The 57,671-nt window shown below is 63.3% G+C and carries 52 protein-coding genes and 1 tRNA gene (1 of these 53 running past the window's edge); 24 read left to right on the forward strand and 29 right to left on the reverse strand.

The genetic code is table 11. The features are described 5' to 3' along the window. Positions 1-152: 152 nt before the first annotated feature. Positions 153-620, reverse strand: coding sequence for an Hsp20 family protein (locus NKI69_RS17985; protein ID WP_013529716.1), 468 nt, complete (start codon positions 618-620; stop codon positions 153-155). A gap of 480 nt (positions 621-1,100) precedes the next feature. On the opposite strand from NKI69_RS17985, the gene NKI69_RS17990 reads away from it, so the two are divergent. Continuing rightward, positions 1,101-2,078, forward strand: coding sequence for an alpha/beta fold hydrolase (locus NKI69_RS17990; protein ID WP_023810076.1), 978 nt, complete (start codon positions 1,101-1,103; stop codon positions 2,076-2,078). A gap of 97 nt (positions 2,079-2,175) precedes the next feature. Here the strand turns inward: NKI69_RS17990 and hisN are convergent, their stop codons facing one another. Then, complete coding sequence (gene hisN, locus NKI69_RS17995) at positions 2,176-2,949, reverse strand: histidinol-phosphatase (protein WP_023810077.1); 774 nt, start codon at positions 2,947-2,949, stop codon at positions 2,176-2,178. Between the two features lie 327 nt (positions 2,950-3,276). Further along, the gene (locus NKI69_RS18000; RefSeq protein ID WP_023810078.1) at positions 3,277-4,218 is read right to left on the reverse strand and encodes an N-formylglutamate amidohydrolase; all 942 of its coding nucleotides are present in this window, start codon (positions 4,216-4,218) and stop codon (positions 3,277-3,279) included. A 164-nt stretch (positions 4,219-4,382) separates the two neighbouring features. Here NKI69_RS18000 and cpdR point away from each other — a divergent pair, with 164 nt between their 5' ends. Together cpdR and NKI69_RS18010 are read left to right on the forward strand one after the other, a co-directional pair. Then, positions 4,383-4,745 (forward strand): cell cycle two-component system response regulator CpdR, encoded by a 363-nt coding sequence (gene cpdR, locus NKI69_RS18005; RefSeq protein ID WP_006199474.1) that lies wholly within the window; start codon positions 4,383-4,385, stop codon positions 4,743-4,745. Between the two features lie 116 nt (positions 4,746-4,861). Continuing rightward, a tRNA-Val gene (locus NKI69_RS18010) sits at positions 4,862-4,936 on the forward strand. 154 nt (positions 4,937-5,090) lie between these two features. On the opposite strand, the gene NKI69_RS18015 is transcribed toward NKI69_RS18010, so the two are convergent. Beyond that, on the reverse strand, positions 5,091-5,297 hold the full coding sequence (locus tag NKI69_RS18015; RefSeq protein WP_023810079.1) for a hypothetical protein: 207 nt from the start codon (positions 5,295-5,297) through the stop codon (positions 5,091-5,093). 183 nt (positions 5,298-5,480) lie between these two features. Next, the gene (locus NKI69_RS18020; RefSeq protein ID WP_352722249.1) at positions 5,481-6,635 is read right to left on the reverse strand and encodes a dihydrodipicolinate synthase family protein; all 1,155 of its coding nucleotides are present in this window, start codon (positions 6,633-6,635) and stop codon (positions 5,481-5,483) included. 234 nt (positions 6,636-6,869) lie between these two features. Here NKI69_RS18020 and NKI69_RS18025 point away from each other — a divergent pair, with 234 nt between their 5' ends. From NKI69_RS18025 to NKI69_RS18085, 13 genes are all read left to right on the forward strand, one after another. Next, positions 6,870-7,928 (forward strand): LacI family DNA-binding transcriptional regulator, encoded by a 1,059-nt coding sequence (locus tag NKI69_RS18025; protein WP_023810081.1) that lies wholly within the window; start codon positions 6,870-6,872, stop codon positions 7,926-7,928. Further along, complete coding sequence (locus tag NKI69_RS18030; protein WP_352722251.1) at positions 7,925-9,526, forward strand: acyl CoA:acetate/3-ketoacid CoA transferase; 1,602 nt, start codon at positions 7,925-7,927, stop codon at positions 9,524-9,526. The genes NKI69_RS18025 and NKI69_RS18030 overlap by 4 nt, the downstream gene beginning before the upstream one ends. Further along, complete coding sequence (locus tag NKI69_RS18035; protein WP_352722253.1) at positions 9,519-10,295, forward strand: enoyl-CoA hydratase/isomerase family protein; 777 nt, start codon at positions 9,519-9,521, stop codon at positions 10,293-10,295. Before NKI69_RS18030 ends, NKI69_RS18035 begins: the two co-directional genes overlap by 8 nt. A gap of 10 nt (positions 10,296-10,305) precedes the next feature. Continuing rightward, on the forward strand, positions 10,306-11,817 hold the full coding sequence (locus NKI69_RS18040) for an aldehyde dehydrogenase family protein (RefSeq protein ID WP_352722256.1): 1,512 nt from the start codon (positions 10,306-10,308) through the stop codon (positions 11,815-11,817). 57 nt (positions 11,818-11,874) lie between these two features. Continuing rightward, the gene (locus NKI69_RS18045) at positions 11,875-13,128 is read left to right on the forward strand and encodes an ABC transporter substrate-binding protein (RefSeq protein WP_352674830.1); all 1,254 of its coding nucleotides are present in this window, start codon (positions 11,875-11,877) and stop codon (positions 13,126-13,128) included. A 104-nt stretch (positions 13,129-13,232) separates the two neighbouring features. Next, positions 13,233-14,189 carry a carbohydrate ABC transporter permease gene (locus tag NKI69_RS18050; RefSeq protein ID WP_127290550.1) on the forward strand — a complete coding sequence of 319 codons (957 nt, stop codon included), beginning with the start codon at positions 13,233-13,235 and terminating at the stop codon, positions 14,187-14,189. Continuing rightward, the gene (locus tag NKI69_RS18055) at positions 14,186-15,130 is read left to right on the forward strand and encodes a carbohydrate ABC transporter permease (RefSeq protein WP_352722258.1); all 945 of its coding nucleotides are present in this window, start codon (positions 14,186-14,188) and stop codon (positions 15,128-15,130) included. The genes NKI69_RS18050 and NKI69_RS18055 overlap by 4 nt, the downstream gene beginning before the upstream one ends. Before the next feature lie 4 nt (positions 15,131-15,134). Then, positions 15,135-16,250, forward strand: a complete 1,116-nt coding sequence (locus tag NKI69_RS18060) for an ABC transporter ATP-binding protein (RefSeq protein ID WP_352722261.1) — start codon at positions 15,135-15,137, stop codon at positions 16,248-16,250. Positions 16,251-16,338: 88 nt separating this feature from the next. Then, positions 16,339-17,841: a GMC oxidoreductase gene (locus NKI69_RS18065; protein ID WP_128303138.1), complete on the forward strand. Its 1,503-nt coding sequence runs from the start codon at positions 16,339-16,341 to the stop codon at positions 17,839-17,841. Beyond that, positions 17,838-18,599 (forward strand): 3-ketoacyl-ACP reductase, encoded by a 762-nt coding sequence (locus tag NKI69_RS18070; protein ID WP_128303139.1) that lies wholly within the window; start codon positions 17,838-17,840, stop codon positions 18,597-18,599. The genes NKI69_RS18065 and NKI69_RS18070 overlap by 4 nt, the downstream gene beginning before the upstream one ends. A gap of 12 nt (positions 18,600-18,611) precedes the next feature. After that, positions 18,612-20,240 (forward strand): GMC family oxidoreductase, encoded by a 1,629-nt coding sequence (locus tag NKI69_RS18075; protein WP_023810092.1) that lies wholly within the window; start codon positions 18,612-18,614, stop codon positions 20,238-20,240. A gap of 17 nt (positions 20,241-20,257) precedes the next feature. Further along, entirely contained in the window at positions 20,258-20,566 is a 309-nt protein-coding gene (locus NKI69_RS18080; protein ID WP_023810093.1) for a Dabb family protein, read from the forward strand. Between the two features lie 152 nt (positions 20,567-20,718). Beyond that, positions 20,719-21,954, forward strand: coding sequence for an MFS transporter (locus NKI69_RS18085; RefSeq protein WP_128303140.1), 1,236 nt, complete (start codon positions 20,719-20,721; stop codon positions 21,952-21,954). 7 nt (positions 21,955-21,961) lie between these two features. Here NKI69_RS18085 and NKI69_RS18090 read toward each other — a convergent pair whose 3' ends face one another. The 12 genes from NKI69_RS18090 to NKI69_RS18145 all read right to left on the reverse strand — a co-directional run bounded on the left by NKI69_RS18090 (position 21,962) and on the right by NKI69_RS18145 (position 36,532). Beyond that, positions 21,962-22,807, reverse strand: a complete 846-nt coding sequence (locus tag NKI69_RS18090) for an EamA family transporter (protein WP_013529691.1) — start codon at positions 22,805-22,807, stop codon at positions 21,962-21,964. Beyond that, positions 22,804-23,706, reverse strand: a complete 903-nt coding sequence (locus NKI69_RS18095; protein WP_352722265.1) for an endonuclease/exonuclease/phosphatase family protein — start codon at positions 23,704-23,706, stop codon at positions 22,804-22,806. The genes NKI69_RS18090 and NKI69_RS18095 overlap by 4 nt, the downstream gene beginning before the upstream one ends. Before the next feature lie 164 nt (positions 23,707-23,870). Continuing rightward, a complete protein-coding gene (locus NKI69_RS18100) occupies positions 23,871-25,421 on the reverse strand; it encodes a cation:proton antiporter (protein WP_352722267.1) in 1,551 nt (516 codons plus the stop codon). Between the two features lie 273 nt (positions 25,422-25,694). Beyond that, a complete protein-coding gene (locus NKI69_RS18105; protein WP_023810097.1) occupies positions 25,695-26,759 on the reverse strand; it encodes an ABC transporter ATP-binding protein in 1,065 nt (354 codons plus the stop codon). A 30-nt stretch (positions 26,760-26,789) separates the two neighbouring features. After that, positions 26,790-27,581, reverse strand: a complete 792-nt coding sequence (locus NKI69_RS18110) for an ABC transporter permease (RefSeq protein ID WP_023759707.1) — start codon at positions 27,579-27,581, stop codon at positions 26,790-26,792. Then, a complete protein-coding gene (locus tag NKI69_RS18115) occupies positions 27,578-28,492 on the reverse strand; it encodes an ABC transporter permease (protein ID WP_023810098.1) in 915 nt (304 codons plus the stop codon). Before NKI69_RS18115 ends, NKI69_RS18110 begins: the two co-directional genes overlap by 4 nt. Before the next feature lie 63 nt (positions 28,493-28,555). Next, positions 28,556-29,662 (reverse strand): ABC transporter substrate-binding protein, encoded by a 1,107-nt coding sequence (locus NKI69_RS18120; protein ID WP_127290572.1) that lies wholly within the window; start codon positions 29,660-29,662, stop codon positions 28,556-28,558. 242 nt (positions 29,663-29,904) lie between these two features. Next, complete coding sequence (locus NKI69_RS18125) at positions 29,905-31,077, reverse strand: iron-containing alcohol dehydrogenase (RefSeq protein WP_352440920.1); 1,173 nt, start codon at positions 31,075-31,077, stop codon at positions 29,905-29,907. Positions 31,078-31,094: 17 nt separating this feature from the next. After that, positions 31,095-32,483, reverse strand: a complete 1,389-nt coding sequence (locus tag NKI69_RS18130) for an aldehyde dehydrogenase family protein (protein WP_023810101.1) — start codon at positions 32,481-32,483, stop codon at positions 31,095-31,097. Between the two features lie 191 nt (positions 32,484-32,674). Further along, on the reverse strand, positions 32,675-34,045 hold the full coding sequence (locus tag NKI69_RS18135) for a glutamine synthetase family protein (protein WP_023810102.1): 1,371 nt from the start codon (positions 34,043-34,045) through the stop codon (positions 32,675-32,677). Positions 34,046-34,132: 87 nt separating this feature from the next. Continuing rightward, the gene (locus NKI69_RS18140; protein ID WP_023810103.1) at positions 34,133-35,695 is read right to left on the reverse strand and encodes an amino acid permease; all 1,563 of its coding nucleotides are present in this window, start codon (positions 35,693-35,695) and stop codon (positions 34,133-34,135) included. 18 nt (positions 35,696-35,713) lie between these two features. Continuing rightward, entirely contained in the window at positions 35,714-36,532 is an 819-nt protein-coding gene (locus NKI69_RS18145) for an N-formylglutamate amidohydrolase (RefSeq protein WP_023810104.1), read from the reverse strand. 144 nt (positions 36,533-36,676) lie between these two features. On the opposite strand from NKI69_RS18145, the gene NKI69_RS18150 reads away from it, so the two are divergent. The 3 genes from NKI69_RS18150 (at position 36,677) to NKI69_RS18160 (ending at position 41,988) form a co-directional block, all read left to right on the forward strand. Then, entirely contained in the window at positions 36,677-37,504 is an 828-nt protein-coding gene (locus NKI69_RS18150) for a MurR/RpiR family transcriptional regulator (RefSeq protein ID WP_023810105.1), read from the forward strand. Positions 37,505-37,696: 192 nt separating this feature from the next. Beyond that, positions 37,697-38,860 (forward strand): efflux RND transporter periplasmic adaptor subunit, encoded by a 1,164-nt coding sequence (locus NKI69_RS18155; RefSeq protein ID WP_023810106.1) that lies wholly within the window; start codon positions 37,697-37,699, stop codon positions 38,858-38,860. Beyond that, the gene (locus tag NKI69_RS18160; protein WP_023810107.1) at positions 38,857-41,988 is read left to right on the forward strand and encodes an efflux RND transporter permease subunit; all 3,132 of its coding nucleotides are present in this window, start codon (positions 38,857-38,859) and stop codon (positions 41,986-41,988) included. Before NKI69_RS18155 ends, NKI69_RS18160 begins: the two co-directional genes overlap by 4 nt. Positions 41,989-42,049: 61 nt before the next feature. Here the strand turns inward: NKI69_RS18160 and NKI69_RS18165 are convergent, their stop codons facing one another. The 6 genes from NKI69_RS18165 to NKI69_RS18190 form a co-directional block, all read right to left on the reverse strand. Continuing rightward, the gene (locus NKI69_RS18165; RefSeq protein ID WP_023810108.1) at positions 42,050-42,460 is read right to left on the reverse strand and encodes a GtrA family protein; all 411 of its coding nucleotides are present in this window, start codon (positions 42,458-42,460) and stop codon (positions 42,050-42,052) included. Next, on the reverse strand, positions 42,457-43,266 hold the full coding sequence (locus NKI69_RS18170) for a ChbG/HpnK family deacetylase (protein WP_023810109.1): 810 nt from the start codon (positions 43,264-43,266) through the stop codon (positions 42,457-42,459). Before NKI69_RS18170 ends, NKI69_RS18165 begins: the two co-directional genes overlap by 4 nt. Then, positions 43,263-44,252, reverse strand: coding sequence for a glycosyltransferase (locus NKI69_RS18175; protein WP_023810110.1), 990 nt, complete (start codon positions 44,250-44,252; stop codon positions 43,263-43,265). Before NKI69_RS18175 ends, NKI69_RS18170 begins: the two co-directional genes overlap by 4 nt. After that, entirely contained in the window at positions 44,245-45,408 is a 1,164-nt protein-coding gene (locus NKI69_RS18180; protein WP_023810111.1) for a glycosyltransferase 87 family protein, read from the reverse strand. Before NKI69_RS18180 ends, NKI69_RS18175 begins: the two co-directional genes overlap by 8 nt. Before the next feature lie 215 nt (positions 45,409-45,623). After that, positions 45,624-46,661: a zinc-binding dehydrogenase gene (locus NKI69_RS18185; protein ID WP_023810112.1), complete on the reverse strand. Its 1,038-nt coding sequence runs from the start codon at positions 46,659-46,661 to the stop codon at positions 45,624-45,626. A 52-nt stretch (positions 46,662-46,713) separates the two neighbouring features. Next, a complete protein-coding gene (locus NKI69_RS18190) occupies positions 46,714-47,955 on the reverse strand; it encodes an acyl-CoA dehydrogenase family protein (protein ID WP_352722274.1) in 1,242 nt (413 codons plus the stop codon). A gap of 115 nt (positions 47,956-48,070) precedes the next feature. Between NKI69_RS18190 and NKI69_RS18195 the strand changes: the two genes are divergently transcribed. From NKI69_RS18195 to NKI69_RS18215, 5 genes are all read left to right on the forward strand, one after another. After that, positions 48,071-48,886, forward strand: a complete 816-nt coding sequence (locus NKI69_RS18195) for an SDR family oxidoreductase (protein ID WP_023810114.1) — start codon at positions 48,071-48,073, stop codon at positions 48,884-48,886. A gap of 38 nt (positions 48,887-48,924) precedes the next feature. After that, entirely contained in the window at positions 48,925-49,410 is a 486-nt protein-coding gene (locus NKI69_RS18200) for a MaoC family dehydratase (RefSeq protein ID WP_023810115.1), read from the forward strand. Continuing rightward, entirely contained in the window at positions 49,407-50,438 is a 1,032-nt protein-coding gene (locus tag NKI69_RS18205) for a phosphotransferase family protein (protein WP_352722276.1), read from the forward strand. The genes NKI69_RS18200 and NKI69_RS18205 overlap by 4 nt, the downstream gene beginning before the upstream one ends. 164 nt (positions 50,439-50,602) lie before the next feature. Next, positions 50,603-51,241 (forward strand): TetR/AcrR family transcriptional regulator, encoded by a 639-nt coding sequence (locus tag NKI69_RS18210; RefSeq protein ID WP_023810117.1) that lies wholly within the window; start codon positions 50,603-50,605, stop codon positions 51,239-51,241. 172 nt (positions 51,242-51,413) lie between these two features. Then, on the forward strand, positions 51,414-51,662 hold the full coding sequence (locus tag NKI69_RS18215) for a DUF680 domain-containing protein (RefSeq protein WP_352722279.1): 249 nt from the start codon (positions 51,414-51,416) through the stop codon (positions 51,660-51,662). A gap of 50 nt (positions 51,663-51,712) precedes the next feature. Here NKI69_RS18215 and NKI69_RS18220 read toward each other — a convergent pair whose 3' ends face one another. The 6 genes from NKI69_RS18220 to NKI69_RS18245 form a co-directional block, all read right to left on the reverse strand. Then, positions 51,713-52,762: a Gfo/Idh/MocA family protein gene (locus tag NKI69_RS18220; protein ID WP_023810119.1), complete on the reverse strand. Its 1,050-nt coding sequence runs from the start codon at positions 52,760-52,762 to the stop codon at positions 51,713-51,715. A 64-nt stretch (positions 52,763-52,826) separates the two neighbouring features. Then, entirely contained in the window at positions 52,827-53,612 is a 786-nt protein-coding gene (locus NKI69_RS18225) for a ThuA domain-containing protein (RefSeq protein WP_023810120.1), read from the reverse strand. 76 nt (positions 53,613-53,688) lie between these two features. Next, positions 53,689-53,919, reverse strand: a complete 231-nt coding sequence (locus NKI69_RS18230; protein ID WP_023810121.1) for a hypothetical protein — start codon at positions 53,917-53,919, stop codon at positions 53,689-53,691. A gap of 59 nt (positions 53,920-53,978) precedes the next feature. Further along, complete coding sequence (locus NKI69_RS18235) at positions 53,979-54,563, reverse strand: sarcosine oxidase subunit gamma (RefSeq protein ID WP_023810122.1); 585 nt, start codon at positions 54,561-54,563, stop codon at positions 53,979-53,981. Beyond that, a complete protein-coding gene (locus NKI69_RS18240; RefSeq protein ID WP_023810123.1) occupies positions 54,556-57,549 on the reverse strand; it encodes a sarcosine oxidase subunit alpha in 2,994 nt (997 codons plus the stop codon). The genes NKI69_RS18235 and NKI69_RS18240 overlap by 8 nt, the downstream gene beginning before the upstream one ends. Beyond that, positions 57,546-57,671, reverse strand: the 3' end of a protein-coding gene (locus NKI69_RS18245) for a sarcosine oxidase subunit delta (RefSeq protein WP_023810124.1). The gene runs 186 nt beyond the window's last position; the window shows 126 of its 312 coding nt (coding positions 187-312); its start codon lies beyond the right edge, outside the window; it ends in the stop codon at positions 57,546-57,548. The genes NKI69_RS18240 and NKI69_RS18245 overlap by 4 nt, the downstream gene beginning before the upstream one ends.

Raw genomic sequence — 57,671 nt, forward strand, 5'->3', positions numbered from 1 at the left:
CCTTCGTCCTCCCGCCCCCCCCACCTACTTCCCCCCCCTCTTCTCGTAGCGCCCCCGTTCTGCCCCCGTCCTCCCTTTAAAACCCAACCCCCAACAACACACTCCCGCCCCCGTCCCGCCCCCCGCTTCCGTCTCGGGAGGAGACTTGTACTTTAGGCAGCGGTCTTGGCCTCGATCTGCTTGGCCTTGGCCGAAGACGCCGTAATGGCGATCTTGCGCGGCTTCAGCTCCTCGGGGATGTTGCGCTTGAGGTCGACGAAGAGCAGGCCGTTCTTCAGCGAGGCGCCAACGACCTCGACGTGGTCGGCAAGCTGGAAGCGGCGTTCGAAAGCCCTCGAGGCAATGCCGCGATAGAGCAGCTCAGAGCCTTCGCCGGTACCCTCGTCCTTGCGCTCACCCTTCACGGTCAGCACGTTGCGATGGGCTTCGATCGAGATTTCCTCGTCCGAGAAGCCGGCAACCGCCATCGAGATGCGGTAGGAATCCTCACCGGTGCGCTCGATGTTGTAGGGGGGATAGGTCTGCGCGCCATCCGGCTGCGCAAGCGAATCGAGCATCGTGAACAGACGGTCGAAGCCGACGGTGGAGCGATAAAGCGGGGAAAAATCAACGTGACGCATGAGGTGTTCTCCTGTTGAGCAACATGGTTTGCGTATGGCCGGTGCGAAACCCTTGAGCGGCGTTTCGGGTGGGCCAGCGGCCCCGACATTGGCGACCGCACCAGACATTTGGGGAGCGCTGGAAAGCATTTCAAGATTTCACCTGGCGGCAAAAACCACGGCGGCAGGCCCCTTGATGAACGGCAGATGAACCGGCACTTCGGCGCGCGTTCAGGCAGCCGGCGCTAAAGTCCATTACAGGATCAAGGACTGGCGGCGCCCATTGCACAACAGGCGCCGCAACGAGGCCGACCGGGTGTAACGTCCCTTCCTCCCGGATCGACAGAGGCCGGAAGCACGCTTTCGAGCGGCTTCCGGCCTTCCCTGGCGCAGCCTCCCCTTCACCGGGAATTCCTTGGCTTTTGGCGCATGGGCGTCTATCACCTTAGCGGAGCCGGCCAGCGCAGGCGGGCATGCGAGACGCCGAGCACGAAGCGCCGAATGACGGATCTTTTCACCGAAAACTCCCTTTTTCACGAAATCGAGGGCAATCCGCGGCCGGAAAACGCCACCGGCGGCTTCTTCACCACGCGTGACCGCAAGAATATCCGCTACGGCCTGTTCGGCGCAGTCGCTCGCCCGATGAAGGGCACCGTGGTCCTGCTCACCGGCCGCAACGAGTGCATCGAGAAATATTTCGAAACCATCCGCAACCTTGCCGATCGCGGCTTTGGCGTCGCCACCCTCGATTGGCGCGGCCAGGGCGATTCCGACCGGCTGATCCGCGATCACCAGCGCGGCTACGTCAGCAGCTTCCGCGACTACACCGCCGACCTCGAACAGTTCTTCGAGGAGATCGTGCTGCCCGATTGCCGCGGACCGTACTACATCCTCGCCCATTCGGCAGGTGCCTTGATCACCCTGCTTGCCGCCCCGTCGATGGTGAACCGCATCCGGCGCATGGTGCTGATCGCGCCCTTCCTGACGCTGCCCGACCTGCCGGTCTCGATCTCGACGGTTCGCCGCGTCTGCTCGTTGTTCTGCGTTCTCGGCCTCGGCCGGCTCTATGCCGCCTGGGGTCCGCGGCCGAAGGTGACGGCCCCTTTCGAGACCAACAAGCTGACGTCTGACCCGGTACGCTATCGACGCAACACGCGGCTCTATGAAGAACATCCGCAACTGGCGCTTGGGGGTCCGACGATCCGCTGGCTGCGGGCAGCCGCGAAAGCCTCCGAAGCTGTCAGCGACCCCGACTTCATGGCAGGAATTCAGGTCCCCCTGCTGATAATCGCCGCCGGCGCCGACCAGGTCGTCTCGACCAGGGCCGTGGAAACCTACGCCAGGCGTCTGCGGCTCGGTTCGCTGCTGATGATCGATGGCTCCCGCCACGAAATCCTGCAGGAAGCCGACATTTATCGCGAGCAATTGCTCGCCGCTTTCGACGCCTTCATTCCCGGGAGCGACGACCCCACAGCCTGACAGGCGCCGGTCGCTGGCCCGCTCCCCAAGGGGTGCGCCGGCAGTAAAACGACTGCTTCAAGCGGTCGGCATCACCTGAATGGCAGCGGACGCTCGTTTAGCCGCGCAAGGCGGCCATGGCGGCGGCATGAAGCTCCGGCGTCGCCGCGGCGAGCACATCGCCGCCCTGTTCCGCCGGCCCGCCATCGAATGTGGTGACGACGCCGCCTGCCTTTTCGATAATCGGGATCAGCGCCACGATGTCGTAGGGCTTCAATCCGGGATCGGCGACGATGTCGACGCTTCCTGAGGCGATCATGGCGAAGGCATAGCAATCGGCGCCATAGCGGGCGAGCTGGATCTGTCTTTCGAATGCATCGTAACGGTTGCGCGCCTCGCCCTTGAACAGGGCCGGCGTGGTGGTGAACAGCGTCGCTTGGTCCAACTTCGTCGTCTTGCGGGTCGTCAGTTTTCGCGGCCCGCCTGGCCCCTCATAATGGGAGCCCGAGCCGTTGGCGTAGAAAAGCTCGCCGGTGAAGGGTTGCGCCATCATGCCGGCAACGGCGTCGCCGTCGATCGTCAGCCCGACCAGTGTGCCCCACACCGGCAGGCCGGAAATGAACGCGCGCGTGCCGTCGATCGGGTCGATCACCCAGACATGCCGGCTCGAAATGTTCTCGCTGCCATGCTCTTCACCAAGAATGCCATGGTCGGGATACTCAGCAGAGATCAGCGCCCGGATGGCGCGCTCGGCCTCGCGATCGGCCTCGGTGACCGGATCGAAACTGCCCTGTTCCTTGTTGGCGACCGCACCTTGGCTGCGAAAGCGCGGCAAGGTCTCCGCCGCTGCCACCTGCGCGATGCGGCGCATGAAACCGACACTGATGTCCAACTGATTCTCCCGCACTGCAGCATGTCCGAGCCGTGCTCTGCCGCCAATTTCGTACCAAAACAAGAGTGTTCGACGACTTTTCCGCGACGGCATCTGTTGCCCGGATGTCACACAAGCGTCGTCGAAACGCAATTTCCACATCAGAGTGAATTAAAAAAGCCTCAAGGTCGCTTGACATTTGTGCAGCGCACAATACCCTTGATCTCGGACAGGGTTTCCTGTCCATGCCCTCCTTGGGCGTTTCCTCCCTAGACTTCGACCGTATCGTGCAAACGATGCGGTCTTTTTTTACGCCGCGATTTCACTCTGCGGCCAACGGCCGGTCGCTCACTCGGCGGCTAGCGGCAGGTCGATGAAATGATGGTCGGGCATCGACATCAGGTCGGCTGAGAACCGCGTCAGGTCGTCGGCCAGCGCATCGAAGCCGCCGGCCTTCTCGAATGTCCGCTCGTTCATGTAGAGCCCGCGATTGACTTCGATCTGCAGCGCATGCAGATGGCGCGCCGGGCGGCCGTAATGCTCGGTGATGAAGCCGCCGGCATAGGGCTTGTTGTGGGCAACCGAATAGCCCATGGCGCTGAGCAGGCCGATCGCGGTCTCGGTCAGGGCGGCGGTTGCCGAGATGCCGAAGCGGTCGCCTATGATGAAGTCGGGCCGCAGGCCGCTGTCGCCGACACGGATGCTCGCCGGCATCGAATGACAGTCGATCAGCACGGCAAAACCGAACCGCGCATGGGTCCTGGTCAAAAGCCGCTTCAGTGTCTCGTGATAGGGCTTGTAGACGGCCTCGATGCGGGCAACGGCTTCGGCCAGAGGCAGGCGACCGGAATAGATGTCGAGCCCCTCGCCCACCAGCTTCGGCACCGTGCCAAGCCCGCCGGCCACCCGCGCCGAGCGGATGTTGCAGAAAGACGGCACTGGCTCGGCGAACATGCGCGGATCGAGTTCCCACGGCTCGCGATTGACGTCGAGATAGGCGCGCGGAAAATTCGCTGCCAGCAACGGCGCGCCTAGCGCCACGGCGCCGCCGAACAGCTCATCGACGTAACAGTCTTCCGACCGGCGGATGGCATTGCGGTCCAGCCTTGCCATGGCCAGGAAGCGTTCGGGATAGTAGCGGCCGCTATGCGGCGAGTTGAAGAGGAAGGGGACGCGCTGCTCGGCGCCCGACCGGATTTCGAAGGGTGGAAAGACCGAAAAATCCTCGGCTGCCGTCTTCAATTTGAGCGAACCCGAAAACACCAGTGCATCATGATGTGAAAGTGTCACCTTGCAGGCCGCGTGTCCAGCATTTCAGCGGCAGCACGCGCCCTGGCAAATATGGATCATCGCCGTCCGCGTTCACTTGATGTTTACCCTCACCTCCTCATATACAGGATGGTTAACGGGCTTGCCCAACGGCAATCTCGGGCGGGTGATTCGGACGGGATATCATGGCACGCATTCTTCTGGCGGAAGACGACGACGATATGCGTCGGTTCCTCGTCAAGGCGCTGGAGCGCGCCGGTTACCAGGTCAGCGATTTCGACAATGGCGCCAGCGCCTATGAGCGGCTGCGCGAGGAACCGTTCTCGCTGCTGTTGACCGACATCGTCATGCCGGAGATGGACGGCATCGAACTGGCGCGGCGCGCCACCGAGATCGATCCTGATTTGAAAGTCATGTTCATCACCGGTTTCGCCGCCGTTGCGCTGAACCCGGATTCCAAGGCGCCGAAAGACGCCAAGGTGCTGTCGAAGCCCTTCCACCTGCGTGACCTCGTCAACGAGGTCGAGAAGATGCTGCAGGCGGCCTGAGCCGTTTTCTAGGCAAGGCGCCGCGCCTCTTCGCCACTGCGGCGAGACGACGCCTTCTTTCCTTTTTCCTGCTATTGACGCGCTGGATCAAAAATGGTGTATGCGCGGCTTCGGATGGGCGTGTAGCTCAGCGGGAGAGCACTGCATTGACATTGCAGGGGTCACAGGTTCAATCCCTGTCACGCCCACCATCCAACCAGACGATCAGACTTGAATCGGCATCCTGGCCCGCTCGCCCGAGCTGGACAATTTTCGTTCGCCCAAGGGAAGCTGGACACTGGCGAGTTTTTCGAGCGCAACGCGCCCGTCCCGGCGTTTGACCGGAACGGGCCGCACTCGATCAGATCATTGCGGCGCTGGATCAGGCGTATTTCCCGGCCTGTCGCCGCCGCCCTTGCCTTCGCGACAAGGCTCTCCGAGACCGCAGCATTTGCCGTTGTAGGTGACGCCAGGCTTCAGCTTGTCGCATTCCCTGGGAGCGGTTGTCTTGCAGCCGGCCAGCACCGAAACGGCGATGGCGGCCAAAAGGACGTTTCTTGAAACAGTAAACATCAGACGTTCTCCTTGATGGACCATGTTTGGACACATCGCTTGGTCGCGCCTCGAGAGAAATTGGTTCACAAGAAAATTGGTGACGCGAAAACCACCTGCGGTCGTTCGACAGCGGAAACACCTGGGCAGGCGCAGCAATCGCGTGGCGACGCGTCCTCTTCGACCGGTCAGCCTTTCCGCGCTTCAGATGCCCGCGACGGTGCAAAGGCTCTTCATTCTGGCTACCGCCAGATCGGGATCAGCGAGCAATCCCGCCTGGTCGGCAAGGCGGAACACGTGGGCATAGTGACGGATGCCGCGCGCCGACTGCATACCGCCAATCATCGCAAAATGGTCCTGATGGCCATTCAGCCAGGCCATGAAGACGATGCCAGCCTTGTAGTACTCGGTCGGCGCCTCGAAGATTTTTCGCGATAGCGGCACGGTCGGCGCCATCAATGTGTCATAGCCGGCGCGGTCACCCTCCGCCAGTTTCGCCAGCGCTGCATTGGCGACCGGCGCAATCGCATCGAAAATACCGAGCAGTGCGTGCGAGTGTCTTTTCTCGTCGCCGGCGATCAGTTCGGGATAATTGAAATCGTCGCCAGTGAACATGACGACGCCGTCCGGCAGACGGTTCCTCAGCGCGACCTCCTTGCCGGCATCGAGCAGTGAGATTTTTATCCCCTCCACCTTGCCAACGTGGCGTTCGATGATGGCAACAACTGTATCGAGAGCAGTCTCGAAATTCTCGCTGCCCCAATAGCCCCTGAGCGCCGGATCGAACATGTCGCCCAGCCAGTGCAGGATGACCTTGCCGGATGCTTGGGACAGGATGCGGTCGTAGACGCCGACATAGTCGTCCGGCCCCTTGGCCACTGCCGCCAGTGCCCGGCTGGCCATCATGATCGCCTTGCCGCCCAAGCCTTCGATGAAAGCGAATTGCTGCTCATAGGCGGCGATCACATCGTCCAGCGTCCTGGCGGCGGCGGGCGCCAGATGGTCGGTGCCGGCACCCGAGGCGAGATCGGCGCCATCGACGGTACGCGCCTCGGCGATCGAACGGCGGATCAATTCCTGCGCGCTTGCCCAGTCGAAGCCCATGCCGCGCTGCGACGTGTCCATCGCTTCGGCGATGCGGAATCCCAGCCGCCACAGATGGTGACGGAACGCCATCGTCCTGTCCCAGTCGACCACCGGCCTGGACCACCGATCGGTCATGGCGAGCGGATCGGCAACGACGTGCGCAGCGGCATAGGCAATACGCGAAAATCGCGCGCCGATGTCAGACTGCACCGGTTCGCCGACCAGCGTGTACCGGGTGCTGCCGCCACCCTCACCAGGCAAGGAAATGTCCATCGATCTCTCCCTTCGCAACGCTACTAAATGGAACGTTCCAATAAATCAAGAACCTTTAAGATTCGGGCTCCACGGCAGGAAGAATGCTGCATTGCAACACATCCTTGTGGAGCAAGCCATTTGAGTACGCACAATCGGCGTTCGAGGCGCGGGAAAATCCCGATTGACTTACGAGCGGAGCGGAGATTAGAACGTTCCAATAGTTTGGGCTGCAATCGAGGAGGATGCATCTGGATGGCCAACCGGGCCAAGGCGACGATATTCGACATCGCCCGCGAAGCAGGCGTGTCCAAATCGACGGTATCGCTCGTGCTCCAGGGCAGCGGACTGATCCGGCCCGAAACAGCGAGCAAGGTGCGCAAGGCGATCGAGGATGTCGGTTACGTCTACAACCGCGGCGCCGCCAATCTGCGCAAGGCGCACTCCAACGTCATCGGCATGGTCATCAACGATCTGACCAATCCTTTCTTCGCCGAACTGGCGGTCGGCATGGAACGCGTCTTTCAGTCGGCCGGCATCGTGCCGTTCATCGCCAACACGGCGGAAAATCCGGTGCGCCAGGAAGAAGTGCTGAAGTCGCTGATGGAGCAAGGCGTCGCCGGTCTCATCGTCTCGCCGGCTCGCGGCACGACGCCGGGCGCCTTCAGGCGGATCGAGACGGCGGGTCTGCCGGTTGTCTTCGCCATGCGCCGGCTTCCCGAGAGCCGCATCCCGGTGATCGCGCCCGACAATCATCGCGGCGCCTATCTCGCCACCGCGCATCTGATCGGCAAGGGACATCGCCGGCTGGTCTTCTTCGGCGGCTCGTCCGACCTGGTGGTCTATCACGAGCGGCTTGGCGGATTTCGCGAAGCCTGCGAGACGCAGGGCATCGCCGCCCGCGACGCACTTGTCGTCGAGGGCGAGACCAGCCGCAGAGGTGGTATAGCGTGCCTGGAAACCGCTCTCGCTATGGCTGAGCCGCCGACCGCGGCGCTCTGCTTCAACGACGCTGTCGCCTTTGGCGCCATGCTGGCGCTGCGCAAGCGTAGGCTTGAGCCGGGAACTGATTTCGCCATCGTCGGTTTCGACGACGTGGCCGAGGCCGAGCATTACATGCCGGCGCTGACCAGCGTCGCGGTGGACTCGGCCGGCCTCGGCGAACGCGCCGCCCATGTCATGCTGAAAATGATCCAGTCGCGCACCACACGCGCCGAGGACCATATCGGCGCGGTCAATCTGGTCGTCAGGGAAAGCTGTGGCCCGGATCGCCGCACCCGAAACAGGACGGCCGGTTCGGGGAGCATGAATTGAGCAAGGTCGTTTCGGCAGCGCAGGCGGCGGGCCTGATCAAGGACGGCATGGTCGTGTCCGTGTCCTCATCCAGCGGCCTCGGCTGCCCGGACGCCGTGCTGGCCGCCATCGGCGAGCGCTTCGATGGGGAAGGCCACCCAAAGAACATCACCACACTGCATCCGATCGCCGCCGGCGACATGTATGGCATTAGGGGTATCGACCATCTGGCCAAACCCGGCCTGCTGAAGCGGACTTTGTGCGGCTCCTATCCGTCCGGCCCCTCCTCTTCCGAACCGCCGCAGATCTGGAAGATGATTGGCGACAATTCGGTCGCCGCCTACAACGTGCCGTCCGGCATCCTATTCGATATGCACCGCGAAGCCGCCGCCAAGCGGCCGGGCGTGCTGACCAAGGTCGGTCTCGATACCTTCGCCGACCCCCGACACCAGGGGTGCGCCATGAACGCCGCCGCCAGCGAGCCGATCGTTTCGGTGCAGCAGTTCGATGGCGAGGAATGGCTCTATTTCCGCTCGATCGTGCCTGATGTCTCGATCATCCGCGCCACCACCGCCGACGAGCGCGGCAACCTCACTTACGAGCATGAGGGCGCCTATCTCGGCGGGCTGGAACAGGCGCTCGCCGCCCGCAACAATGGCGGCGTCGTCATCGCGCAGGTCAAGCGCGTCGTCGAAAATGGCACACTGAAACCGCACGATGTACGCGTTCCCGGCGTGCTGGTCGACCATATCGTCGTTGCGCCAGACCAGTTGCAGACGACACTGACACCCTATGACCCGGCCATCTCCGGAGAAATCTTCCGGCCGCTGTCGAGCTTCCGCACGCCGGAGATGAACGTCCAGAAAGTGATCGCGCGCCGCGTCGCCATGGAGTTGCGCGACGGCATGGCCGTCAACATCGGCTTCGGCATTTCCGCCAATGTCCCGCGCATCCTTCTCGAGGAAGGACAGCACGGCAAGATTACCTGGGTGATCGAACAGGGCGCGGTCGGCGGCGTGCCGCTGCTCGACTTCAAATTCGGCTGTTCCTCGAATGCCGACGCCTTCATGCCCTCGCCGCACCAATTCATCTATTTCCAGGCGGGCGGCTTCGACGCCTCGCTATTGTCCTTCCTGCAGATCGACCGCCATGGCTCGGTCAATGTCTCGAAGCTTTCGGCGCGCCCGCATGTCACGGCTGGCGCCGGCGGCTTTGTCGACATCACCGCGCGGGCGAAGAAGATCGTGTTCTCCGGCTTCTTCAACGCCGGGGCAAAACTCTCATTGACCGATGGCGGCATCCGCATCGATCAGGAGGGCAAGGTCAAGAAGGTGGTCAACGAAGTCGAGCACATCTCGTTTTCGGGTAAGCGCGCAGTCGCGCAGGGACAGGACATCACCTATGTCACCGAACGCTGCGTGATGAAGCTGACGCCGGAGGGCCTGGTCGTCACAGAACTCGCACCCGGCATCGATCTGCAGCGCGATGTGCTGGCGCAGTCGGAAATTCCGTTGGGCATTGCCAAGGATCTCAAGACGACACCGGCAGCCCTCTATCAGGAGCAACCGATAGGCCTGTCGCTGAATGGCGGCGCCCCGCTCGGAGGCGCTCATGCCTGAGCCTCTCGTCACCTTCGAACAGGATGGCGCCATCGGCATCGTCACGCTGCGCCGGCCGGAGAAATTCAACGCACTGGACATCCCCATGCTGCGGGCGCTGGAGACGGCGCTCGACGCGGCCGAGATGGCCGAGGGCGTCCGCGTCGTGCTGCTGCGCGGCGAAGGCAAGGGATTTTGCGCCGGTGGCGATGTTGAAGCCTGGGCGCGGATGAGTGCCACCGATTTCCAGGTGCAATGGGTACGCTACGGCCACCGCGTCTTCGACCGGCTGGCGCGGCTCAGGCAGCCGACCATCGCCGTTTTGTCGGGCCATGCACTGGGCGGCGGCCTGGAGTTGGCTGTGGCTTGCGACTTCCGCGTGGCGGAAACACAAGTGAAAGTGGGCTTCCCCGAAACCTCGATCGGTGTCGTACCCGGCTGGTCAGGCACGCAGCGCGCCGTGCGGCGCTTCGGCGCGCAGGCGGTGCGCCGCATGGCGCTCGGCGGCGAGATCTTTCTCGCCCCCGAGGCACTCGCTCTGGGCATCGTCGACCGGGTGGTCGCGACTGGCAAGGCATACGACGAAGCAAGGGCGTGGGCGGAAAAGATCGCCGAGCGCGGCCCGCTGGCGACCGAAGCCGCCAAGCTGATGATCGCGGTCGCCGAAGGCGAGGAAAGTGCCGCCGCCATCGAAGCGCTGGCCAGCGGCTTCATCGCCCTGACCGGAGATCTCAAGGCCGGCCTCGATGCCTTCAAGGCCAAGCAGAAGCCGGCCTTTTCGAGATCCTAGAGGAAAACAGATGAACGCCCCCCTCAAGATCGCCATGCCGGCCGAGGCGTCCGCGGCGCCGAAAGCGTACAGACTGCTGATCGGCGGCAAGCATGTCGCTGCCCGCGACGGCCGCACGATTGCTCGAAATAGCCCCGGCCACGGCTTCACCGTATCGCACTACGCACAGGCCGGCGAGGCCGAAGTGGAAGCCGCTGTGCAGGCCGCCCACAAGGCGTTCGAGACCGGTCCATGGCCGCGCATGAAGGCAGCTGAGCGTGCCGCGATCCTGCTCAAGGCGGCTGACCTGATCGAGGGCCGGCTGGAAGACATCGCCCGGCTCGACGCACTGGAATCGGGCAAGCCGATCGCCCAGGCGCGCGGTGAGATTGGCGGCGCCGTCGATATCTGGCGCTATGCCGCCTCGCTCGCCCGCACGCTGCACGGCGAAAGCTATGCCAATCTCGGCGATGCCATGCTGGGCGTCGTGCTGCGCGAGCCGATCGGCGTCGTCTCGATCATCACGCCGTGGAATTTCCCGTTCCTGATCGTCAGCCAGAAACTGCCTTTCGCGCTCGCCGCCGGCTGCACGGCGGTGGTCAAGCCGAGTGAGATGACCTCGGCCTCGACCTTCGTACTCGGCGATATCCTGATGCAGGCCGGCCTGCCCGCCGGCGTCGTCAACATCCTTGCAGGTCTCGGCGCCGATGTCGGTGCGCCGATGGTCAGCCATCCCCTGGTCGAGATGGTCTCGTTCACCGGCTCGACCCGCGTCGGCAAGATGACGATGGCCTCGGCCGCGCAATCGCTGAAGAAAGTCTCGATGGAGCTCGGCGGCAAGAACGGTCAGGTCGTCTTCCCGGACGCCGACCTCGAAGCGGCCGCCGATGCGGCGGTGTTCGGCGGCTTCTTCAATGCCGGCGAGTGCTGCAATGCCGGCAGCCGGCTGATCGTGCACGAGGCGATCGCCGACGATTTTCTCAGCGCTGTCAAGGCGCTTACCGCCAGGGTTACGGTCGGCGATCCGCTCGATGACCAAACCAAAGTCGGCGCGATGATCTCGTCCGACCATCTGAAGAAGGTGGCCGGCTATGTGTCTGCCGCTGAAGGCGACGGCAGCCAGGTTTACAGCGGAGGCAAGCAATTGGCCTCCAATGTCGGCCAATATCTCGATCCCACCATCATTCGCGACGTCACCGAGGAGATGGCCATCGCCCGCGAGGAAGTGTTCGGCCCGGTGCTCTCGGTGCTGACATTTGAATCGATTGAAAAGGCGTTGCACATCGCCAACGACACGCCTTATGGTTTGTCGGCGGGCGTGTGGAGCGCCAGCATCGACACCTGCATGTCGGTGGCGCGTGGGGTGCGTTCGGGAACCGTTTGGGTGAACACGTTCATGGAAGGTTATCCCGAGCTGCCTTTCGGAGGCTACAAGCAGTCCGGTCTCGGACGCGAACTCGGCAAACGCGCCGTCGAGGACTATACCGAGGAAAAGACAATCCAGTTTCATCGCGGCCAGCGCACCGGGTGGTGGGTCGGCTGAGTTGAGAAGAACCCGGTGGGCTTCACCGGTCGTGTAATGCAACAAGGGAGGAAGTACATGTTGCGCAAACTGCTTATCGGAACGGCTCTCGCGTCGGGCCTGGCTTTCACAGCCCACGCCGAGGACGTCAAGGAAGTCCAGATGCTGCATTGGTGGACGTCGGGTGGCGAAGCGGCTGCTCTCAACGTCCTCAAGGGCGACCTGGCCAAGGAAGGCTATGCCTGGAAGGACGTGCCGGTGGCCGGCGGTGGCGGCGATGCCGCCATGACCGCGCTGAAGGCAATGGTCGCGGCCGGCAATTACCCGACCGCCTCGCAGATGCTCGGCTACACCGTGCTCGACTATGCGGCCGCCGGCGTCATGGGCGACCTGACCGAAACGGCGAAGAAAGAAGGCTGGGACAAGTCCGTTCCGGCAGCCCTGCAGAAGTTTTCGGTCTATGAGGGCAAGTGGGTCGCGGCTCCGGTCAACGTTCACTCGGTCAACTGGCTGTGGATCAACAAGGCCGTCCTGGACAAGATCGGCGGCACCGAGCCGAAGACCTTCGACGACTTCGTTGCACTGCTCGACAAGGCCAAGGCGGCAGGCGTGATCCCGCTCGCTCTCGGCGGCCAGAACTGGCAGGAAGCCACCATGTTTGACTCCGTCGTGCTGTCGACCGGCGGACCCGAGTTCTACAAGAAGGCCTTCAACGACCTCGATGACGAGTCCCTGAAGTCCGACACGATGAAGAAGTCGTTCGACAATTTGGCCAAGCTCGTCACCTTTGTCGACCCCAACTTCTCCGGCCGCGACTGGAACCTTGCCACCGCCATGGTCATCAAGGGCGATGCCCTTGTGCAGGTCATGGGCGACTGGGCCAAGGGCGAGTTCAACGCCGCCAAGAAAACGCCGGGCACCGACTTCCTGTGCTATCGCTTCCCGGGCACCGACGGCTCAGTGATCTACAACTCCGACATGTTCGGCATGTTCAACGTTCCGGACGACCGCAAGGCCGCCCAGGTCGCGCTGGCCACCGCCACCCTGTCGAAGAGCTTCCAGTCGGCCTTCAACGTCGTCAAGGGTTCGGTTCCGGCCCGTACCGACGTTCCGGACACCGACTTCGACGCGTGCGGCAAGAAGGGCATCGCCGACCTGAAGGCAGCCAACGAAGGCGGCACGCTGTTCGGCTCGCTCGCCCAGGGCTATGGCGCGCCCCCGGCGGTCGCCAATGCCTATAAGGACGTCGTCTCCAAATTCGTCCATGGGCAGATCAAGACCTCGGACGAGGCCGTGACCGAACTGGTCAAGGCGATCGACGACGCCAAGTAAGCGCCACGCGCCAAAAACGCCTTCCCCGCTCCGGCGGGGAAGGCCCAGATCCGCGAACTTAGATCCGCGAAGCTGGTTGGCCGCGAGTCGACGGGAGGAGCCCCATGAGCACGGTAGCGACAAGCCAGATCAAGCTGACGCCGGAGCATGCGCGGCCACGCGCCTCGGTGCGCTCACGCCTGCAGGACGCATTGCCGAAGATTGTGCTGGCGCCCAGCTTTGCCATCACCATCGTCTTCGTCTACGGCTTCATCCTGTGGACGATCTATTTGTCCTTCACCAATTCCAAGACCTTTCCGTCCTATGTCATCACCGGCTCGCGCGCCTATCAGCGACTGTGGGGCTGGACCTTCGACACCGACCCGCCCTCGAGCTGGTACACGTCGATCACCAATATGGGCATCTTCGGCTTTCTCTACATCTTCATCTGCCTGGCGCTCGGCCTGTTCCTGGCCATCCTGCTCGACCAGAAGATCCGCGGCGAAGGCGTGCTGAGGCCGATCTATCTCTACCCGATGGCGCTGTCCTTCATCGTCACCGGCGTCGCCTGGAAATGGTTCCTCGATCCCGGCCTCGGCCTCGAGCAGACCTTGCATCAATGGGGCTGGACGAGCTTCCATTTCGACTGGATCAAGAACAAGGATTTCGTCATCTACACGGTGGTCATTGCCGGCGTCTGGCAGGCCTCCGGCTTCATCATGGCGATGTTCCTGGCCGGCCTGCGCGGCATCGACGGCGAGATCATGAAGGCGGCGCAGATCGACGGCGCCACCACCTTCCAGCTCTACCGCCGCATCGTCATCCCGCTGCTGCGGCCGATCTTCCTGTCGGCCTTCATCGTGCTCGCGCACCTCGCCATCAAGTCCTACGATCTGGTCGTGGCGCTGACCAGCGGCGGCCCCGGCGGCTCGGCCTGGCTGCCATCCAACTTCATGTATGAGTACACGTTCAAGCGCAACGAAATGGCCGTCGGCTCGGCCAGCGCCGTGATCATGCTGATGACCATCGTCGCCATCATCGTGCCCTATCTCTATTCGGAACTCAGGGAGAAGCCGCGATGAGCGCCGTCACCACTCCCGCCCGTCAGGCTTCAGGCGTCGTCAACGTCAAGATCGTCAACCGCATCGTCATCTACGGACTGCTGGCGCTGTTTGCGCTGTTCTACCTGATGCCGCTGTTCGTCATGCTGGTCACCTCGTTCAAGACCATGGACGAGATTCAGAACGGCAACATGCTGGCATTGCCCCAGGCGCCGACCTTCGATCCATGGCTCAAGGCCTGGGGGGAGACCTGCGTCGGCCTCACCTGCGCCGGCATCAAGGGCTATTTCTGGAACTCCATCAAGATGGTTGTTCCGGCCGTGCTGATCTCGACGATGCTCGGCGCGCTCAACGGCTACGTGCTGACCAAGTGGCGTTTTCGCGGGGCAACGCTGGTGTTCGGGCTGATGCTGTTCGCCTGCTTCATCCCGTTCCAGTCGGTGCTGCTGCCGATGGCGACCATCCTCGGCAGTCTCGGCCGCTTCGGCGTCACGCTGCAGAATGCAACGGGAACCAGCTTTGGCCTCGGCAACCCGACGGTCAACCTCGTCTTCGTCCACGTCGTCTACGGCATCGGCTTCACCACGCTGTTCTTCCGCAACTACTATGAGGCGTTCCCGACCGAACTGGTCAAGGCGGCACAGGTCGACGGCGCCTCGTTCTTCCAGATCTTCCGCCGCATCATGCTGCCGAATTCAATGCCGATCTTCGTCGTCACGGTGATCTACCAGTTCACCAACATCTGGAACGACTTCCTGTTCGCCTCGGCTTACGCCGGCACCGGCGACGCGATGCCGATGACGGTGGCGCTCAACAACGTCGTCAACACCTCGACCGGCGTCGTCGAATACAACGTCAACATGGCCGCCGCGATGATCGCGGCATTGCCCACCCTTCTCGTCTATGTGCTCGCCGGCCGCTACTTCGTGCGCGGTCTCATGGCTGGCGCCGTCAAAGGATAATCTGATGGCTTTTCTGGAAATTGATGGTCTGAGAAAGCGCTTCGGCCAGGTCGAGATTCTGAAAGGGATCGATGTCGAGCTCGAGAAAGGCGGCTTCCTGGTGCTGGTCGGCCCGTCCGGCTGCGGAAAATCCACTTTGCTCAACACCATCGCCGGGCTGGAGACGATCACGTCGGGTGAAATCCGCGTCGACGGCCGCCAGATCAACGATCTGCATCCCTCCAAGCGCGACATTGCCATGGTGTTCCAGAGCTACGCGCTCTACCCGAACATGACGGTGGCCGGAAACATCTCGTTTGGCATGGAGATGCGCGGCGTGCCGGCGGTGGAGCGCCAGAAGGCGATCGACAAGGTGGCTAAGGTGCTGCAGATCGGTCACCTGCTGCAGCGCAAGCCGAGCCAACTTTCGGGCGGCCAGCGCCAGCGAGTCGCAATGGGCCGGGCCCTGGTGCGCGACCCCAAACTGTTCCTGTTCGATGAACCTTTGTCCAACCTCGACGCCAAGCTGCGCGTCGACATGCGCATCGAGATCAAGCGCCTGCACGCCACCACCGGCACCACCATCGTCTACGTCACCCACGACCAGATCGAGGCGATGACGCTGGCGACCAAGATCGCCGTCATGCGCGACGGCGAGGTACAGCAGTTCGGCACTCCAGCCGAAATCTACAACAACCCGACCAATCTCTTCGTCGCAGATTTCATGGGCTCGCCGGCGATGAACCTGATCCCGGCGACCATCGGCACCAACGGCAACGCGCTGTCCGTTGTGCTCCAGCGCGAGGCGCGCGAGCCGATCAACCTGCCGATGGCCAATGCACCGGCGGGCCTGTCGGCATTCCAGGGCAAGCCGATCATCTTCGGTGTCCGCCCCGAAGCCCTGACCGATCCGGAAGGTGCCGAGCGCAACGCCTCGCACATCGCAACCGCAGACTGTCACATCGAGGTCGTCGAACCGGCCGGCTCGGATACCTTCGCCGTCACCAATCTCGGCGGCAAGGGCGTGGTGGCGCGGCTGCGCGCCGACGCCAACATCCAGCCGGGCACCAACACGCCGCTCGCCTTCAACCTGACCAAGGCGGTGTTCTTCGATCCGGCGACCGAGACCCGTATTCGCTAATGTATGTCGCCCAAAAGTGGATCCGGTTTTGGGGCAACGACATGCATCAAAACAAGAAACTAAAGCGCGTCGGGACGCGATTTAGGCCATGACAAATCCGGACATCGTCATCATCGGCTCCGGCATCGGCGGCGCCACGATCGCCTCCGGCCTTGCCGGCAGCGGCGCCTCGATCCTGATGCTGGAACGCGGCGAGCCGTTGCCGGCGACACCGCACGCGCGCGACACACGCTCGATCTTTGTCGACGGCCATTACAGGCCGAAGGAGATGTGGCGTGAGGCCGGTGGTGCCGCCTTCAACCCCGGCAATTACTACTATGTCGGCGGCAATTCGAAGTTCTATGGCGCGGTGCTGATCCGCTACCGCAAGGAAGATTTCGCCGCCATGGAGCACTTTGGCGGCGTCTCGCCGGCATGGCCGTTTTCCTATGAGGAATTCGAGCCCTGGTATTCGAAAGCCGAACAGCTGTTTCGCGTGCGCGGCACGCTGGGCGAGGATCCGACCGAGCCGTTCCATTCGATCCCCTACGCCTACAAGCCGGTGCCTGACGAGGCGCCCATCGCCCGCGCCCGCGCCGAGCTGAAAAACCTTGGCCTGCATCCGGCCTCGCTGCCGCTCGGTGTCGACATCGACACCTGGCTGAAAGAGGGCAAGACCGGCTGGGATGCTTTCCCGAACACCGGCCAGGGCAAGGTCGACGCGCAGACCGGTCCGCTGACGGCGGCGCTGACCGACCAGAACATTCGGCTCGAGACTGGCGCTTGCGTCGAATATCTCGAAGCCTCGGCGGACGGCACGACGATATCAGCCATTCACTACCGCCAGAATGGCGAGTTGAAGAAAGTATCACCGAAGCTGGTCATCCTCTCAGCCGGCGCGGTCAATTCCGCAGTCATCCTGCTGCGCTCGCCCTCTCCTGATGGCAAAGGCCTGGCCAACCGGTCCGACCAGGTCGGCCGCAATTTCATGAACCACAATTCGAGCGCCATGCTGGCGATCGACCCGCGCCGCCGCAACGATGCCGTGTACCAGAAGACGCTGATGCTGAACGACTATTACCTGTCCGGCGGCAAGGGCGGCAAGCCGCTCGGCAACGTCCAGCTGCTCGGCAAGATCGACGGCAACATGCTGCAGGCCAATGTCAGGTACACGCCAAAATTCGCGCTTGATTTCATGGCCGGCCACGCCGTCGACTGGTACCTGATGTGCGAGGACCTGCCGGATCCCGAAAGCCGCATCATGGTTGATGGCAAGGACATCGTCATGCAATGGCGGCGCTCCAACATGCAATCGCTCGACGGGCTGACCAAGGTGATGCGCGAAAACTTCCGCGCCTGCGGTTATCCCATCGTTCTCTCGCGCCCCTTCGACAAGCGCACGCCGTCGCACCAATGCGGCACGATAAAGATGGGCGACGATCCGGCGACGGCGGCGCTCGATCCGTTCTGCCGCTCATTCGATCACCGGAACCTGTTTGTCGTTGACGCCGGCTTCCTGCCGAACTCGGCGGCGGTCAATCCGGCATTGTCGATCGCCGCGCAGGCGCTGCGTGTCGCCGATCACATCCATAAGACGGACCTCGCCGCATGACCCGCCCCTCCGCCATCGTCACCGGCGGCGCGCGCGGCATCGGCCTTGCCTGCGCCCAGGCGTTGGCGGATGTCGGCTTCGATATTCTGATCGCAGATCTTGCCGAAACAGCCGCTGATGGACTTGCCACCGACATCACCAAGCGTGGCGCGAAGTTCGCCTATGTCCGTTGCGACATCGCCGATCTCGCCAGCCACACCGCACTTGTCGATGCCGCGATGCGCGCCTTCGGCCGTATCGACTGCCTGGTCAACAATGCCGGCATCGGCGCCGTGGTGCGCGGTGACCTCTTGGACCTCAAGCCGGAGAATTTCGACCGCACGCTGGGCATCAATCTGCGCGGCACCGTCTTCCTCAGCCAGGCCGTCGCCAAGGCGATGCTGGCTGCGCCAGGCGATCACCAGAGGTCGATCATCACCATCACCTCGGTCAGCGCCGAAATGGCATCGTCGGAGCGACCGGATTACTGCATCTCGAAAGCCGGGCTTTCGATGTGGGTGAAGAACCTGGCGCTGCGGTTGGCGCCCGAAAACATCGGCGTGTTCGAGGTGCGGCCCGGCATCATCCGCACCGACATGACTTCAGGCGTGACCGCCAAATACGATGCCCTCATCGACAGTGGACTGGTGCCGGCCAAACGCTGGGGCGAAGCATCGGACATCGGTGCGGTGGTGGCGACGCTCGCCGGCGGCAGGCTCGGCTTTTCGACCGGCTCGATCATCAATGTCGATGGCGCCCTCTCCGTGCCGCGACTATAAGTGGACAGTGTCATGACCGACTACATCATCGTGGGCGCCGGTCCGGCCGGCTGCGTTCTGGCCAACCGATTGAGCGAGGATCCGGCAAATTCGGTCCTGCTGCTGGAAGCCGGCGGCAAGGACTGGCATCCCTATATCCACATGCCTGCCGGCTTTGCCAAGATGACCAAGGGTATTGCTTCCTGGGGCTGGTCGACCGTGCCGCAGAGTCATATGAAGGACCGCGTCTTCTGGTACACGCAGGCTAAGGTGGTCGGCGGCGGCTCGTCCATCAATGCCCAGATCTACACGCGCGGCAACGCCCGCGACTACGACGACTGGGAGAAGGAAGAAGGCCTCGCCGGCTGGGGCTATCGCGATGTATTGCCCTATTTCAAGCGCGCTGAGAACAACCAGCGCTACGCCAACGATTTTCACGGTGACCAGGGCCCGCTCGGCGTCTCGAACCCGATTGCGCCGCTGCCGATCTGCGAGGCCTATTTCCGTGCCGGGCAGCAGATGGGCATCCCCTTCAACCCGGACTTCAACGGCGCTGCCCAAGAAGGCGTCGGCTATTACCAGCTGACCCAGAAGGATGCCCGGCGCTCGTCCGCTTCAGTCGCCTATTTGAGGCCGATCCGCGCCCGCAAGAACCTGACCGTCCGAACCGATGTGCTGGTGACGCGCATCGTCGTCCAGAAGGGCCGCGCCATCGGCGTCGAAATTGTCGACAGACCGGGCGGCGAGAAGAAAATCCTGCGCGCCGAGCGCGAGGTGATCGTCTCGTCCGGCGCCATCGGCTCGCCGAAACTCTTGATGCAGTCGGGCATCGGCCCCGCCGACCATCTGAAGTCGGTCGGCGTCACGCCGGTGCACGACCTGCCCGGCGTCGGCTCCAACATGCAGGACCATCTTGATCTGTTCGTCATCGCCGAATGTACGGGCGATCACACCTATGACAACTACGCCAAGCTGCACCGCACGGCCTGGGCCGGCCTGCAGTATCTGCTGCTGAAGAAAGGGCCGGTGGCCTCCAGCCTGTTCGAGACCGGCGGCTTCTGGTACGCCGACCCGACCGCCGCCTCGCCCGACATCCAGTTTCATCTCGGCTTGGGTTCCGGCATCGAAGCCGGCGTCGAGAAGCTGAAAAACCCTGGCGTCACCCTGAACTCGGCTTTCCTGCGTCCGCGTTCGCGCGGCACGGTGCGGCTGAAGAGTGCCGACCCGGCCGACCACCCGCTGATCGATCCGAACTATTGGTCCGATCCCTATGACCGCGCCATGTCGATCAAGGGGCTGCGGCTGGCCCGCGAGATCATGCGGCAGAAGGCGCTTGCCCCTTACGTGCTGCGCGAGGTGCTGCCCGGCCCGTCACTCGCCAGCGACGACGAGCTGTTCGACTATGCCTGCCGCAGTTCCAAGACCGACCACCATCCGGTCGGCACCTGCCGCATGGGCCATGATGATATGGCTGTCGTGACGCCGGATCTGCGGCTGCGCGGCATCGAGGGCCTGCGCGTCTGCGACGCCTCGGTGATGCCGCGCGTGCCTTCATCCAACACCAATGCGCCGACCATCATGGTCGGTGAAAAGGGCGCCGACCTGGTCCTTGGCCGCGAGCCGCTGCCGCCGGCGGTGTTTTCCGGAAACCGGGCTGCTTAGCCACTGAGGAGTAAGACATGATCAGGCACTGTGTTTTCGTCAAGCTGCGCAACGATGTCGACGCCACCGAGCGCACGGCGATCCATGCCGATCTCGAGGCGCTGCGACAGGTGATCGACGGCATGGACGCAGTAAAATTCAGCGCCAATGTCAGCCCGGAGCCGTTCGCACGCGGCTTCACCCACGGCTTCACCATCGATTTCCGCGATGCTGCCGCGCGCGATGCCTATCTTGTGCATGAAGCGCACCAGCGCGCCGGCGCGCGCCTGGTCGCTGCCCTGGAAGGCGGCACGGACGGACTGCTGGTGTTTGATCTCGAAATCTAAACCTACCCTCAAGCCACGATCGAGTTCATCGACAGATGGCACCGGTCGGTCTCATCGCACCTTCCGCCATTCCTGCGGGCGTTCGATCAAATGAGCCACGCGAAAACGTGACCACCGGTCTTCCCTGAACTGGCCGATAATTCCCCCCATCGATGATGATGGAGGAAGATTTGCCCCTTAATTCGCAGCAGAAGAAGACCGTCCTTGCCTCATTCCTGGGCTGGACGCTCGATGCTTTCGATTTCTTCCTTCTGACATTCCTGCTCACCGATATCGCGACCGAATTCCACGCCGACGTGCCCGCGGTCTCCAAGGCGCTGTTCCTGACCTTGGCGACACGCTTCATCGGCGCGTTCTTCTTCGGCATGCTTGCCGACAAATACGGGCGCAAGCCGATCCTCATGCTCAACATCGTCAGCTATTCGGTGATTGGCGCGCTGGCCGCCTTCTCGCCCAATCTCGGCATGTTCCTCGCCCTGCGTGCTTTGTTCGGCATCGCCATGGGCGGCGAATGGGGGCTTGGCAGTTCGCTGGCCATGGAGTCCATTCCGCCGAGCGCACGCGGCATGGTCTCCGGCATCCTGCAATGCGGCTATCCGGCCGGCTATCTGCTGGCGGCGGTGGTCTATGGTCTGCTCTATCAGCAGACGATCGGCGGCTACACGATCGGCTGGCGTGCCATGTTCCTGCTCAGCTTCGTGCCGGCGCTGATCGTGCTCTTCATCCGCTCGCATGTGCCGGAATCGCCGGCCTTCGTCGAAGCGCAGAAGACCGCGAGACCGGGCATGTGGGAAACCCTGCAGAAACACTGGGGCGTCGCGCTCTATGCCGTCGTGCTGATGATGTTCTTCAATTTCTTCAGCCATGGCACGCAGGATCTTTATCCGACCTTCCTGAAGAAGCAGCATGGCTTCGATCCGCATACGGTGAGCTGGATCACCATTGTCGCCAATATCGGCGCCATCGTCGGCGGCCTGGCCTTCGGCGCGCTGTCGGAGAAGATCGGCCGCGTCAACGCCATCACGCTGGCATGCCTGATCGCCTTGCCGTCCATCCCGCTATGGGCCTACTCGACCACGCCGTTCATGCTCGCCATCGGCGCCTTCGTCATGCAGGTCGCGGTCCAGGGTGCCTGGGGCGTCATCCCCGTGCACCTCAACGAGCTTTCGCCCGGCGCGGTGCGGGCGACCTTGCCCGGCTTTATCTATCAGGCGGGCAATCTCGCCGCGTCCTATGGCGGCCCCTATCAAGCAGGAATCGCTGAAAGCGCCGGAGGCAGCTATGGCTATGCCCTGGCGCTGTTCGCAGGCGTGGTCGCCGTCTGCATCATCATCGTCATCCGCTTCAGCCCGGAACGACGTGGCCAGGTGATGACGGTCCTGACCTGAGCGGCGCCTAACCAAGCCTCAGCGCGACGACGCCGGCCACGATGCTGAGCGCGGCAGCACCGCGCCAGCCGGTCATTTTTTCGCCGAGAGCGAAGACCGAGATCATCATGGCAAACAGGATCGAGGTTTCACGCAGCGATGCCACCGAAGCGATCGGCGCCTTGGTCATCGCCCACATGACGATCCAGTAGGCGGCACCGCTGAGCACGCCGGTGAACAGCCCTGCCTTCCAGTCGCGCGCCAGCACCGGCAGCGCCTTCGGCCCGCGGAAGATGAGGCACAGCACCAAGGCGCCAAAAGCATCGCAGATGAACAGCCAGGCTGCATAGCTCTGCGCGGTTGCCGCCAGCCGCGCGCCGCTACCGTCGGACAGCGTGTAGCTGGCGATGAAGATAGAGGTGCCCAGCGCGAAGCCGACCGCGCGCAGATTGAGCTTCTCCAGATGCGCGCCGCCGCGAAACGACATCACCAGCGTGCCGGCCGACAACAGGAAGATGCCGAGCATGGCGAACGGGCCGGGGATTTCGGCAACGACGAACATGCCTCCAAAGGCCGAGAGCAGAGGTGCTGTGCCCCGCGCCAGCGGATAGGTCTGTGCGAAATCGCCGGCCTTGTAGGCGCCGATCAGGAACGTCCGGTAGCCCATGTGGAAAATGACCGAGGCGATGATGTAGGGCCACACTTCCGCCTTCGGCACTTCGACGAAAGGCAGCACCACGAGGGCCGCAGCGCCCATGCCGAGCGTCATCAGCGTGATCGACAGGAAGCGGTCGAGATGGACCTTGACCAGCGCGTTCCAGATCGCGTGCATGGCGGCGGCGGCAAGCACTGCGAAGAAGACGAAAAGCGTCATGTGGCAATTCCGGGCGTTTCCAGGTCGATGTCGACCCGCAGCGGAAAATGATCCGACGCAACCTCGCCGATGTCGGCACTGATCGAACGCACCCGCCCGGCGAACATGCCGCCGACGAAACAATGGTCGAGCCGGCGCTTTGCCAGCTTGCCGTCGATGGTCTTCACATGGGTGTGGAAGTCCGGAACCGGCTCCCCGGCAACGGCGGCGGCATCGACGAAACCATCAAGATAGGCGGCACCCCGATGGTAGGGCGTGCTGCCGACGATGCGGCGATATTCGGCGCTGCCCGGCTCCGTGTTGAAATCACCCATCCAGATCGCCGCCAGCGGGTTTTCCGGTTCCGCTTCGCCGCTGGTCCAGTTGCGCGTGGGCTCGTCGTCGACGCCGCTCCACGGCCCGCCATCGGACGGTGCCCGGCGATGCTCGGCCAAGAGATAGTCGATCTGCTCCAGCCGCTCCTCGGCCGCGATGTGGGCGAGATGCAGCGACAACACCCGCACCGGCCCTGCCGGCGTGCGGATCATGCATTCAAGCGCGGCGTTGCGGGTGTTGAGCGGCCGCTGCGTGCGGCGCATCGGCAGCGCATGCAGCCGCGACCAGACGATCGGCAGTTTCGACAGCACCATGGTGCCGAACTGGCGGCGCCGATTGACCAGACGGCCGTCGCGCCTTTCGCTGGCATCCATGTCGAAGGCCGGGCCGTAAACCCAGTGATGTTCGGGCAGCAGACGGGAAAGCAGCTCCGGCTGATCATCGAAATTGCTGCGCTGCCAATTCCGCTCCACCTCTTGAAGCGCAATGATGTCGGCGCCGGCAACGATGCGCGCGGCGCGCGAAAGATCGTAGCGGCCGTCGCCGCCGAACCCGTACTGGATGTTGTAGCTGACCAGCTTCATTGCTTATCCGGCTCAATTTCGTGTTGGCAGTAGCGGTTCGATGCCACGGTTGCAATGTGCAGGAGAATGGACGTGGCTTGGACCAGCCTTGCTTCACCGGGATCATGCACCGATCCCGAAGCACTTCGGTATCTTCCGTGCGCCGGAAAACGGCGTGCGATGCCTTATGTATTCAGCGGCTGGAACCGGCCGGGTGGCGACGCCGCCAGTTCGGTCCAGTCGATCTCTTCCTCAAGGCGATGATAGGCTTCGTCGCCAATCGTCCCGTTGCGGCGCAATTCCTCCAGCGCGTCGCGCTGGCTCTTGATCGCATAAAGACGCAAGCGGTCATATTCGGTCGCTGCCTGGGCATCGTCGGGATTTTTGGCGATCTTGCGTTGAGCGGCATATTGCTCGCGCACCGCGGCCGCCGCGTCCGATGTCTTGCCGCCCAATATGTCGAGCGCGGCCTGCATGACCACGACGCGTGCCTGCGCAACCTCGCGGTCGACCGTTTCGTCAGGGTCGAGATTTAGCAGGCGCAGCAGCGGCTTCAGGCTCATGCCTTGCAGCACCAGCGTGCCGAGCACGACCGTGAAGGCAGCGAGCACGATCGGGTCGCGGGCCGGGAATTCAGCCGGCAGGGCGAATGCCGCCGCAAGCGTCACCAAACCGCGCATCCCGCACCAGCCGATCAGCACGCCGCCACGAAACGACGGAGCGTCACGCTGACGATCAGCTACGCCGAAGCGGCCAAACCACCTGATGATCGCGCCGCACCCCAGCACCCAGATGAGGCGTGAAACGATGACGATGGCAAGCACTGTTCCGGCCAGGACGAACACATCGGTTTGCCCCTGCCCGGCAAGCCGGCCGACGATCGTACGCGCCTGCAGGCCCATCAGCACGAAGGCCAGCACATTGAGCACGAAGACCGCCGTTTCCCAGACCGAATAAGAGCTGATGCGGTTTCTGGCCGGCATGCGGCGCGGCGCGGTGCGGGCGATCGTCATGGCATAGACGACGATGGTGATGATGGCCGAAAGGCCGAGCCTGTCGGCCAGGATCCAGACCCCGAATGTGCCGGCAAATTGCACCACGGTGCCGCTCGCCGGGTCCTCGATCCGGCCCAGCGTTATCAGAGACACCCGGCCAAGCAGGTAGCCGGCCGCAAGACTGCCGAGCGTGGAAAGCAGGATCATCGGAACGGCGCTGCTCAGCAGAATGGAACCTGCTGCCGCCGAAATCGCCATCCGGTAAATCAGCAACGCGGTGGCGTCGTTGAGCAGGCTCTCGCCCTGCAGAATGGCAGTGATGCGGTGCGGCACCTTGAACTGGCCAAGCACGGCCGATGCCGCAACCGCATCGGGCGGCGCCACGATGGCGCCAAGCGCTATGGCTGCGGCGATCGGCAGGCCTGCCATCGCCCAGCCGGCCAGCGCAACCGTCGCTGTCGTGAAAAGGACGGCGCCAAGCGCCAGCAGCACAAGCGGCACCCTGTAGCGGTTGAGATCGCGCAGCGAGGTATCATAGGCGGCATCGAGCAGCACCGGCGCGATGAACAGGGCTAGCGCCAGTTCCGGATCGATCTCTATGGTCGGGACGCCAGGCACGAAGGCGATGGCCACCCCTGCCAGCGCCAGCAAAGAGGGATAGGGAACCTGCACGCGCCGCGACAGCGCCGTCAGCGCAACGGCGATCAACAGCAGAACGAGTGTCAGTTCGAAAAGCGCCATGGCCTGTTATAGCCGGGAAGCGAGACGCTGGCAGTGGCAAAGCGGCTGGAAACTGTTGATTGGCCAGCAAGCTCGAGCCGATGGGAATATGCCTCGAATTGCCTTCCGCCGATGCCCTGCCAAATCGACAAATGCGCCGACCGCACTGACATCGAAATCACCGATAGAGGGCTCGCTTAAACCCTGCATTGCAGCCCATGCCACGCGGACGGAAGCATCCTCCCGTCTTCGCAGACCGGGATGCAGCCATTCATTTTGAACAAGCGCATCAGCCTAGTGAAGCACCAGCATATCGCTCGACGAGAACGAGATCTCGGCCTTTTCACCGACTGCGGGGGGCGGTGTCGCCGGGCTGTTGAAGGTGTCGAGCGAGACCGTGTTGCCGCCGATGCCGACACGAACCCGGATGACCGAGCCGAGGAAATGCACCTCGGATATCTCTCCCGAAAGGCTGGAATCGCGGCCGGGCTGTCGTCCGAGCGAGATTGCCTCAGGCCGCAACGCCAGCGACAGCGTGTCGCCTGACTTGGAACCGTTGAGCTTGCCCTTAAGCGAGACCTGTTCGGAATTGACCCGCACCGTGCCTGCAGCCGCATCGGTGACGGTGCCTTCCAGCACGTTCAGGGTGCCGACGAAATTGGCGACAAACTTGGTCGCCGGGCGGTTGTAGATCTCGAACGGCGTGCCGACCTGCTCGGCCTTCCCGCCATACATGACGGCGATGCGGTCGGAGATCGACAGCGCCTCTTCCTGGTCGTGCGTCACGAAAATGGTTGTGATGCCGAGCTTCTTCTGGATCGAGCGGATTTCCTCGCGCAGCGACACACGCACCTTGGCATCGAGCGCCGACAGCGGCTCGTCGAGCAGCAAGAGCTTCGGCTTCGGCGCGATGGCGCGGGCCAGCGCGATGCGTTGCTGCTGGCCGCCCGAGAGCTGGTAGGGATAGCGATCCGCCATCTGCGGCAGCTTGATGATGCCGAGCATCTCGGCGACGCGGGCATCGATATCGGCCCTCGGCATGCCGGCGACCTTCAGGCCGAAGCCGATATTCTGCGCCACGGTCAGGTTCGGGAACAGCGCATAGGCCTGGAACACCATGCCGACATTGCGCTGGTTGGGCTTCAGCCTCGTAATGTCCTTGCCGCCGACGACGATCGTGCCCGCGCTCGGCTCCTCGAAACCGGCGACCATGCGCAACACGGTGGTCTTGCCGCAACCGGACGGACCGAGGAAGGAGACGAATTCACCACGCTCGACGTCAAGATTGAAATCCTCCACGACCGTGGTGGCGCCGAAGGATTTTCGAACGTGCTGGATGGAGAGGAAGGGGTCGGCCATGGCGTTCTTCTTTCGATCAGTACTTTTCGATCAGTTGGGACGGTTCGCGGATCTCGGCGCGAAGCGGGACAGTATCTGGATCAGCGACATGCAGCCCCAGGTGATGGCGAAGGCGATGATGGCAAGTGCCGCCGGCTCATAGGCGCGGTTGGCACCAATATTCTGCAGATAAGGGCCGAAGGCAGGCCGGTTGAGCAGGCTGGCCATGGTGAATTCGCCGATGACGATGGCGAAGGTGAGGAAGGCGCCCGAGAGCACCGCGATCAGCACGTTGGGCAGGATGACACGGGTGATGATGGTGCCCCAGCCAGCCCCAAGGATCTGGGCCGCTTCCGTCAAAGTGCGCACGTCGATTGTGCGAAGCCCGGTGTCGACGGCGCGATACATATAGGGCAGCGCCAGTGTCGCATAGCCGATGACCAACAAGGCATTGGTGCCTGTATCGGTCGCCAGAAACGGCAGCGGCGAATTCGAACCGTACATTCTGATGTAGCCGAAGACGATGACGATGGCTGGGATAACCAGCGGCAGCAGGGTAATGAACTCGACGATCGGCCGCAATTGCGGCAGCCGAAGCCGGATCCAATAAGCGGCGGGCACCACGATCAGCACACCGAGAATGATGGTGAAAACGGCGGCCAGTACCGAATAGCCGAAGGTGGCCTGGAAACGGGCGTCGCCCAACACGACCTTGTAGGCGTCGAAGGAGTACTCCCCGCGCCGCATGCGCATCGAGAACTCCACGGTCGCGATCAGCGGGATGAAAAAGTAGGCCGCGCCAAGAGCGAAGACGAGCCAGGCCCAGAACTTTCCCGACTTCATTTCAGCCACCTCTCGGAACGGGTCCGGAACCAGATGTAGAACACATTGGCAAGACCGGTGATGACGATCATGCCGAAGGCGATGGCATAGCCGAGATGGGCATTGTGCAGCACATCTCCACGGATCTGTGCATAAAGCAGGATCGGCACGATGTTGAGCGACGAGCCGGTCAGCGCATAGGCGGTGGCGATGGCGCCGAAGGCGTTGGCGAACAACAGGATCACGGTGCCGAGGAAACTCGGCCAGATCACCGGAATGACCACCATGCGCCAGTACTGGGACATGGTCGCGCCCAGCGTCGCGGCTGCCTCGCCCCATTCCTTCTTCAGCCCGTCGATGGCTGGCACGATGATCACCACCATCAGCGGTATCTGGAAATAGACATAGGTCAGTGTCAGGCCCCAGAATGACAGGATGTTGAAGCCATGCGCGTAGATGTTAAGGCCGAACACGGTGTTCAGGATCACCGTCGCAAGGCCGAGGCGGCCGAGCGTGGCGAGGAAGGCAAAGGCCAGCGGCACGCCGGCAAAATTGGAGGCCACGCCGGAAAACGTCAGTGTCGCCGAACGTATCCAGTCCGGCAGGCCACCGCGCACGATGGCAATGGCAATCGCCAGGCCCGCGAATGCGCCAATCAGCGATGAAGCAAGACTGATCTTGATAGAAATCCAGTAGGCGGCAACGATGGACGGTTGCGCCAGCGCTGCGATGTTTTCGAGAGTGAATTCGCCGGCATCGTTCTGGAATGCACCCAGCATCAGATAGAGCGTGGGCAGGATGAGGAACATGATGGCGAAGATGAAGAACGGTGCAACGCCAAGCCACTGGGTCGGCAGCCGCATGCTGCGTGCCTCGGCGGGAGGCGCGGTCTTCCCGGTAACAGCGTGGTCGGACAATGAGATATCGGTCATGCGCCGGCTACCGTCTTCGAGAGAAGGACCGGGCGGCCGCGAGGCCGCCCGGCATGGTGTGAGTTACTTGACGTTGGCGCCGACGACGGCATCCCAGTTCTTGGTGATGGCTTCCTTGGACTTGCCCTGCTCGTCAAGCGTCGGGAACACGGCGGAAGCATAGGCTTCGGCCGGCGGCAGCTTGGCGAGGATGTCAGCCGGGATCTTGCCGTTCTTGGCGAGATCGTTGAAGCGGATCGGGTGGCAATAGCCTTTCAGCCAGCCGATCTGGCCTTCGTCCGAGTAGAGGTATTCGAGCCAGAGCTTGGCTGCATTCGGATGCGGCGCGTAGGCGCTGATCGCCTGCACATAGACACCGGCGACAACACCGGTCTTCGGCACGACGACGTCGACGGGCGGATTGCCCTTCAGCGTGTCGCGGCCGGCGAGCGCGTTGTAGTCCCAGGTGACGAGGATCGGGGTCTGGCCCTGGGCTAGCGTCGCGGCCTTGCCGATGACCGGCACGAAATTGCCGGCGGCATTGAGCTTCTTGAAGAAGTCGAGGCCCGCGGTGCCGGCAGCCTCACCGGCGGCGGCGCCTGACGACAGGCCGGCGGCATAAACCGCCTGGATCGCCTGGTTCGAGGCACGCGGATCACCGGCAAGGGCTACCGAGTTGGCGAATTCCGGCTTCAGCAGGTCGGCCCAGTCGGCCGGAGCTTCCTTGACGAGGTCCTTGTTCACCTGGAAGGAAAGCACGCCGTAATAGTCGCCGGTCCAGAAGCCTTCGGCATCCTTGGCGCTGTCGGGGATCGAGTCCCAGGTCGACACCTTGTAGGGCTGGATCAGGCCATCGGCCTTGGCGGTCGGACCGAAGGACAGGCCGACGTCGATGACGTCAGGCGCCTGCGGGCCCTTGTTATCTTTGTTGGCCTTGATCGCCTCGATCTCGTCGCCGGAACCGGCATCGGGATTGAGTTCGTTGACGGTGATTTCCGGATACTTCGCCTTGAAGCCGGCGATGACGTCGCCGTAACCGCACCAGTCATGCGGCAGCGCGATGGTGGTGAGCTGGCCTTCCGCCTTGGCGGCCTTGACGAGATCGTCCAGCGAATCCGCGGACGAAATCACCGTCGACGCGAAAAGCGCCGCGGCCGAAAGGGAAAGCACTTTCCCCGTGAATTTGAACATGTGTTCTCTCCGTTGAACTGACGCCGTTGGACGCCTGCGATGCGGTATCGTTTTCATGTGACAGCCAGATGAAAGCTTTGTGAAAGCGGCTGCTCGCAGTGCGAAAAAGTAAACTCTTTTTAACCTGATGTAGCAATCGCTTCGGGATTCTTTTTCCGGCTAACTAATTTCTGCCTTGCCCGTCATCCTCCCCCTTTGTTTTCATAGCCCCTTTTCAGATCACTTTGCGTGCGGAAAACGCCTCAGACCGTGCCGGCGATGGCGTTTTCGAGCAACGTCAGCGCCGCCTTTTTGGTCAGCTTGACCGGGTTGCCGCCGGCAGTCGGATCGACCACCGCCATGTCGGCGATCAGCGTCTTACGCTTCTTGTCCATGTCGAGCCCCTTGATAAGGCCGGGCAGTGCATGCGGCACCTTCAGTTCCTTGCGAAGCTTGATGATGGCTTTGGCGAAGCCGTCGAAGCCGCCCTTGATGCCGCAATAGGCGGCGAGCCGGCCAATACGCTCCTCGATGGAGTCCCGGTTGAAGGCCAGAACATAGGGCATGAACACCGCGTTGGTCATACCGTGATGGGTGTCGTAGAGCGCGCCGACAGGGTGCGAAAGCGAATGGATGGCACCGAGCCCTTTCTGGAAGGCGGTGGCGCCCATGGCAGCGGCGCTCATCATATGGGCGCGCGCAACGAGATCCCTGCCGTTGGCATAGGCCTTGGGCAGGTTCTCGAAGACCAGCCGGACACCTTCGACAGCAATGCCGTCGGCCATCGGATGGTAGCCGGGCGCGCAATAGGCTTCGAGGCAATGGGCCAGCGCATCCATGCCGGTACCGGCGGTGATGAAGCCCGGCATGCCGACCGAAAGCTCCGGATCGGCAATGACGATAGCCGGCAACAATTTGGGATGGAAGATGACCTTCTTGGTGTGCGTGGCCTCATTGGTGATGACGCCGGCGCGGCCAACCTCCGATCCGGTCCCGGCGGTGGTCGGCACGGCGATGATCGGCGCGATGGCATCCGAGTTGGCGCGCGTCCACCAGTCGTCGACATCCTCGAAATCCCACACCGGCCGCGTCTGCCCGGCCTGGAAGGCGATCAGCTTGCCAAGATCGAGCGCCGAGCCGCCGCCGAAGGCGATGACGCCGTCATGCTTGCCCTTCTTGAACACGGCGATGCCGGCGGTCAGGTTGGATTCGACCGGGTTCGGCCTGACCTCGGAGAAAACGCCGTAAGGGACCTTCGCATCGTCGAGGATCTTCAAGGTCGAGGCGACGACCGGCAGTTTCGCCAGGCCCGGATCGGTGACGAACAACGGCCGCTTGATGCCGGTGGCCGTCAATACCTCGGGCAATTCCTTGATGCGACCGGCGCCGAAGCGGACGGTGGTGGGATAGTTCCATTTGGAGATCAGCTTGGACATTTTTGTCTTTCAATAAATCAGATGGCTTCGCGCAGATGGAAAGATTTCGGCCGGGTCAGATTATCGTAGCCGATGGCCGACAAGCCCGCACCCTTGCCGGTGTCCTTGACGCCGGTCCAGACCAAGGCCGGGTCAAGATAGTCGCAGCGGTTCATGAACACCGTGCCGGTTTCGACGCGGTTGCCGATCGCCACCGCATGCTCGGTATCGCGCGTCCAGATCGAAGCGGTCAGCCCGTAGGGGCTGTCGTTCATCAGCGCGATCGCCTCTTCGTCGTTGCGCACCTTCATGATGCCGACGATCGGGCCAAAGCTTTCCTCACGCATGACGCTCATCTGATGGTCGACTTCTGTCAGCACTTCCGGCGCCAGATAGGGCGAACCCGCCTTGTCGTTAGCCACCTTCATATTGATGTGCGCCTTGGCACCCTTGCGCAGCGCTTCGGCCTTCTGTTCGCGGATCAGGTCGGCGAAGCGCGCCTGCGCCATCGGTCCCATCGTCGTCGCCTGGTCGAGCGGGTTGCCGACGACATAGTTCTTGGTCTCGGCGATGAAGCCTTCGACGAATTCGTCATAGACCTTCTCGTGCACGTAGACACGTTCGATGCCGCAGCAGCACTGGCCGGAATTGTAGAAGGCGCCGTCGACCAGATTGGCGACCGCATGGTCCATCTTGGCGTCGGGCAGCACATAGGCCGGATCCTTGCCGCCAAGTTCGAGGCCGAGCGTCATGAAGGTCCCGGCCGCGGCCTTTTCGATGGCACGGCCGCCGCCGACCGAACCGGTGAAATTGACATGGTCGATCTTGCCCGAGCCGAGCAGTTTCTCGGTCTGGGCATGGTTGAGCACGACATTCTGGAATACGCCCTTGGGCAGGCCCGCTTTGTCGAAAGCCTGCTGAAAGCGCTCGCCGACCAGCAGCGTCTGCGCCGCATGCTTGAGGACCACGGTGTTGCCGGCCATCAGCGCCGGCACGATGGTGTTGACGGCGGTGAGGTAGGGATAGTTCCACGGCGCGATCACCATGACCACGCCAAGCGGATCCTTCTTCACATAGCGACGGAAGCCGTCCTTCGGGTTGGAGGCCGGCACCGCCTTGAGCGCCGCCTCGGCGATCTCGACCATGTAGGTGGTGCGCTCCTTGACACCACCGAACTCGCCGCCATAACGCACCGGGCGCCCCATCTGCCAGGCGATCTCCGGCACGATCTCGTCGGTCATCGCGACCAGCGCTTCCAGCATGGCCAGCATAAACTTGCCGCGCTCGACGATCGGCGTCTCAGCCCACTTCTCCTGCGCCGCCTTGGCACGCTCGACCGCGGCGTTGATCGCTTGGTCGGTCGCGATCGGCCGCTCGGCATAGATCGAGCCATCGATGGGGGATATGAGTTTGACCGTTTCGGTCATTTTGGAAGTCCTCGCATTCTACAACAAAGTCTTGTGGGCTGACGCTGCCCCTAATCCGCCTGCCGGCACCCCTCCCCGCATAGTGACGGGGAGAAGGATGGAGCTCCAGCGTCTTCGCCTCCTCTCCGTTTTCTTCACACGGAGAGGAAGGGTAAGGGACGGCGCCGACGGCGCCGACGAACAGTCGATAACTAGTACCGCTCGAACCCTCTGTGCAGTTCCCAATCTGTAATGCGGCGGTCGTATTCGAACTGCTCCCACTTTGCGGTGTGGACATAGTGTTCGAGCACATCCTCGCCGAGCGCCTGCTTGAGCATCTTCGACTTCGCCAGCGTGTCGGTGGCATCGCGCAGCGTCTTCGGGATCTCCGGCAGGCGAGATGCCTGATAGGCATCGCCGACGAACGGCTTCTGCAATTCCAGCTTTTCGTGGATGCCGGCAAGGCCGGCGGCGATCAGCGCTGCGAACGCAAGATACGGATTCAGATCGGCGCCGCCGATGCGGCATTCCATGCGGATGCCCTTGGTGCCCTCGCCGCACAGGCGGAAGCCGGCGGTACGGTTGTCCTCGCTCCACATGATCTTAGTCGGCGCGAAGGTGCCGGCCTGGAAGCGCTTGTAGGAGTTGATATAGGGCGCCAGGAACCAGGTGAATTCCTTGGCGTATTTGAGCTGGCCGGCGGCCCATTGCTGGCCAAGCGTCGACAGCGTCCAGTCGGCCGTCTTGTCGAAGAACAGCGGTGTCTTGCCGTCGGCGCTCCACAGCGAATTGTGGATGTGGCTGGAATTGCCGGCGAGCCCGTAATTATACTTGGACATGAACGAAATCGCCTTGCCCTCGGACTCGGCGATTTCCTTGGCGCCGTTCTTCAGGATGACGTGGCGGTCGGCCATGTCGAGCGCCTCGGCATAGCGCACATTGATCTCTTCCTGGCCCGGACCCCACTCGCCCTTGGAATTTTCGATCGGGATGCCGGCCGCTTCCATCTCATTGCGAAGCCGGCGCATGACGCCTTCTTCCTTGGTGGTGATGCCGATCTGGTAGTCGCCGATATAGGGCGATGCGGTGTCGAGACCCTGCCAGTGCTTCTTTCGGGCAGAATCGTATGTCTCGTTGAACAGATAGAATTCGAGCTCGGAAGCGAAATAGCCGATATAGCCGCGCTCGCTCAGCCGCTTGACCTGCTTCTTGAGGATGGCGCGCGGCGAGTGCGGCAGGTCATCATGGGTGTGGTGGTCGAGCACGTCGCAGATCACGAGTGCGGTCTTTTCCAGCCAGGGAATGCGCCGCAGCGTGGCGAGATCCGGCTTCATGACGAAATCGCCATAGCCCTTCGACCAGCTCGCGGCCTTGTAGCCCGGCACCGGTTCCATATCGATGTCGGCCGCCAGCAGATAGTTGCAGCCATGCGTTTCGTCATGCGCGGAATCGATGAAGTACTGCGCCAGGAAGCGTTTTCCCGCCAACCGTCCCTGCATGTCGACGATGCAGGCCAGCACGGTGTCGATCTCACCGCTGGAGACCGCTTTCTTCAACTGATCGAACGAGAAATTTCCGGCCATTCCTTTGGCACTCCAGCACTTGTCGATTGAAAGGGATAAACGTAGCCATGGCCGGCGCGAGGCCGGCCATGGCCATATAGGGCGATATCAGGCGCCAGCTTCGCCGATAGCCACCTCGGCTGCCCTGATCGCGGCCTGGCGTTTGGCAATCTGGTCACCGATCGGCGGACCCTGGAAGCGGCGATTCTCGAAACCGAACCAAAGCACGGCGGTCAGCAAGATGAAGCCTATGGTGATGTAAAGCACCTTGTCGTTCGGCGGCTGGATGGCGATGTAGAAGATGATCACCATGCCGACAATCGACAGCGCACAGAAGAGCTTGAACAGTCCGGCGCCCAGGTTCCACGGGCCAGGATTGGGCCACTTGGCCGTGCCGAATGCGACCATGCCGAGTGCGATCGGGATGGTGAACGACAGGAACAGGAACACCAGCGTCGAATTGACGACGATGGTGTAGATGTTGGTGCCGCCGATCGAAATAAACTGGGCAAGGAACACATAAAGGATCTCGAGGATCGCGGCCGTCCAGATCGCATTGACCGGCGTGCGCCAGGTCGGGTTGACCTTGGCGAGAGCCGCGGAGCCAACAGGCATGCCGCCGTCGCGAGAGAAGGCGAACAGCATGCGCGAAGCCGAGGTCACGGTGGCGAGGCCGCAGAGGAATTGCGAGATCAGGATTGCAAAATAAAGCAGTTCCTTCAGCCACACCGGCAGGATTGCATCCATTGTCGAGAAGAATACGCTCCATCCCTGCTTGGCGCCGGCAGCCAGGTCCGGGATCGCGAGAACGATTGCGCACAGCATCACCCAGCCGATCAGCGACGACCACAGCACCGACGAAACGATCGCCCGCGGGACGGAGTGTGCTGCCTTGACGGTCTCCTCGGAGGTGTGGGCCGAGGCGTCATAGCCGGTGATGGTATAGACGGGCAGAAGCAGGCAGAGCAGGAACAGGTAGCTCATGGAGTCGGTTTGCGGAAAAACACCGCCGCCCGCATCGCCTGAATAGTTGGTGAACGTCCACAGCCGGCTGATGTCGATTGCCGGTGCGAACACCAGGCAGGCCACGATCAGCACTGCTGTTGCGCCCAGGATAAGAAAGCCCGAAGCATCGGTGAGCATTGCCGTCAGTTTGATGCCGAAATGGTTGAACAGCGCCTGCAGCACGGTGATGAAGGCGACGAACCCGACGATTTCGCCCGGCGTGCCGGTGATGCCAAACCAGCTTCCGAACGTTCCAACGAAGAAGAAAGCGGTGCCGATGTTGATGGCGCCGAGCACGGTGATCAGGCCGAACAGGTTTAGCCAGGCCGTCAGCCAGCCGGTGAAGCGGTTGCCGAGGATCGACGACCAGTGATAGAGGCCGCCGGCGGTCGGAAATGCCGAGGCGATCTGCGCCATGGCAAGGGCGAAGAAGCCCGACACGCAGCAGCCGACGATCCAGCCGATGCCCGCACCTGCGCCGCCGATCGACGATGTGGCTTGCGCGAAGGAGTTGATGCCGCCCGAAAGGATGCAGATGATCGAGAACGATATCGCGAAATTCGAGAAGCGGCTCATGCTTCGCGACAGTTCCTGGGCATAGCCCATGCCATGGAGAACCTTCAGGTCCTCCTTCTTGTCAACGTCCGTATAATCCGGTCCTGCCATTTTCATTCCCCTGTGGTTCTAATTGGCCGATTGAACTGACTTTCCGACTGAATGCGATCTGGAATATCCGGCCTCCTCTGGCTCCAGATCCGAAAAAATGCCCGTGAGCAGATCCGCCCATTTCCGCTGCCCGGTCTCGCCGGCGATTTCGTCGTTGCGGATTTCGATCATCGCGCAGGGCAGGCCGCGCGAGCGCGCATGCCGTTCCAGCGTGAAATAGACGCGGTCATCAGGCGAATAAGGCTCGTTGACGCCGACGGTGACGCCGGCAAGCCGCTTCAGCGCCGATATCAGCGGCGCCGCCAGCCGGCGATCCTCGTCGTGGATGATGCCGATATGCCAGGGCCGGCTCATGGACTTGTAGACCGGCGTGAAGGAGTGGACCGAAACCAGCCGGGTTTGCTGACCCTGTGACAGCCTGTTGTCGATGATACCGGCAATCGTGTTGTGGAACGGCTGCCATGACAGGGCAACACGCGCCGCCCGCTCGCTCTCCGACAGGCCGGCATTGCCCGGTATGGCCGTTGTCTCACTGACCGGCGGTACCAGGTCGGGCGCGTCGAGTGGCCGGTTGCAGTCGATGACAAGGCGAGAAATACGAGTTTCCACCAGCGTCGCGTCGAGCGCCTGCGCCATGCGGCGGGCAACCGGCAGCGCGCCGGGATCCCAGGCGATGTGACGGGACAGGTCCTCGGCGGCAAGGCCGAGCGTACCGAATTCGGCCGGCAGGAAGTTCGAGGCGTGATCGCAAGTCAGCACGAAAGGGCTCGATCCGCCGGGGTTCGTCACCCTTACGGTATCAGACGATGCAAGGCTGGCGGGCCGTGCTTTCTCCATACTGTGCCGTCCCCGGGGAGCGCTGTATCGTATGTTACGTATTTTGCCTCATTGCGTCCCTGTGGATGATTTCATACAGTTTGTCCGGCTTTGTCAAATGCGATCTCGGAAAAGGCCTTCGGCCGGGCCAGGGGTGGGGAAAACATGATTTCCAGCATTGCCGAACTGATCGCCGATCGCCTCGGCACGATGCCGGCCGGCGAACGGCGCGCGGCCCAGACACTGATCGCCAACTATCCGATGATCGGCCTGAAAACGGTCGCTGAATTCTCGGCCGCGGCGGGCGTCTCCTCGCCGACGATCCTGCGTTTCGTCGCCCGGCTGGGTTTTCAGAACTATCCGGAATTCCAGTCGAGCCTGCAGGACGAACTGGCGGCGCAACTGCAATCGCCGGCGACAAGGACGCTCAATCCGCCCTCGCCTGGTGGTGGGACGGTGTCGCCGATGCTGGAAGCGACGCTCGACAACATGCGCGAGACGTTCAGACACCTGTCCGACAGGCAGCTTGCCGACATCGCCGCCCGGCTAGCGGACCGGCGCGGCAAGACCTTCCTGATCGGCGGCCGCTTCACCGATCCGCTGGCGCGCTACATGGCCGCCCACCTCGCTGTCATCCAGCCGGATGTCTTTCACCTCGCCGGGCAGGAGAGCATGTGGCGCGACCGATTGATCGACATGGGCAAGCGCGACGTGCTGGTGATCTTCGACATCAGGCGCTACCAGGACAGCCTCGTCCGCTTCGCCGAAAAGGCGCATCAGCGTGGCGTCCAGATCGTGCTGTTCACCGACCAGTGGCTGTCGCCGATCGCCCGCTTTGCTCGTCATGTTATCGCCGGACGAACCGCGGTGCCGTCGGCATGGGACTCTTCGGCTGCCCTTTTCGTCGTCGCCGAAACGCTGATCGGCGCCGTCACCAGGCAACTGGAAGCAGAAGGCGCCAAACGCATTCGCGAGATGGAAAGTCTGCGTTAGTGCCTGTGTGATGATCCAAAGCGTTATGCATATTTTCTCAACGTTACATATATTTAATGTGCGCAGCCCCCGGAGAATTGTCATAAAGACGCGATATCGAGGCGGCTTCTTTGCCTTACAATAGCCTCGCTGCGTCTGCTTCATTTCGGGAAACCGGTAGACGGAAGGATTGTTTTACCAACCGGAGTGCCGATGGCCGCCTGGAAACAGATACTTTTTGCACTTGTGGTGCTGGTGGTGGCGGCAGCCGCCTGGCTGCGCTTTTATCCCGGCGCGCCGGACGTGCTGGCACGCTGGGGCATCGACTGGGCCTCCGCGGCAACGCCCCCGGCTGAGACCGGCGCCGCCAACGCGAAGCAGTCAAACGGCCGCAATAGCGGCAACCAGCGGGTGAACGTGGTCGCCCTTGCGGCCACTTCGGCTGTTATCAACGACCGCCTGCAGGCAATCGGCACCGGCCGTGCCAACGCCTCGGTGGCCGTCAATCCCTACAGCTCCGGCCGCCTCGCCGAACTGCTGGTCGAATCCGGCAGCCATGTCGATAAGGGACAGATTCTCGCCACCCTGGATTCCGAGACCGAAGTGATCTCTCAGGACCGCGCCAAGCTCGCCTTGCAGGATGCGCAGGCCAAACTCGACCGTGTCAGGTCGCTTCGTGCCTCCAATGCCGCGACACCAGTCGCAGTGGCTGACGCCGAGGTGGTGCTGGCGGGCGCCAAGCTGGCGCTTCAGGATGCGGAACTCGCACTGCAGCGCCGGTCGATTCTGGCGCCGATCGCCGGCACCGTCGGCATCCTGCCGATCTCGGCCGGCAATTATGTCACCAACCAGTCGGCCATCGCCACGCTCGACGACCGGTCCTCGATCCTGGTCGACTTCCTGGTGCCCGAGCGCTTCGCTGCCGCCGTCAAGATCGGTGCACAATTGACGGCGACGCCGATCGCCAATCCCAGCAATGCTTATAGCGGCACCGTTTCGGCCATTGACAACCACATCGATGAAAAGAGCCGCACCCTGCTGGTCAAGGCCAAGATCGCCAACCCGGCGGATTCACTGCGCGCCGGCATGTCGTTCGGCATCACCATGAAATTTCCGGGGCAAACCTATCCGGCCGTCAGCCCGCTGGCGATCCTGTGGGGGGCGGACGGCGCCTATGTCTGGCAGATCGAGGACGGCAAGGCCAGGCGGGTCCCGGTGCGCATCGTACAGCGCAACACCGAGACCGTGCTGATCGACGCCGAGATCGACAATGGCGACATGGTGGTCACAGAAGGCACCCAGAGCGTCAGCGAGGGCGGCGCGGTCCGCCTCGCCGGCGAAGAGCAGCGCGCCGCGGACGCCGCCGCAGGCACATGACCAGCCCCGCCAACACTGCCAGCGAGACCGGCTTCACCGCCCTGTTCATCCGCAGGCCGGTGATGGCCTTCGTGCTGAACACACTGATTGCGGTCGCCGGCCTGGCCGCCTTCTACGGCGTCGAGATCCGCGAACTGCCGGACGTCGATCGCGCGGTGGTCACCGTTTCCACCACCTTCGAGGGCGCGGCGGCCGAGACCGTCGATCGCGAACTGACCGACACCATCGAGGGCGCCGTCGCCCGCGTCTCCGGCGTCAAGTCGATCTCGTCGTCTTCCTCATTCGGCTCGAGCCGCGTCACCATCGAGTTCAACGATGGCGTCGATCTAAATGTCGCCGCCTCGGACGTGCGTGATGCCGTCGGCCGCGTCGCCAACCAGATGCCGGACACCGCCGATCCGCCGCGCATCGTCAAGGCCGACGCCAATTCCGACGCGGTGATGCGACTGGCGGTGACCTCGGACAACATGTCGATCCAGGACATGACCGTGGTGGTCCAGGACCAGATCGAGGACGAGCTGGCCGCCGTGCCCGGCGTTGCCGACGTTCAGGTCTATGGCGACCGCGACAAGATCTTCCGCATCGATGTCGACCAGAACAAGCTGGCCAGCCTCGGCTTCACGGTCGCCGACCTCAGGGCCGCCCTTGCCTCGGTCGCCTTCGATTCCCCCGCCGGTTCGATCACCACGACCAACCAGGACCTGATCGTCCGCACGACTGCCGACGTGACCACGCCTGAAGAGTTCGAAAACATAATTGTCGGCGGCACGACGCGCATCCGCGATGTCGCCACCGTCACGCTCGGCCCCGACGTCGGCCAGACCACGTTGCGCTCGGACGGCAAGACCGGCATCGGCATCGGCATCATCCGCCAGGCGGAATCGAACACGCTGGACATCTCGACCGGCGTCCAGGCCGCCGTCGCCAAGCTGCAGGAAAACCTGCCCGAGGGCATGTCGATCAAGATCACCAGCGACGACGCTGTCTTCGTCAAGGGGGCGGTGCACGAGGTCGAGATCGCGCTCGGCCTGTCCGTCACCATGGTGCTGATCGTCATCTACATGTTTCTCCTCGACTGGCGTGCGACGCTGATCCCCGGCCTGTCGATGCCGGTCGCCATGATCGGCACCATCGCCGCCATCTATCTGGCCGGCTTCTCGGTCAACATCCTGACCCTGCTCGCGCTGGTGCTGGCGACCGGTCTGGTCGTCGACGACGCCATCGTCGTGCTCGAAAACATCGTGCGACGACGCAACGAAGGCATGGGGCCGCGCGCCGCCGCCGTGCTCGGCGCGCAGGAGGTGTTCTTCGCCGTCATCGCCACCACCTTGACGCTGGTCGCCGTCTTCGTGCCGATCTCGTTCCTGCCCGGCCAGACCGGCGGCTTGTTCCGCGAATTCGGCTTCGTGCTTGCCATGTCGGTGCTCTTGTCCTGCGTGGTGGCGCTGACGCTGTGCCCAATGCTCGCCTCGCGCATGCTGACCAGCGCATCGCTCCACCACGAAGGTGGCCATGGCATCGGCGCCCGCATCGGCGGCGCGCTCAATACGGCCTACAAGCGCAGCCTGCACGCCTGCCTCGACGCGCCATGGATCGTGCTTCTGGTCGCGGTGCTGTTCGCCGGCACCGCCTTCACGCTGTTCGGCACCATCCGCCAGGAGCTGACGCCGACCGAGGACCGCGCCGCCGTGCTTCTGCGCATCAGCGCCCCGCAAGGCGTCAGCCTCGACTACACAACGCAGCAGATGCAGAAGATCGAGAGACTGATCCAGCCGATGCGCGATTCCGGCGAGATCCGCAGCACTTTCGAAAATGCCGGCCAGAACGGCTCCTACAACTCCGGCTTCATGGTGATGACGCTGGCGCCGTGGAACGAGCGCAGCCGCAGCCAGCAGGAGATCATGGCCGAGATCAGCCAGCTGACCAGGCAGGTGCCGAGCGTGCGCATCTTCCCGGTGCAGCCCAACAGCCTCGGTATCCGTGGCGCCGGCAACGGCCTGCAGTTCGCGCTGGTCGGCAACGACCGCAAGGCACTCGGCGATGCCGCCGTGAAGATCATCGCCGAGATGCAGAAGGACCCGCGCTTCCAGACACCGCGCCTGTCGATCGACCCGACGCAGCCGCAGCTAGCCGTGGCCATCGACCGCGAGCGCGCCTCCGACCTCGGCATCGACATATCAGGACTGGCCAACACCTTGCAGGCCATGCTCGACGGCAACGACGTCGTCGACGTCTACATCGCCGACCGCAGCTACGGCGTGAAGCTGGTCTCGACCACCAATCCGATCAACGATCCGACGGATCTGGAAAACATCTTCCTGAAAACAGCCGACGGACGTTTCGTGCCGATGTCGACCATCGCCACGCTGACCGAACGCGCCGTGCCACCGTCGCTGTCGCGCGAACAGCAGCAGCCCTCTGTGGCGATCACCTCCAACCTCAGCGGCGACTTCGCGCTTGGCGACGCGCTCACCCGCGCCGAGCAAATCGCCACACCGCTGCTGCCGCCAGGCAGCCGCATCCTGCCCCTGGCCGAGGCGGCGACGCTAGGCGAGACCAACAGCGCCATGGTCACCATTTTCGGCTTCGCGCTGGTCATCATCCTTTTGGTGCTGGCCGCCCAGTTCGAAAGTTTTGTCAGCGCCGTCATCATCATGGCGACGGTGCCGCTCGGGCTGGCCTGTGCGATTTTCGCGCTTCTCCTCTCGGGCACCAGTCTCAACGCCTACAGCCAGATCGGCCTGGTGCTTTTGGTCGGCGTCATGGCCAAGAACGGCATCCTGATCGTCGAATTCGCCAACCAGTTGCGCGACCGCGGGCTTGGCGTGCGCGAGGCGATCGAACAGGCCTCGATCATCCGCGTGCGGCCGGTGATGATGACGATGATCTGCACCGTGCTCGGCGGCCTGCCGCTGGTGCTGGCGAGCGGCGCCGGTGCCGAGGCGCGCGTCGCGCTCGGCTGGGTCATCGTCGGCGGCCTGGGGCTGGCCACCGTCTCGACACTGTTCCTGACGCCGGTCGCCTATCTCCTGCTTGGCCGCTTCGTCACGCCGAAGACCCACGAGGAAGCCCGGCTGAAGCGCGAGTTGGAGGAAGCCGCCTACACCAATGTGGAGCCGGCAGAATAGAAATTCCAGGAAAGTGTGTAGCGGTTTTTCGTCCGGAATTTCGTAAGAAAAATAATTCCGGCTATCTCAGCAACCGACCTTCGATCGACCAGCGCGCGGCGAGGAAATTCAGCACCGCCGCCACCACGACGCCCCCGATTTTCGCCGGCCACACCCCGATTATGCCGGCGAATAGCGCGATCGAGAGGCTGGAGACACCGAGCGAAATCAGCGCTCCAAGCGTGGCGAAACGAAGGAACGCATCATGCAGCCGGATGGCTCGATTGCGCTCGAACGACCACAAGCCGTTCGCCGCGAAGGAAAAGGTGACGGCGACGAACCAGGCAGCGATGTTGGCCGGCACCGGCGGAACCCCGAGCTTGAGCAGCAGGAAGAAGCTGGCAAGGTCGATGGCCGTGTTCGCCAGTCCGACAATGGCGAAGCGGACGATCTTGCTGCCGGCCGAACGCTGGGGCCGATCGGCTTCGCTCATCTCTTGCCGTCCAAGATCTCGACGCCGGCGCGGGCCAGACCAGCGCCGAATTCGTCCGATGCGAGGGCCGCGAATTCCACCTCGCGCACATCTTGCATGGTGTCGCGCGCGCGCAGCGTCTCGTCGACATGGCCGGGATGGCACATGAACAGCCCTCGCTCCGGCAACCCTTCGACGGCCGCCTGCAGAACCGCAGCGAACTTTTCGGGCTGTCGCCAGTCATAGATGCCGGCGAGCGGCTGGAAAACGATGAAGCCCGCGCGCTGCATCGAGCGGTTGAACCCGGCAGCCAGCGCGGCAATGGCGGCGACTTTCGACCCTGCGGCCAGCGCCGGGGCGCCGCGCAGGGCCGGCCTGTCGGCGCCTTCTGGAAACCGTGTGCGCAGCCATGTGCGCACAACGGGAAGGAAATGCACATGCTGGTGCCCGTCGACGAAATCGGGGCGGCGGCCAAGCGCCTCGACGAAGCGGCCGTACTGGGCGTCAAGCTCGGCATGGACATGGCGGTCGCCGATGCGGCCGCGCAGAACAGGCAAGGCCAGTGCGCGGAGCGGTGGCAGCCGGCCTTCCGGCGCCAAGGCCGACCGGCCGGTGGCGGCCAACTGGTCGGTCAAGGTGAGGTGCAGCCCAACCGCGGCCCGGCCGCACAGCGGTTTTATGCGCTCTGCCTCCTTTGCCCACTCGGGAAAGCCGGTCATGCAGCTGGTGCCGGTCAGGCGCCCCCGATCGAGAAGATCGAGAATCCCGGCGGAAACGCCAGGCGCCAGGCCGTAATCGTCAGCGATCAGGCGAATGCGCCGCGTCATCTGTTCGAAGTGCCCGGCTCCGGCCGGTCGGCGGGGGCCTCGCTGCGCACGACATCGCGCACGAGATAGACCGGCCGATCCTTGCTCTCGCTGAGCGTCACCCAGACATATTCGCCGATCAGGCCAAGCAGGGTCAGGTTGAGGCCGCCGAGCAGAACGACGGCAACCAGCAGGCTGGGGTAGCCCGGAACGGCAATGCCGTAGAAGATCACCTCGAAGAACACCTTGGCGCCATAGAGCGCGCCGGCCATCGCCGCGAGCAGCCCGCTAAGACTGATCAGGCGTAGCGGAATGACGGAGAACGAGGTGAACCCCTCCAGCGAGAAGGCGATGAGGTTGAGCCGGCTCCATTTCGATGTGCCGCTGGCGCGGCCTTCCGGCGAATAGGGCAACGCCTTCTGGCGAAAGCCGGCCCAGGCAAACAGGCCCTTGTTGAAGCGACGCTTGTCACGCAGGCTGGTCAGAGCGCGCGCGACAGCGCCGCGCATGACGCGAAAGTCGCCGGCATTTTCGGGAATATCGAAACGCTGGCTGCTGTTGATCAGGCTGTAGAAAAGCCGTGCAAGCTGGCTGCGCCGCCAGCTCGCCTCGCGGCGGTCGTTCTGGGCAAAGACGACGTCGATGTCCGGATGGTCCACCAGCTCGGCGATCAGCTTCAGGCTGATGTCCAGGGAATGCTGGAGGTCGGCGTCCATGATCAGCACCATGTCGCCGCGCGACTGGTCGAGGCCGGCGAGTACAGCGACTTCCTTGCCGAAATTGCGGCTGAGGCGGACGATCTCCCACGATCCCGTCAGCGCTTGCGAAAATCGTCCAGCGCCATCGTCACCGCTGCCGTCATCGACCAGGATCTTGTGCACGGTCATGCCGAAGCGCTGTGCCACGGCCGCTTCGAGCTCGCCTAGCAGGCGCGCGAAGGCCGATGCCGATGCCGCCTCGTTGAAGAATGGCGCAACGATATCGAGGCTCTGTCGCAACTCAGCCATTCGCGACTCCCGCATTCACCACCTTTTCCCGTGCCTTGGCCCAGAACCACCAGATCAGCGAACCGGCGATGAAAGTGACGGCGACCGGCCGGAACCAGGGGAAGAGGAAATCGTGCACATGGCGCTCGACGCCGCTCAGCCCGGTCACGAACAGCGTCATCGACAGCACCGAGGCGAGGACGCCGCCCCGTTCTTCGCGCCACAACAGGGCGATGGCAAGACCGGCTGGTACCGCGATCATGGCAAAGGTGTTGGGTTCGACGCGCGGGTTGAAGACGCACATGTAGAAGGTGGCCGTCAGGAAGATCGCCAGCGCCGCCTTTCCCTGTTCGAGCCTGCGGTCGAACCAGATGACGGCTGAAAGCGTAAGCAGGGCCATGACCATGCGCACGATCGTTGCGCCGAATTCCGGTATCGGCAGCCCTATCGTGGTGAACGGTGCCGTGAAATCGGTGGACACGAAATGGCTGGTGTTCTCGACGGCCATGGAGGTCAGCATCTGGGCGAAGACACGATACTGATCGTTGAGATAGCCGGCGGGAGCAAAAGCGTAAGGCAGTGCGAGCACGAACAGCACCGCCAGCACCAGCACCGGTATCAACCGAAGCCGAAGGGCTCCTACCAACAACAGCATTATGATCGCGGTCGGCTTGGCGATGATGGCGAGCGAAGCCCAGAAGAACGTCTCCGCCCGTCGTCCTTCCAGCGCCGACAATGTGAGAAGCCAGCAAGCGCCGGTCAAAAGGATCGTCGCCTGGCCGTTGCGGATCGCGCCGAGCGCCATCGGCACAGCGAGGAAGAGGCCGAAAGAAAGCAGCCACATCAACTCGTCACCACCGAGCTTGCGCACCTGCCGCATCGCGGCATAGGTCAGCACCGCAAACCCGAGGGAGTGCCACATCACGCCGCCCAGATGCGGACCGAGCTTGACTATTGGAGTGTAGAGCGCGGCGAAGGCCGGCGCGTAGAGATACCCCATCTCGGATTGGGTGTCGTAGAGTGGCAGACCGGCCAGAAGCGCCTCGCTGCCATCTATATAGGCCTTCCATACCGTCCGCGTGTACGGCGACCACAGGACCATGGCAAGAACGACCAGGAACGCTCCGATCCACAGGCCAAACCCCAAACGGTCGAAAACCGGCTTGGAAATCGTCATCAAGGCACCCCACACAATCCCGGAACAGGCTCAGTCCAGCCTGTCCCGGCATTCGATGGCGGCGGCATATCACGGACGCAGCGGCGTGGCATAGGGGGCTTGATGGACCAGGATATCGGCCTGACGGTCCCGCGTCGGCGGATAACCGGCAATCTCTGCCCGCAAAGCCCTCCGAGGCCCCTCCCGTCCAAGCTGCTCGAATCTTTCGAATTGGCCTAAGGCCGGATGAACACCTTGCCGTTCGGCTTGGCCAGTTCCGCTGGCACCCGCGCCATCGCCTCGGCAAGCGGCACCACCGCCGTCACGTCGGTCGACCAGCGCCCATCGGAAAAACGCTTCTGCGCTTCCAGGATCGCCGGGCCGCGGCGATCGCGGAACTGGCGCATCCACTCGCTCAGCCAAAACCCTTCGATATGCTTGTGCTGGAAGATCAGTTGGCCGGGCTCGCGGATAACAGTGTGTTCGGGATCGAGCCGCCCATAGATGATCCAGCGCGAACGCTTCGGCATGACGTCGAAGATGGCGGAAGCCAGCGGCCCGGTCACCGCGTCGAGGAAGATGCGCGGCTGTTCGGCCTTCATCACCTCGCGCAGCGCTGCCTTGAAATCCGGCGCCTTTTCGTTGAGGACGTGCGCCGCGCCGAGCGCTTTCAGCGCCGCGATCTGGTCGTCGCGGCGCACGGTGACGATCGGCCGGAAGCCCTCTCCGCTGGCCAGGCCAATGATCAGCTTGCAGAGCTGGCTGGCGCCGGCGGTCATGACGAAGGCCTTCTCGCCTTCCTCCTTGACGACGTCGAACATGGCGAGCGCGGTGAGCGGGTTGACGATCATCGCCGCCCCATCCTCGTCGCGGACCGTGTCGAGCAGCGGAATGCATGCAGCAGCTTCAGCGACGGCATAGTCGGCCCACGAGCCCCAGTTGGTGACGCCGGTGGCAAAGGCGACGCGCTTGCCGATCAGGCTTTGGGGATAGGTCTCGTCGCCGCTGGCGACGACGATGCCGACGCCCTCGAAGCCGGCCGGCTGTCCCTTGGCGCGCGGCTGGCCGTACTGGCCCTTGACGAAGGCGATGTCGGAGGGGTTGATCGAGGCGAGGCTGACCTTGATCAGCACCTGCGTCGGTCCGGGTGTCGGCACCGCGATGTTGCCCGGCTCGAGATACGGCTCCATCGCCTCCAGCACACTGCCGCTCGGCGTCCTGGTGTAGCCGTCGCCGACCAGCAGCAGCGCCTTCATTTCGGAGGGGACGGCCATTGGAACACTCCGTGCTTGGACTGTCGGCATCGCCAGATGACGATGCCGGCGCTCAGACCTTTTCTTGCGTGTATTTCTTCAGCTCGGTGCGCGCCACCTGACGGCGATGCACGGCGTCCGGCCCGTCGGCAAGGCGCAAGGTCCGCAGATGCGTCCACGACCGCGCCAGCGGCGTGTCCTGGCTGATGCCTTGCGCGCCGAACATCTGCACCGCCTCGTCGGTGACCTTGAGCGCGACGCGGGGTGCCACCACCTTGATCTGGCTGATCCAGGGGGCTGCGGCGCGGGCGTCGCCCTGGTCGATCATCCACGCCGCCTTGAGGCAGAGCAGCCGGGCCATCTCGATCTCCATGCGGCATTCGGCGATGATGTCGAAATTGGCGCCGAGCTTTGCCAGCTTCTGGCCGAAGGCCTCGCGGCGCAAGGAACGCTGGCACAGCATCTCGAGCGCCATCTCGGCCTGGCCGATGGCGCGCATGCAATGGTGGATGCGGCCGGGACCGAGCCGCCCTTGCGCGATCTCGAACCCCCTGCCCTCGCCGAGGATCAGGTTCGATGTCGGTACCCGCACATTGTCGAAGCGAAGATGCATGTGGCCGTGCGGCGCGTCGTCATCGCCATAAACCTGCATGGCCCGGACCTTGGTCACACCCCTTGTGCCTGATGGCACCAGGATCATCGAATGACGGCGGTGCTGCGGCTCGTCATCGCCGCCGGTCCTGACCATGACGATGTAGATGGCGCAGCGCGGATCGCCGGCGCCCGAAGCCCACCATTTCTCGCCGTTGAGCACGTAGTCGTCGCCCTGGCGTTCGCAGCGCATGGCAATGTTGGTGGCATCGGACGACGCGACATCCGGCTCGGTCATCAGATAGGCCGAGCGGACCTTGCCCTCGATCAGCGGTTCCAGCCATTCTTTCTTGTGGTCGGCCGAGCCGTACCGTTCCAGCACCTCCATATTGCCGGTGTCGGGCGCCGAACAGTTGAAGGTCTCGGCGCCAAGATGCGCCTTGCCCATCTCCTCGGCCAGATAGGCATATTCGACGGTGGAAAGGCCGTAGCCGCGTTCCGAGCCGGTCAGCCAGAAATTCCACAGGCCGCGCTCCCTTGCGGTTTTCTTCAGCCCTTCGAGGATCTCGCTCTGGCGCGCACTGTAGACCCAGCGGTTGCCTGCCTTGCCCACCTCGCTCAGGAATTCCCTGTCGAGCGGCATGATCTCGTCGCGAACCATGGCCGCGACGCGCGCGTGGATCGGCTTCAGCCGCTCGGTCATGCCGAGATTCATCTCCGTCATCGGTCGCTAACCCTTCATGCATGCCAGGCATTTTGTCAGTGGCAAGGATGACCGTACTTCGGATAGCCTTGTCAACGCGAACTGTTTGCCCGCATGCCGAGCGCGGAGGATTGTGATGAGCTATCTGGACGAGCTGTTTTCGGTGGCCGGCAAGACCGCGCTGGTGACGGGTGCCGCGACCGGCATAGGCCGCATGGCGGCGACCGGGCTGGTCAGGGCCGGCGCCAGCGTGATGATCGCGTCGCGCAAGGGCGAGGATTGCATCCAGGTCGCCGAAGAGTTGAACGAGCTTGGTGCACCGGGCCGGGCCGAGGGCTTCGCCGGGGACGTTTCTAGCGAAGCCGGCATCGCTGCACTCGTCGCCGCGGTCAAGGCGCGGACCGGGAAACTGCATATTCTGGTCAACAATGCCGGCGTCTCCTGGGGCGCGCCGCTGGAAAGCTTCCCCTATTCGGCTTGGGCCAAGGTGTTTGGCGTCAATGTCACCGCGGTCTTCCATCTGACCCGCGAATTGCTGCCACTGCTCGACGCTGCCGCCAGCGACGCCGATCCGGCCAGGGTGATCAATCTCGGTTCGGTGATGGGCACGCAGCCGCTGGCCGACGACGCCTATTCCTACACGGCGTCCAAGGCAGCCGTGCATCATCTGACCCGCACCCTTGCGCTCGAGTTCGCCGGCCGCCGCATCACCGTCAATGCCTTCGCTCCCGGCCCCTTCCAGAGCCGGATGACGGCATTCGCCACGGGCACGGATGAGCAGGCCAGGCACGTCGGCAGCCATGTTCCGATCGGCCGTATCGGCGCACCGGATGACATTGCCGGCGCAACGCTCTATTTGTGCAGCCGTGCAGGCAGCTACATCACCGGCGCCATTCTGCCGATCGACGGCGGACAGTCGGTGCAGCATGGGCTGACCTTGTTCAAGGAATGACATTTTCCGGCCACAGAAGCCGGGGGGAACTGGAGGACATGAGCGTGGAACCGATCAGTCTCGATGTGCTTCTGGCCAGTGTCGGCAAGGAGGTTGGCGTGTCGCCGTGGCGGGCGGTCACGCAACGCATGATCGATCAGTTCGCCGACGCCACCGACGACCACCAGTTCATCCACTGCGATCCGGAGCGGGCCATGCGCGAAACGCCGTTCGGCGGCACCATCGCGCACGGCTTCCTGTCGCTGTCGCTGTTGTCGGCGATGACTTTCGAGACCATGCCGCCGCTGGAAAACGGCAAGATGGGCGTCAACCACGGCTTCGATTCGCTGCGCTTCCTAGCGCCGGTGAAGACCGGCGCGCGCATCCGCACGCGGTTCGTGCTGGCCGACGTCAAGGTCAGGCCGTCGGGCTGGGTGCAGACCGCGCATGACGTGACGATCGAGATCGAGGGTTCGAAGAAGCCGGCACTGACCGCGCGCTGGTTGACGCTGACCTTGATCGAACGCCAGCCCGAGACGGCATGAGTGATCCCGTTCTCGACCAGGCAGCGCTTGCGCCTTACCTCGAGGCGAACATACCTGGCTTTTCCGGCCTTGAGGCAGTTGAGAAGTTCAAATCCGGCCAATCGAACCCGACCTACCTTTTGACGGCGGCAAGCGGCCGTTATGTGCTGCGCGCCAAGCCGCCGGGGCAATTGCTGAAATCGGCGCATCAGGTCGATCGCGAATTCAGGGTAATGAGCGCGCTTGCCGGCACCGCCGTGCCTGTGCCTGCCATGCTGCATCTGTCGGCGGAAGACTCGCCCATCGGCCGTATGTTCTACGTGATGGATTTCCTGGACGGCCGCATTTTCTGGGATCCGGCCCTGCCGGAGGCTCGCGACAACGATGAACGCGCCGCCATCTACGATGCCATGAACGACACTCTTGCCGCGCTGCACGAGGTCGATGTCGAGGCCGTGGGGCTCGGCGATTTCGGCCGACCGGGCAGTTATTTCGAGCGCCAGCTGGCGCGCTGGACCAGCCAGTACCGCGCCTCGGAGACCGGCACGGTGGCCGATATGGACCGGTTGATTGCCTGGCTGGAGACACACATACCGGAGGATGACGGCCGCGTCTCCCTGGTCCATGGCGATTACCGGCTGGACAATCTGATCTTCGCGCCCCACCGGCCAAAAGTTCTGGCGGTGCTCGACTGGGAACTGTCGACATCAGGCTACCCCTTCGCCGATATCGCCTATCAGTGCATGCAATGGCGGCTGCCGCACGCGTCGGGTTTTCGCGGCCTGGGCGGCATCAACCGCGCGGCGCTCGGGCTGCCCTCCGAAACGGACTACGTCGCCGCCTACTGCCGGCGGCGCGGGCTCACCGGTATCGGCAACTGGACGTTCTTCCTGGCCTTTTCCTTCTTCCGGCTGGCCGCGATCTGCCAAGGCGTCTACAAGCGGGCGCTGGACGGCAACGCCTCCAATCCGGAAAAAGCCCGGACCTATGGCGAGGCGGTGAAGCTGCTTTCGCGTCTTGCCGCGAAGCTGATCGACAAGGAGGCGTGATGGGCCGCTTTGACGGAGCAAAGGTGCTGATCACGGGTGCCGCCAACTTCGACAAGCGTCGGCACGATCCGAAGCATACCGCTTGGGAACCTCCCGCGCTCTTGTCCGTTTCCGTACAGCGTATATAATTTAGCCAGACACCAACCAACCAAAGGCACCAGATCTTGCCGCCGAGCGTCCCGACACGCCGCGAGAAACAAAAGGCCGAACTGCGCTCCGAACTGGTCGAGGCCGCGCACAAGCTCGTCCAGGAGGAAGGCTATGAAGGCCTGACCATCCGCAAGCTGGCCAAGCGGGTCGGCTACGCCCCGATGTCGGTCTATTCCTACTTCGCCGACAAGCAGGACATCCTGTTCGCTCTGGCCGAGGATGCATTCGAGACGCTTGCCCGCCGCATCGAGGAGCATCCGTCCGACGATCCGATCGAGGCCTTGCAGGCGGTGATGACCGAATATGCCGCTTTCGGACTCGGCAATCCCAACGAATACCGCACCGTGTTCATGACCGAAAAGACCAAGCTGCCAGAAGGCTACAACGAAATGGAAGAGAGCAACCCTGCTATGAAGGTGCTGATCAGCAGGGTCGAGGCCTGCGTCGCCGCCGGCAAATTGCAGGGCGATCCGCGCGCCATCGCCACCATGCTGTGGGCGGTCGGCCACGGCACGATCTCGCTGCTCATCACCTTTCCGTTCTACCCCTTCGGCGACCCGCAGGCCTTCGTGAAGCGGATGTGCGATTTCACGCTTGCCACGCTCAGCACGCAAAACGTGCCGCCACTGACCGAGACACCGGTCAACTGCTGAACGCCGTTTCCTTTGGTTTGTGTATCCCCTCCAGACCTGGGGGGTTTCTTGGTTAACAAAAAATTTATTGTACGCGTACGGTTTTCCTTGAACTTCGCGATCGACGGGCGTATATGTACAGTGCATCGTACATGTACGAGAGAAATTCACCCGTCGAAAACGGAGACTGACAATGAAAAAGATACTCCTCACCCTCGCCGCCGTGCTGGCACTTTCGGGCTCGGCCTTCGCCGCCAACACCACCCACCCCGTCAAGCATGCGCCGGTGGCGGCCTGCGTTGACACCAAGACCAACGTGAAGCTCGATTGCGCTTCGACCGGTTCGGTCGAGAAGAAGGGCGCCATGGAAAATACCGCTGAAGGCAAAGGTCCGCGCCTCGGCATCGACATCAATCCTTGGATCGTGCCGAGCTCGTTCTGATATTTGCAGGACATCACTTCTGGCCGGCACAAGCCGGTCAGGTGGAAACTTCAGCTGACCGAAACCGGCAGCTTCGCCGCTGAACTCTCGAAGGCCGCGTCAATCAGCTTCTGCATGTCGGCGGCACGCCGGAACGACGGATCGCCATTCCGGCCTGTATCCAGCGCATCGGCAAAGCGTCGCGCATTGCGCTTGACACTGGGCAGCGCCAGCGTTCGCCATTGCTGAAGATCGACATCGCCGCCGAGACAGGCCGACAGGTTAGATGCCTTGCCGTCGGTCTCGACCCTGATGGCGCCCTTGGTGCCGTGCAGGGCCAGCGACAAATCGTTGGCGTGGCCGGTCATGTAGCGGCTCGCCGCGATCGTGGCGAGCGCGCCGGAACTGAGCCGGGCCGTCATCGCCACGCTGTCATTGGCATCCAGCAGATAGTCGCCGATGCGCTCGCCCTCGGCCTTCGGAAACGTCACCAGATCGGCGTGGAGGCTGACGATGTCCTGATCGGCGCCATAGGTGGCGAAGTCCAGGATGTGGATGCCGACGTCGCCCAGCACGCCGGTTGAACCGTGCCGGCTGGACAAGCGCCACAGCCATTTGTCCTCGACCCGCCAGTCGCCCCATGACTGGCTGACCAGCCAGCTTTGCCGGTAGCTCGCCTCGACATGGCGCAGCTCGCCGATCTCGCCGGCCAGCACCATGCGCCGCGCTTCATGAATCGCCGGTGAGTTGCGATAGGTCAGGTTGACCATGTTGACCACCCCTGCAGCCTCGGCCGCTTCGGTCATATCAAGCGCGTCGGCGTGGTTCGGCGCCAGCGGCTTTTCGCAAAACACATGCTTTCCCTGGGCAAGCAGCGCCAGCGTCGTCGCCATATGCGCACCATCCGGCGTCGCGTTGATGGCGGCATCGAACTGACCCCAGGCGATCGCCGCCTCCAGGCTCTCGAAAGATTCGCCGATCTTGCTGACGGCGGCAAACGCTGCGGCGCGGCCGGGCACCTGGTCGACACAGGCGACGATGCTGCAGCCCGGGATCTCGGCAAACTCCTCGACATGATGCCCGGCGATACCGCCGGTGCCGAGCAGAAGAATTCGGTGCATTAGCCCCAAGCCCCAATCAACTCACGCCTTAAGCAATTCAGGCCCCGATCAGCTCAGGCCCGAATCAACTCAGGCCCTTGTCGCCGTCGGCATGCAGGCGCAGCCCCTTCTGCACGATCTTCTCCTTGGCCGCATCCGTCGGCACGTTCGGCGCGTTGGTGATGCCGGACCAGGCCGGCGCCGGGTTGTGCGCCCAATGGACGGCGTTGCGCAGCACCTGCTGCACGCCCTCATTGTGATAGATCGGATAGGTCTCGTGGCCGGGCGAGAAGTAGAAGATCCGTCCTGCACCGCGCTGGTAGGTCAGCCCGGATCGGAACACCTCACCACCCTCGTACCAGGAGACGAACACCGTCTCGAGCGGCTCCGGCACGGCGAACGGCTCGCCATACATTTCCGTCTCGCCGATCTCCAGGCACTCGCCGATGCCTTGCGCGATCGGGTGGCCGCGGTTGATCGCCCAGACGCGCTCGCGCTCGCCCGCCTCGCGCCATTTCAGCGAACAGGGCGTGCCCATCAGCCGCTTGAATATCTTCGAGTAGTGGCCGGAATGGAGCACGATCAGGCCCATCCCTTCCCAGACCCGCTTCTGCACCCGCTCGACGATATCGTCCTTGACCTCGCCATGCGCCGCGTGGCCCCACCACAAAAGCACGTCGGTGGCCGCCAGGCGCTTCTCGCTCAGGCCATGTTCGGGTTCCTGCAAGGTGGCGGTGGTCGCCTCGATGCCCTTGTCCTGGTTGAGGGCGGCGGCAATGGTGCCGTGCATCCCCAAGGGATAGAGGTCGCGCACGGCTTCATTGGTCTGCTCGTGGACGTTCTCGCCCCATACGATCGCTTTTGTCGGCATTTTCATCTCCCAAAGCGCTTTAAATAGCATGTCCAAGGGGATTGAGAAGGCCCGATGAGATCTTGCCCGATGGAAACTACGGCTTGCGCCTCTTGCGCCCGGGCACGGTCTTGGCCTTGCCTGGTTTTGCCGGAGCTCCAGGAATGGCCGTTCCAGTGATGGATATCGGATCGCTGGCCGGGAACGTGTCTTCGAGGCCTTCCTCGAGTTCGTCTTCGGCGCTCGGCGCTTCGTGCCGCTCGTGTTCGAGCGAGCGGACAGCCGATGTCTTTATGACCGGCGACTTCGGCGCGGAATTCGACGGCATCGGCATTCTCCCTCGGCGTGCGGATGCAGAACGAGCGTGCCCTGCAAAACGTTCCGAGTTCAGACCGCCGCGTCGCGCGATCCCTCGGACAGCAAAGTAAAGACATAGTCCGAGAAGGAACGCCAGCATTCGACCCGGAAGGCGTCGTTACCCGTGCGCAGCAGCACGATCTCGGTCTTGCCCAGGATGGTGCGCGACGCTGCTCCCACCGGGAAGGCGTCGAGCGACAGGTCCTGCGGGCAGCCCGCATTGATCGCCGCCGCCGCTCCGGCACCCGTCACTGATATCGCGATGTTGCGATGCGAGACGCCGACCGCCGAATGCAGCGCGGATACTTTGGCGCAATCGGCGAGCGGATCGTTGTCGGCCTCATCGATGACCAGCCATTCGTCGGGGCCGAGCCACAGAGCGGTGCGCCCGCCGTTCGCGGCAGCGGTTTTCGGCTTGTTCGGCAAGGTCACGCCGAGCGCCTTTGAAAGCGCTGCGACCGAAGCCTCCGGCGCCCGTAATGAAACGCGCTCGGCCGGCGGCAGCACCTCGACCTTGACGCTGGCGGCAGTGGTGCTGCGCCCAGCCAGCGCCGGACGGCGTTCGACCGAAGGCGATGCAGCCGGAGCCGTCTTTCTTGCAGCGGCCTTAGCCATTGAGGCGCCCTCCCGTCTCGTCGAAGAACACCATGCCGGTAACCTCCACTTCGATCACCCCGTTCGGCATCGGCACATAGAGGGTCTCGCCCATCCGGTCGCGGCCGCCGGCGACCAGCGCCAGAGCGATCGAGCGGCCGCAATTTTCCGACCAGTAGCTCGAGGTGACATGGCCGATCATCTTCATCGGGATCGCCTGCTTCGGGTCCTCGACGATCTGCGCGCCCTCTTCCAGCACCACCTTGGGATCCCTGGTCTTCAGGCCGACCAATTGCTTGCGGCCCTTGGCGACCAGATCTGGCCGCGTCAGGCCGCGGATGCCGACGAAGTCCGGCTTCTTCTTGCCGACCGCCCAATCGAGGCCGGCGTCGTTCGGCGTTACCGTGCCGTCGGTGTCCTGGCCGACGATGATGTAGCCCTTTTCGGCGCGCAGCACGTGCATCGCCTCGGTGCCATAAGCAGCCGCACCATGCTTCTGGCCTTCGGCCCACAGCGCTTCCCAGACCGCCTGGCCATAGTCGGCCGGCACGTTCACCTCGAAGCCGCGCTCGCCGGTGAACGACATGCGGAACAGCCGCGTCGGCACGCCGCAGATCTTGCCTTCGCGCACCGACATGTGCGGCAGCGCCTCGTCCGACATGTCGATGCCTTCGAGCAGCGGCGCGATGATGTCGCGCGACTTGGGTCCCTGCACCGCGATAACAGCCCATTGCTCGGTGATCGAGGTCAGCCAGACATTGAGATGCGGGAACTCGGTCTGGAGATAGTCCTCCATGTGGTTCATGACGCGCGGCGCGCCGCCGGTCGTCGTCGTCACGTGGAAACGGTCGGGGGCCAGCCTGCCGACGACGCCGTCATCATAGATGAACCCGTCCTCGCGCAGCATGATGCCGTAGCGGCAGCGGCCGGGCTCCAGCTTCTCCCATGGGTTGGTGTAGAGCAGCTCCATGAATTTGGCCGCGTCCGGCCCGACCACTTCGATCTTGCCCAGCGTCGAGGCATCGAACAGGCCAGCCGTCTTGCGCACGGCGACGCATTCGCGGTCGACCGCCGCGTGCATGTCCTCGCCCGCCTTGGGGAAATACCAGGCGCGCTTCCACTGGCCGACATCCTCGAACACGGCACCTTGCGCCTCGGCCCAGGGATGGATCGCGGTTCTGCGTGTCGGGTCGAACAGCGGACCTCGCGCATGGCTGACGATCGCGCCGAAGGTGACCGGCGTATAGGGCGCGCGGAACGTGGTCAGGCCGACCTCCGGGATCGGCTTTCCCAGCACCTCGGCGGCAATCGCCAGGCCGTGCATGTTGGAGGTCTTGCCCTGGTCGGTCGCCATGCCGTTGGTGGTGAAGCGCTTGACGTGCTCGATCGATCGCATGCCTTCGTGCACCGCCTGGCGGATATCCTTGGCGGTGACGTCGTTCTGGAAATCGACAAACGCCTTCACCGTCGTGTCCGGCCCGGCGCCGGGCGCCGCGCCCAACATACCGCGCGACCAGCTCTCCGACGCATCGACCTTCGGCTTGCTGCTCTTGGCGGCCTTGGCGCCGGCATCTTTCGCCGCCCTGACGCCCGCCGCATAGGCCTCGTCCACCGTGGCCGACAGCCCATCGGTGCCGTTGCAGGCGCCGACCGAGACGCAGTCCTGCGCATAGGTGCCCGGCACGAAGCGCTTGGTCTCGTCGTTGAAGGCGACCTTTCCGCGCGACTGCGAGAACAGATGCACCGACGGCGTCCAGCCGGCCGACATCAGGATCGCATCGACCGCGATGGTGCGTTCGCCGCCGCCATTCTTCGGCTGCACGGTCATCGACGACACCCTGAGCTTACCGCCGGCGCGGATCACCGCGCGGCCGAAATTGATCTCGATGCCGAGCGCCCTCGCCTCATCGATCACCGGTCCGGTCGGATTGTCGCGCAGATCGACGATCGCCGCCACGTTGACGCCGGCTTTCTTCAGGTCGATCGCCGCTGCATAGGCGGAATCATTGGCGGTGTAGACGCCGACATTCCTGCCGACGGCGACGCCATAGTGGTTGAGATAGGTACGCGCGGCACCCGCCAGCATGATGCCGGGCCGGTCATTGTCGGCAAACACCATGTGGCGCTCGATCGCACCGGAGGCCAGCACCACGCGCTTGGCCCGGACCTGCCAAAGCCGCTCGCGCGCCAGATCGTGGCCGGGGGTCCTCAGATGTTCGCTGACACGCTCGACCAGCCCGATAAAATTCTGCGCATAGTAGCCGAACGCCGTCGTGCGCGACAGCACGCGGACATTGTCCATCGCGGCGAGCTTCGCCACGGCAGCTTGCGCCCAGGCAAAACCGTCCTGGCCGTCGATCTTCGCGCCGCTCTCGAAACGCAGGCTGCCGCCGAACTCGGCCTGCTCGTCGGCGAGGATGACGCGCACGCCGGTCTCGGCCGCCGCAAGCGCTGCCGCGATGCCTGCCGCACCGCCGCCCAGCACCAGCACGTCGCAATGCGCATAGCGCGATGAATAATGGTCGGGATCCGGCTGGTCCGGGGAAACGCCAAGACCGGCCGCGGCGCGGATCTTTGGCTCATAGAGCGTCTTCCACGCCGCTTTCGGCCACATGAAGGTCTTGTAGTAGAAGCCGGCCGAAAGCAGCGGCGAGGCGATATCGCTGACCGCACCGAGGTCGAAGGACAGTGACGGCCAGCGGTTCTGCGACTGCGCATCAAGCCCATCATAGAGCTCCTGCACGGTCGCCCGCACGTTCGGCGTCTTGCGTGCCGCGTCGCGCCTGATTTCGACCAGGGCGTTCGGCTCCTCGGCGCCCGCCGACAGGATGCCGCGCGGACGGTGGTACTTGAACGAACGGCCGACGAGATGGACGCCATTGGCGAGCAGCGCCGAGGCCAGCGTGTCGCCCTCGATGCCGGCATAGGACTGGCCATCGAAGCTGAACCGCGCGGTCTTGGCTTGGCTGAAGCGGCCAGCGCCGGGAATGCGGAACGCGCCGCTCATTTGGCAACCACTTCGTTGGAGTTTTTCGGCAGCTTGGTGGGTTTGGGCTCGCCGGCCTTGTAGGTCATGACGAATTTGTCGGTGACGGTGTCGCGTACGGCATTGAAGAAGCGCGCACAGCC

Origin of the sequence: Mesorhizobium sp. M0491 (assembly GCF_040321265.1) — a bacterium.
GTDB lineage: Bacteria > Pseudomonadota > Alphaproteobacteria > Rhizobiales > Rhizobiaceae > Mesorhizobium.

Bases quoted from the DNA above. Each gene is read 5' to 3' on its own strand.
- NKI69_RS17985 (WP_013529716.1), bottom strand. From the start codon at position 620: ATGCGTCACGTTGATTTTTCCCCGCTTTATCGCTCCACCGTCGGCTTC.
- NKI69_RS17990 (WP_023810076.1), top strand. From the start codon at position 1,101: ATGACGGATCTTTTCACCGAAAACTCCCTTTTTCACGAAATCGAGGGC.
- cpdR (WP_006199474.1), top strand. From the start codon at position 4,383: ATGGCACGCATTCTTCTGGCGGAAGACGACGACGATATGCGTCGGTTC.
- NKI69_RS18015 (WP_023810079.1), bottom strand. From the start codon at position 5,297: ATGTTTACTGTTTCAAGAAACGTCCTTTTGGCCGCCATCGCCGTTTCG.
- NKI69_RS18020 (WP_352722249.1), bottom strand. From the start codon at position 6,635: ATGGACATTTCCTTGCCTGGTGAGGGTGGCGGCAGCACCCGGTACACG.
- NKI69_RS18025 (WP_023810081.1), top strand. From the start codon at position 6,870: ATGGCCAACCGGGCCAAGGCGACGATATTCGACATCGCCCGCGAAGCA.
- NKI69_RS18035 (WP_352722253.1), top strand. From the start codon at position 9,519: ATGCCTGAGCCTCTCGTCACCTTCGAACAGGATGGCGCCATCGGCATC.
- NKI69_RS18040 (WP_352722256.1), top strand. From the start codon at position 10,306: ATGAACGCCCCCCTCAAGATCGCCATGCCGGCCGAGGCGTCCGCGGCG.
- NKI69_RS18045 (WP_352674830.1), top strand. From the start codon at position 11,875: ATGTTGCGCAAACTGCTTATCGGAACGGCTCTCGCGTCGGGCCTGGCT.
- NKI69_RS18050 (WP_127290550.1), top strand. From the start codon at position 13,233: ATGAGCACGGTAGCGACAAGCCAGATCAAGCTGACGCCGGAGCATGCG.
- NKI69_RS18055 (WP_352722258.1), top strand. From the start codon at position 14,186: ATGAGCGCCGTCACCACTCCCGCCCGTCAGGCTTCAGGCGTCGTCAAC.
- NKI69_RS18060 (WP_352722261.1), top strand. From the start codon at position 15,135: ATGGCTTTTCTGGAAATTGATGGTCTGAGAAAGCGCTTCGGCCAGGTC.
- NKI69_RS18065 (WP_128303138.1), top strand. From the start codon at position 16,339: ATGACAAATCCGGACATCGTCATCATCGGCTCCGGCATCGGCGGCGCC.
- NKI69_RS18070 (WP_128303139.1), top strand. From the start codon at position 17,838: ATGACCCGCCCCTCCGCCATCGTCACCGGCGGCGCGCGCGGCATCGGC.
- NKI69_RS18075 (WP_023810092.1), top strand. From the start codon at position 18,612: ATGACCGACTACATCATCGTGGGCGCCGGTCCGGCCGGCTGCGTTCTG.
- NKI69_RS18080 (WP_023810093.1), top strand. From the start codon at position 20,258: ATGATCAGGCACTGTGTTTTCGTCAAGCTGCGCAACGATGTCGACGCC.
- NKI69_RS18085 (WP_128303140.1), top strand. From the start codon at position 20,719: ATGATGATGGAGGAAGATTTGCCCCTTAATTCGCAGCAGAAGAAGACC.
- NKI69_RS18090 (WP_013529691.1), bottom strand. From the start codon at position 22,807: ATGACGCTTTTCGTCTTCTTCGCAGTGCTTGCCGCCGCCGCCATGCAC.
- NKI69_RS18095 (WP_352722265.1), bottom strand. From the start codon at position 23,706: ATGAAGCTGGTCAGCTACAACATCCAGTACGGGTTCGGCGGCGACGGC.
- NKI69_RS18100 (WP_352722267.1), bottom strand. From the start codon at position 25,421: ATGGCGCTTTTCGAACTGACACTCGTTCTGCTGTTGATCGCCGTTGCG.
- NKI69_RS18105 (WP_023810097.1), bottom strand. From the start codon at position 26,759: ATGGCCGACCCCTTCCTCTCCATCCAGCACGTTCGAAAATCCTTCGGC.
- NKI69_RS18110 (WP_023759707.1), bottom strand. From the start codon at position 27,581: ATGAAGTCGGGAAAGTTCTGGGCCTGGCTCGTCTTCGCTCTTGGCGCG.
- NKI69_RS18115 (WP_023810098.1), bottom strand. From the start codon at position 28,492: ATGACCGATATCTCATTGTCCGACCACGCTGTTACCGGGAAGACCGCG.
- NKI69_RS18120 (WP_127290572.1), bottom strand. From the start codon at position 29,662: ATGTTCAAATTCACGGGGAAAGTGCTTTCCCTTTCGGCCGCGGCGCTT.
- NKI69_RS18125 (WP_352440920.1), bottom strand. From the start codon at position 31,077: ATGTCCAAGCTGATCTCCAAATGGAACTATCCCACCACCGTCCGCTTC.
- NKI69_RS18130 (WP_023810101.1), bottom strand. From the start codon at position 32,483: ATGACCGAAACGGTCAAACTCATATCCCCCATCGATGGCTCGATCTAT.
- NKI69_RS18135 (WP_023810102.1), bottom strand. From the start codon at position 34,045: ATGGCCGGAAATTTCTCGTTCGATCAGTTGAAGAAAGCGGTCTCCAGC.
- NKI69_RS18140 (WP_023810103.1), bottom strand. From the start codon at position 35,695: ATGGCAGGACCGGATTATACGGACGTTGACAAGAAGGAGGACCTGAAG.
- NKI69_RS18145 (WP_023810104.1), bottom strand. From the start codon at position 36,532: ATGGAGAAAGCACGGCCCGCCAGCCTTGCATCGTCTGATACCGTAAGG.
- NKI69_RS18150 (WP_023810105.1), top strand. From the start codon at position 36,677: ATGATTTCCAGCATTGCCGAACTGATCGCCGATCGCCTCGGCACGATG.
- NKI69_RS18155 (WP_023810106.1), top strand. From the start codon at position 37,697: ATGGCCGCCTGGAAACAGATACTTTTTGCACTTGTGGTGCTGGTGGTG.
- NKI69_RS18160 (WP_023810107.1), top strand. From the start codon at position 38,857: ATGACCAGCCCCGCCAACACTGCCAGCGAGACCGGCTTCACCGCCCTG.
- NKI69_RS18165 (WP_023810108.1), bottom strand. From the start codon at position 42,460: ATGAGCGAAGCCGATCGGCCCCAGCGTTCGGCCGGCAGCAAGATCGTC.
- NKI69_RS18170 (WP_023810109.1), bottom strand. From the start codon at position 43,266: ATGACGCGGCGCATTCGCCTGATCGCTGACGATTACGGCCTGGCGCCT.
- NKI69_RS18175 (WP_023810110.1), bottom strand. From the start codon at position 44,252: ATGGCTGAGTTGCGACAGAGCCTCGATATCGTTGCGCCATTCTTCAAC.
- NKI69_RS18180 (WP_023810111.1), bottom strand. From the start codon at position 45,408: ATGACGATTTCCAAGCCGGTTTTCGACCGTTTGGGGTTTGGCCTGTGG.
- NKI69_RS18185 (WP_023810112.1), bottom strand. From the start codon at position 46,661: ATGGCCGTCCCCTCCGAAATGAAGGCGCTGCTGCTGGTCGGCGACGGC.
- NKI69_RS18190 (WP_352722274.1), bottom strand. From the start codon at position 47,955: ATGACGGAGATGAATCTCGGCATGACCGAGCGGCTGAAGCCGATCCAC.
- NKI69_RS18195 (WP_023810114.1), top strand. From the start codon at position 48,071: ATGAGCTATCTGGACGAGCTGTTTTCGGTGGCCGGCAAGACCGCGCTG.
- NKI69_RS18200 (WP_023810115.1), top strand. From the start codon at position 48,925: ATGAGCGTGGAACCGATCAGTCTCGATGTGCTTCTGGCCAGTGTCGGC.
- NKI69_RS18205 (WP_352722276.1), top strand. From the start codon at position 49,407: ATGAGTGATCCCGTTCTCGACCAGGCAGCGCTTGCGCCTTACCTCGAG.
- NKI69_RS18215 (WP_352722279.1), top strand. From the start codon at position 51,414: ATGAAAAAGATACTCCTCACCCTCGCCGCCGTGCTGGCACTTTCGGGC.
- NKI69_RS18220 (WP_023810119.1), bottom strand. From the start codon at position 52,762: ATGCACCGAATTCTTCTGCTCGGCACCGGCGGTATCGCCGGGCATCAT.
- NKI69_RS18225 (WP_023810120.1), bottom strand. From the start codon at position 53,612: ATGCCGACAAAAGCGATCGTATGGGGCGAGAACGTCCACGAGCAGACC.
- NKI69_RS18230 (WP_023810121.1), bottom strand. From the start codon at position 53,919: ATGCCGTCGAATTCCGCGCCGAAGTCGCCGGTCATAAAGACATCGGCT.
- NKI69_RS18235 (WP_023810122.1), bottom strand. From the start codon at position 54,563: ATGGCTAAGGCCGCTGCAAGAAAGACGGCTCCGGCTGCATCGCCTTCG.
- NKI69_RS18240 (WP_023810123.1), bottom strand. From the start codon at position 57,549: ATGAGCGGCGCGTTCCGCATTCCCGGCGCTGGCCGCTTCAGCCAAGCC.